42 protein-coding genes (1 of these 42 only partly in view) are annotated in these 53,720 nt (G+C 71.0%); 29 read left to right on the forward strand and 13 right to left on the reverse strand.

The features are described 5' to 3' along the window. The 3 genes in view from ACZ6WH_RS37090 to ACZ6WH_RS37100 are tightly spaced (at most 32 nt apart) and all read right to left on the reverse strand, a layout consistent with a single transcriptional unit that may run on beyond the window. Nucleotides 1–918, reverse strand: the 5' portion of a protein-coding gene (locus ACZ6WH_RS37090) for an acyl-CoA dehydrogenase family protein (RefSeq protein ID WP_469734326.1). 255 nt of this gene lie to the left of the window's left edge; the window shows 918 of its 1,173 coding nt (coding positions 1–918); the start codon lies at nucleotides 916–918; its stop codon lies beyond the left edge, outside the window. 32 nt (nucleotides 919–950) lie between these two features. After that, nucleotides 951–3,038 carry an acetate--CoA ligase family protein gene (locus tag ACZ6WH_RS37095; protein WP_469734328.1) on the reverse strand — a complete coding sequence of 696 codons (2,088 nt, stop codon included), beginning with the start codon at nucleotides 3,036–3,038 and terminating at the stop codon, nucleotides 951–953. Further along, nucleotides 3,035–3,883, reverse strand: coding sequence for an SDR family oxidoreductase (locus ACZ6WH_RS37100; RefSeq protein ID WP_469734330.1), 849 nt, complete (start codon nucleotides 3,881–3,883; stop codon nucleotides 3,035–3,037). Before ACZ6WH_RS37100 ends, ACZ6WH_RS37095 begins: the two co-directional genes overlap by 4 nt. A gap of 217 nt (nucleotides 3,884–4,100) precedes the next feature. On the opposite strand from ACZ6WH_RS37100, the gene ACZ6WH_RS37105 reads away from it, so the two are divergent. After that, on the forward strand, nucleotides 4,101–4,748 hold the full coding sequence (locus ACZ6WH_RS37105) for a TetR/AcrR family transcriptional regulator (RefSeq protein WP_469734332.1): 648 nt from the start codon (nucleotides 4,101–4,103) through the stop codon (nucleotides 4,746–4,748). A gap of 67 nt (nucleotides 4,749–4,815) precedes the next feature. Here the strand turns inward: ACZ6WH_RS37105 and ACZ6WH_RS37110 are convergent, their stop codons facing one another. Next, the gene (locus ACZ6WH_RS37110; RefSeq protein WP_361567544.1) at nucleotides 4,816–6,345 is read right to left on the reverse strand and encodes a helix-turn-helix domain-containing protein; all 1,530 of its coding nucleotides are present in this window, start codon (nucleotides 6,343–6,345) and stop codon (nucleotides 4,816–4,818) included. Nucleotides 6,346–6,479: 134 nt separating this feature from the next. On the opposite strand from ACZ6WH_RS37110, the gene ACZ6WH_RS37115 reads away from it, so the two are divergent. The 6 genes from ACZ6WH_RS37115 to ACZ6WH_RS37140 all read left to right on the forward strand — a co-directional run bounded on the left by ACZ6WH_RS37115 (nucleotide 6,480) and on the right by ACZ6WH_RS37140 (nucleotide 12,795). Next, nucleotides 6,480–7,667: a DUF1648 domain-containing protein gene (locus ACZ6WH_RS37115; protein WP_469734335.1), complete on the forward strand. Its 1,188-nt coding sequence runs from the start codon at nucleotides 6,480–6,482 to the stop codon at nucleotides 7,665–7,667. Then, complete coding sequence (locus ACZ6WH_RS37120; RefSeq protein ID WP_432859617.1) at nucleotides 7,667–8,038, forward strand: GntR family transcriptional regulator; 372 nt, start codon at nucleotides 7,667–7,669, stop codon at nucleotides 8,036–8,038. The genes ACZ6WH_RS37115 and ACZ6WH_RS37120 overlap by 1 nt, the downstream gene beginning before the upstream one ends. An 82-nt stretch (nucleotides 8,039–8,120) precedes the next feature. Beyond that, nucleotides 8,121–8,753, forward strand: coding sequence for a TetR/AcrR family transcriptional regulator (locus ACZ6WH_RS37125; RefSeq protein WP_469734337.1), 633 nt, complete (start codon nucleotides 8,121–8,123; stop codon nucleotides 8,751–8,753). Then, nucleotides 8,753–9,376 (forward strand): DUF4865 family protein, encoded by a 624-nt coding sequence (locus tag ACZ6WH_RS37130; RefSeq protein ID WP_469734339.1) that lies wholly within the window; start codon nucleotides 8,753–8,755, stop codon nucleotides 9,374–9,376. The genes ACZ6WH_RS37125 and ACZ6WH_RS37130 overlap by 1 nt, the downstream gene beginning before the upstream one ends. A 240-nt stretch (nucleotides 9,377–9,616) precedes the next feature. Then, nucleotides 9,617–12,328: an aconitate hydratase AcnA gene (acnA, locus tag ACZ6WH_RS37135; RefSeq protein ID WP_469734341.1), complete on the forward strand. Its 2,712-nt coding sequence runs from the start codon at nucleotides 9,617–9,619 to the stop codon at nucleotides 12,326–12,328. Between the two features lie 248 nt (nucleotides 12,329–12,576). Beyond that, on the forward strand, nucleotides 12,577–12,795 hold the full coding sequence (locus tag ACZ6WH_RS37140; protein ID WP_432859627.1) for a hypothetical protein: 219 nt from the start codon (nucleotides 12,577–12,579) through the stop codon (nucleotides 12,793–12,795). Between the two features lie 73 nt (nucleotides 12,796–12,868). On the opposite strand, the gene ACZ6WH_RS37145 is transcribed toward ACZ6WH_RS37140, so the two are convergent. Further along, nucleotides 12,869–16,654: a GH92 family glycosyl hydrolase gene (locus tag ACZ6WH_RS37145; protein ID WP_469734343.1), complete on the reverse strand. Its 3,786-nt coding sequence runs from the start codon at nucleotides 16,652–16,654 to the stop codon at nucleotides 12,869–12,871. A gap of 155 nt (nucleotides 16,655–16,809) precedes the next feature. Further along, the gene (locus ACZ6WH_RS37150; protein WP_469734345.1) at nucleotides 16,810–17,451 is read right to left on the reverse strand and encodes a hypothetical protein; all 642 of its coding nucleotides are present in this window, start codon (nucleotides 17,449–17,451) and stop codon (nucleotides 16,810–16,812) included. A 548-nt stretch (nucleotides 17,452–17,999) separates the two neighbouring features. On the opposite strand from ACZ6WH_RS37150, the gene ACZ6WH_RS37155 reads away from it, so the two are divergent. From ACZ6WH_RS37155 to ACZ6WH_RS37235, 17 genes are all read left to right on the forward strand, one after another. Beyond that, nucleotides 18,000–18,782 (forward strand): phytanoyl-CoA dioxygenase family protein, encoded by a 783-nt coding sequence (locus tag ACZ6WH_RS37155; RefSeq protein WP_432859631.1) that lies wholly within the window; start codon nucleotides 18,000–18,002, stop codon nucleotides 18,780–18,782. A 41-nt stretch (nucleotides 18,783–18,823) separates the two neighbouring features. Next, nucleotides 18,824–20,677, forward strand: a complete 1,854-nt coding sequence (locus ACZ6WH_RS37160) for an NAD-dependent epimerase/dehydratase family protein (protein ID WP_469734348.1) — start codon at nucleotides 18,824–18,826, stop codon at nucleotides 20,675–20,677. Nucleotides 20,678–20,774: 97 nt separating this feature from the next. Continuing rightward, nucleotides 20,775–22,613: an asparagine synthase (glutamine-hydrolyzing) gene (gene asnB / locus ACZ6WH_RS37165; protein WP_469734350.1), complete on the forward strand. Its 1,839-nt coding sequence runs from the start codon at nucleotides 20,775–20,777 to the stop codon at nucleotides 22,611–22,613. Nucleotides 22,614–22,655: 42 nt separating this feature from the next. Then, complete coding sequence (locus ACZ6WH_RS37170) at nucleotides 22,656–23,915, forward strand: MFS transporter (RefSeq protein WP_469734352.1); 1,260 nt, start codon at nucleotides 22,656–22,658, stop codon at nucleotides 23,913–23,915. A gap of 13 nt (nucleotides 23,916–23,928) precedes the next feature. Continuing rightward, nucleotides 23,929–25,242 carry a UDP-glucose dehydrogenase family protein gene (locus ACZ6WH_RS37175; RefSeq protein WP_469734354.1) on the forward strand — a complete coding sequence of 438 codons (1,314 nt, stop codon included), beginning with the start codon at nucleotides 23,929–23,931 and terminating at the stop codon, nucleotides 25,240–25,242. 346 nt (nucleotides 25,243–25,588) lie between these two features. Continuing rightward, on the forward strand, nucleotides 25,589–27,019 hold the full coding sequence (gene ngcE, locus ACZ6WH_RS37180) for an N-acetylglucosamine/diacetylchitobiose ABC transporter substrate-binding protein (protein ID WP_469734356.1): 1,431 nt from the start codon (nucleotides 25,589–25,591) through the stop codon (nucleotides 27,017–27,019). A 214-nt stretch (nucleotides 27,020–27,233) separates the two neighbouring features. Then, on the forward strand, nucleotides 27,234–28,175 hold the full coding sequence (locus ACZ6WH_RS37185) for a carbohydrate ABC transporter permease (protein ID WP_469734391.1): 942 nt from the start codon (nucleotides 27,234–27,236) through the stop codon (nucleotides 28,173–28,175). 19 nt (nucleotides 28,176–28,194) lie between these two features. After that, nucleotides 28,195–29,100: a carbohydrate ABC transporter permease gene (locus tag ACZ6WH_RS37190; RefSeq protein WP_469734358.1), complete on the forward strand. Its 906-nt coding sequence runs from the start codon at nucleotides 28,195–28,197 to the stop codon at nucleotides 29,098–29,100. Nucleotides 29,101–29,157: 57 nt separating this feature from the next. Continuing rightward, the gene (locus ACZ6WH_RS37195; protein ID WP_469734360.1) at nucleotides 29,158–30,420 is read left to right on the forward strand and encodes an extracellular solute-binding protein; all 1,263 of its coding nucleotides are present in this window, start codon (nucleotides 29,158–29,160) and stop codon (nucleotides 30,418–30,420) included. A 33-nt stretch (nucleotides 30,421–30,453) separates the two neighbouring features. Beyond that, on the forward strand, nucleotides 30,454–31,398 hold the full coding sequence (locus ACZ6WH_RS37200) for a carbohydrate ABC transporter permease (protein WP_469734362.1): 945 nt from the start codon (nucleotides 30,454–30,456) through the stop codon (nucleotides 31,396–31,398). Beyond that, nucleotides 31,398–32,261 (forward strand): carbohydrate ABC transporter permease, encoded by an 864-nt coding sequence (locus ACZ6WH_RS37205; RefSeq protein ID WP_361567506.1) that lies wholly within the window; start codon nucleotides 31,398–31,400, stop codon nucleotides 32,259–32,261. Before ACZ6WH_RS37200 ends, ACZ6WH_RS37205 begins: the two co-directional genes overlap by 1 nt. Before the next feature lie 252 nt (nucleotides 32,262–32,513). Then, nucleotides 32,514–33,713 (forward strand): ROK family transcriptional regulator, encoded by a 1,200-nt coding sequence (locus ACZ6WH_RS37210; RefSeq protein ID WP_432859651.1) that lies wholly within the window; start codon nucleotides 32,514–32,516, stop codon nucleotides 33,711–33,713. A gap of 188 nt (nucleotides 33,714–33,901) precedes the next feature. Continuing rightward, entirely contained in the window at nucleotides 33,902–34,993 is a 1,092-nt protein-coding gene (locus ACZ6WH_RS37215) for a sugar ABC transporter substrate-binding protein (protein ID WP_469734365.1), read from the forward strand. An 82-nt stretch (nucleotides 34,994–35,075) separates the two neighbouring features. Continuing rightward, a complete protein-coding gene (locus ACZ6WH_RS37220) occupies nucleotides 35,076–35,879 on the forward strand; it encodes an ATP-binding cassette domain-containing protein (RefSeq protein WP_399715176.1) in 804 nt (267 codons plus the stop codon). Continuing rightward, entirely contained in the window at nucleotides 35,876–37,165 is a 1,290-nt protein-coding gene (locus ACZ6WH_RS37225) for a sugar ABC transporter permease (RefSeq protein ID WP_469734368.1), read from the forward strand. Before ACZ6WH_RS37220 ends, ACZ6WH_RS37225 begins: the two co-directional genes overlap by 4 nt. 266 nt (nucleotides 37,166–37,431) lie before the next feature. Further along, nucleotides 37,432–39,381, forward strand: coding sequence for a 1-deoxy-D-xylulose-5-phosphate synthase (dxs, locus tag ACZ6WH_RS37230; RefSeq protein WP_469734370.1), 1,950 nt, complete (start codon nucleotides 37,432–37,434; stop codon nucleotides 39,379–39,381). 173 nt (nucleotides 39,382–39,554) lie between these two features. Next, complete coding sequence (locus ACZ6WH_RS37235; RefSeq protein ID WP_469734372.1) at nucleotides 39,555–41,060, forward strand: amino acid permease; 1,506 nt, start codon at nucleotides 39,555–39,557, stop codon at nucleotides 41,058–41,060. Nucleotides 41,061–41,067: 7 nt separating this feature from the next. On the opposite strand, the gene ACZ6WH_RS37240 is transcribed toward ACZ6WH_RS37235, so the two are convergent. Beyond that, the gene (locus ACZ6WH_RS37240; protein ID WP_432859663.1) at nucleotides 41,068–41,481 is read right to left on the reverse strand and encodes an NTP pyrophosphohydrolase; all 414 of its coding nucleotides are present in this window, start codon (nucleotides 41,479–41,481) and stop codon (nucleotides 41,068–41,070) included. Between the two features lie 100 nt (nucleotides 41,482–41,581). Between ACZ6WH_RS37240 and ACZ6WH_RS37245 the strand changes: the two genes are divergently transcribed. Together ACZ6WH_RS37245 and ACZ6WH_RS37250 are read left to right on the forward strand one after the other, a co-directional pair. Then, nucleotides 41,582–42,331, forward strand: coding sequence for a Clp protease N-terminal domain-containing protein (locus ACZ6WH_RS37245; RefSeq protein ID WP_469734375.1), 750 nt, complete (start codon nucleotides 41,582–41,584; stop codon nucleotides 42,329–42,331). 58 nt (nucleotides 42,332–42,389) lie between these two features. Then, on the forward strand, nucleotides 42,390–42,899 hold the full coding sequence (locus ACZ6WH_RS37250; RefSeq protein ID WP_469734377.1) for an NUDIX domain-containing protein: 510 nt from the start codon (nucleotides 42,390–42,392) through the stop codon (nucleotides 42,897–42,899). Nucleotides 42,900–43,039: 140 nt separating this feature from the next. On the opposite strand, the gene ACZ6WH_RS37255 is transcribed toward ACZ6WH_RS37250, so the two are convergent. Together ACZ6WH_RS37255 and ACZ6WH_RS37260 are read right to left on the reverse strand one after the other, a co-directional pair. Beyond that, a complete protein-coding gene (locus ACZ6WH_RS37255) occupies nucleotides 43,040–45,166 on the reverse strand; it encodes a 3-hydroxyacyl-CoA dehydrogenase NAD-binding domain-containing protein (protein WP_469734379.1) in 2,127 nt (708 codons plus the stop codon). Continuing rightward, on the reverse strand, nucleotides 45,163–46,383 hold the full coding sequence (locus ACZ6WH_RS37260; protein WP_469734381.1) for a thiolase family protein: 1,221 nt from the start codon (nucleotides 46,381–46,383) through the stop codon (nucleotides 45,163–45,165). The genes ACZ6WH_RS37255 and ACZ6WH_RS37260 overlap by 4 nt, the downstream gene beginning before the upstream one ends. Nucleotides 46,384–46,622: 239 nt before the next feature. On the opposite strand from ACZ6WH_RS37260, the gene ACZ6WH_RS37265 reads away from it, so the two are divergent. Beyond that, a complete protein-coding gene (locus ACZ6WH_RS37265; RefSeq protein ID WP_469734383.1) occupies nucleotides 46,623–47,321 on the forward strand; it encodes a PepSY domain-containing protein in 699 nt (232 codons plus the stop codon). 83 nt (nucleotides 47,322–47,404) lie between these two features. Here the strand turns inward: ACZ6WH_RS37265 and ACZ6WH_RS37270 are convergent, their stop codons facing one another. From ACZ6WH_RS37270 to ACZ6WH_RS37280, 3 genes are all read right to left on the reverse strand, one after another. Beyond that, nucleotides 47,405–48,682 carry a ribonuclease D gene (locus tag ACZ6WH_RS37270; protein ID WP_432859673.1) on the reverse strand — a complete coding sequence of 426 codons (1,278 nt, stop codon included), beginning with the start codon at nucleotides 48,680–48,682 and terminating at the stop codon, nucleotides 47,405–47,407. Nucleotides 48,683–48,813: 131 nt separating this feature from the next. Then, nucleotides 48,814–49,476, reverse strand: a complete 663-nt coding sequence (locus ACZ6WH_RS37275; RefSeq protein ID WP_030261220.1) for a response regulator transcription factor — start codon at nucleotides 49,474–49,476, stop codon at nucleotides 48,814–48,816. Between the two features lie 240 nt (nucleotides 49,477–49,716). Further along, complete coding sequence (locus ACZ6WH_RS37280) at nucleotides 49,717–50,364, reverse strand: DUF3000 domain-containing protein (RefSeq protein ID WP_469734385.1); 648 nt, start codon at nucleotides 50,362–50,364, stop codon at nucleotides 49,717–49,719. A 159-nt stretch (nucleotides 50,365–50,523) separates the two neighbouring features. On the opposite strand from ACZ6WH_RS37280, the gene hemE reads away from it, so the two are divergent. Next, nucleotides 50,524–51,588, forward strand: coding sequence for a uroporphyrinogen decarboxylase (gene hemE, locus ACZ6WH_RS37285; RefSeq protein ID WP_469734393.1), 1,065 nt, complete (start codon nucleotides 50,524–50,526; stop codon nucleotides 51,586–51,588). Between the two features lie 67 nt (nucleotides 51,589–51,655). On the opposite strand, the gene ACZ6WH_RS37290 is transcribed toward hemE, so the two are convergent. Beyond that, the gene (locus ACZ6WH_RS37290; protein WP_469734387.1) at nucleotides 51,656–53,038 is read right to left on the reverse strand and encodes an FAD-dependent oxidoreductase; all 1,383 of its coding nucleotides are present in this window, start codon (nucleotides 53,036–53,038) and stop codon (nucleotides 51,656–51,658) included. Between the two features lie 202 nt (nucleotides 53,039–53,240). Between ACZ6WH_RS37290 and ACZ6WH_RS37295 the strand changes: the two genes are divergently transcribed. After that, nucleotides 53,241–53,573 (forward strand): hypothetical protein, encoded by a 333-nt coding sequence (locus tag ACZ6WH_RS37295; RefSeq protein WP_432859680.1) that lies wholly within the window; start codon nucleotides 53,241–53,243, stop codon nucleotides 53,571–53,573. Nucleotides 53,574–53,720 lie beyond the last annotated feature (147 nt).

Genomic DNA, 53,720 nt, shown 5'->3' on the forward strand with positions numbered 1-53,720 from the left:
GTCGCCGCCCTCGGTGAACTCCCAGGCCACCTGGTGGGTGAAGGCCCGGTTGGTGGTGATGTCCACGACCGAGTCGGCCAGCATGCCCTGGATGAGCTGACGGTTGATCAGCGGCTCGCCGCCCTGTACCCGGTCCCTGGCCCAGTCGGTGGCGAGCCGCAGCGCCCGCTCGGCGGCGCCGGTCGTGCGCGCCCCGATCATCAGCCGCTCCTCGGTGAACCAGTCGCGGGTCAGCTCGTACCCCTGCCCGACCTCGCCGAGCACGGCACCGGAGCCGACGCGTACGTCCTCGAAGCGGAACTCCGGGTGCTCGTAGACGAAGGTGTGCGTGTAGCGGGGGGTGCGCGTGACCGAGACGCCCGGGGTGTCCTTGTCGACCAGGAAGAGCGTCGGGGCGCCGGACGGCTGGACGTTGGCCAGCACGATCAGGAAGTCGGCCGCGTCGCCGACGGTGACGAACCACTTCTCGCCGTTGATGACGTACCCGTCGCCGTCCGGTACGGCGGTGGTGCGGATCCCCGACGGGTCGGAGCCGGCGTCCGCCTCGGTGATCGCGACCGCGTCCCGGCAGCGGCCCTGGATGCCGGGCAGCAGATAGCGCGAGCGCTGCTCGGGGGTGGCGGCGCGCAGGCAGTTGGCGGGGCGCCAGACCGTGTCCCACAGCGCGCCGGTCAGCTTGCCCAGCTCCTCCTGGACGACGACCTGCTCCAGCACGGTCAGCCCGGCGCCGCCCCACTCGACCGGCATGTTGATCGCCTGCAGGCCACTGGCCAGCACCTCGTCCCGGATGGCGGCGAGCGCCTCGGGCGTGAGGCCGTTGTGGGCCTCGCACTCCTCCTCGTACGGCATGATCTTCGCGGTGAGCCCGGCGGCACGTTCCTTCAGCTCGGCCAGGCGCGGGGTGTATGCGAACTGCACGGTGTCTCCCAGAAAGTGGATGGGTGGGGTCGTCAGTCGGCGAGGACGATCCGGGCGTCCAGGCCCAGGCAGCCGTCCGGCGTCGCCAGCAGCGGATTGACCTCCAGCTCGGCGATCTCCGGGTGCGCGGCGGCGAGGCCGGCGACAGCGGCGACGGCACCGGCGAGCGCGTCGAGGTCGACGGCGGGCCGGCCGCGTACGCCGTGCAGCAGCCGGGCCGCGCCCAGCCGTTGCAGCAACTCCCCGGCCTGCGCCGGGACGAGCGGAGCGAGCGCGAAGGTGACGTCCCGCAGCACCTCCGTGGTGATGCCGCCGAGGCCGACCATGACGACCGGGCCGAACCGCGGGTCACGCCGCACCCCGACGATGATCTCCACGCCGCCGCTCAGGTCCGCCATGGCCTCGACGCAGAAGCCGGGCGGGGCCAGCCGGTCCGTCATGTCCTGTGCCGCGGCCCGTACGGCGTCGGCGTCCGCGAGCCCGAGGGCCACGCCGCCCGCGTCGGACTTGTGCAGCAGTCCGAGCGCCTTGACGACGAACGGGCCGCCGCCGATCGCCCCGGCCGCCTCCGCCGCCTCGTCCGGGGACGCCGCCTGCCGCGCGTCGGGGAACGCCACGCCCGCCGCCCGGACCAGCTCGCGCGCGGTCCAGTAGCCGTCGTCGGTGACCGCCCCGCCGCCGGAGCCGTCCGGCCGGTCCGGCCGCTCCGCCGGTTCGGCGCGGCGGGCGAGCATGCCCAGGCACCGCGCGGCGTCCTCCACCGCCGCGAACACCGGTACGCCCTGCAGGCGCAGCTCCTCGCTGGTGGTGGTGCCGGGGCACATCGTGTGCACCACGACCGGCTTGCCGTACTCGCGGACCAGCGCGCCCAGCTCCGTGGCGGTGGCCAGTTCCGCCGCCGCCAGTCGTTCGCCGTAGCTGCCGTACCCGCCGAAGTAGCCGGTCAGCAGCACCGCGTCGACGTCCGGCGCTGCGAGCAGCAGCCGCAGCGTGCGGGTGAAGGAGGCGATGTCCCGCTCGCCGGCGCCCGCGATGTCGACGGGGTTGCCGACGCCGGCGGAGGGCGGCAGTCCGGCCCGCAGCGCACCGGCCAGCCCGGGGCCGAACTCCGGCACGGACAGGCCCTGGGCCTCGGCCAGGTCGCAGGCGACGGCCGCGTGCCCGCCGCCGTCGGCCAGTACGGCCACCCGGTCGGCGCGGGCCCGGCCGAACCGGTGCAGCGCGGCCAGCAAATCGGCCATCTGCCGGGGGCTGGTCACCCGGTCGATGCCGGCCGCCCGGCAGGCCGCGTCGATAACGCTGCTGTCGCTGGTCAGCGCCCCGGTGTGGGACTTGGCGCCGCGTACGGAGGCGGCGCTGCCGCCCACGGTGAGCAGCACGACCGGCTTGCCCGCCGCCACGGCGTCCGCGGCCGCCGCGACGAAGGCCCGTCCGTCCCCGAAGTCCTCGCAGTACAGGGCGATCAGCTCGGTGCCGGGGTCCTCGGCGCAGCTGCGGATGAGGTCGGCGGCGCCCAGGTCGGCCTGGTTGCCGAGCGAGGCGAAGCGGGAGAAGCCCAGGCCGCGGTCGGTGAGGAAGCGGCTCAGTTCGAGCGCCATGTTGCCGCTCTGGGAGATCAGCGCCACCGATCCGGCGGGCAGCGGGTTGGAGGCGAGGGACAGTCCGGTGGTGCTGTCCAGCACGCCGAGGCAGTTGGGGCCGAGGAGCACGGCACCGGCGGCGCGTACCCGGGCGACGAGTGCCGCCTCCCGCGCCCGGCCCTCGGCGCCCAGCTCGCCGAAGCCCGCGGTGATCCCGACGATCGCCCCGGCCCCGGCGGCGAGCGCGTCCTCCACGGCCACCTCGAAACCGGCGGCCGGCACCGCGATCACGACGAGGTCGACCGGCCCGGGGAGTTCGGCGAGCGTCCGGTACGTGGGCTCGCCGAGCACCGGTTCGCCCCGCCGGCTGACCAGGTACACCGCGCGCCGGCCCTGCATCCGCAGCGCCTGCACGGAGAGCCAGTTGCCGTACTTGGACTGGTCGTTGCTGGCCCCGACCACGGCGACGGCGCGGGGTGCGAACAGGGCGGACAGGTCGCGTGCCCGGACCTGTCCCTCATCGGGGGCGAGCACCGTCATGGGTTGGCCTCCTCGGAGCGCAGCGGGGACAGGGCCGGGGCGGGGTGCCCGGCGCCCCAGGCGTCGGCGCCGCCGTCGACGACGACCGTGGTGCCGGTGACGTACGCGCCACCGGGCGAGGCGAGGAAGGAGAGCAGGCCGGAGACGTCCTCGGCCCGCCCGAGCCGCCCCAGCGGCACGGCCTGCGCCCACCGTTCGCGATCGGCTTCGCCGTAGGTCTCTTCGAGGCCGCCGGTGGCGATGGTGCCGGGCGCGACGCACACCGTGCGGATGCCGTACCGGCTCCACTCCAGGCTGAGCCCGGCCGCCAGGTTCTCCACGGCGGCGCGGGCCGCGGTGGCGTGCACCATGCCGGGGATGCCGCGACGCGGCGAGAACGCGAGGAAGAACACCGCCCCCGACCGTTGCGGGATCATCGCCCGCCGCGCGACCTCGCGGGTGATGTTCCAGGCGGCGTCCACGGCGAGCCGGTGCACCGCCCGCCAGCCGTTGGCGCTGATCTCCTCGGCGGGCGCGGTGAACTGCCCGCCCGCGTTGTTGACCAGCACGTCGATCCGCCCGTACGCCTCCAGCGCCCGGTCCACGACCGCGGTGACCTGCTCCTCGTCGCGGATGTCGGCAGCGGTCTCCAGGCAGCTGCCGCCCGCCGTCTCGATCTCCTTGCGTACCTCGGCCAACGGCCCGGGGCGGCGCCCGCAGACCACCACGCTCGCCCCGCCCGCCGCGAGGTCGAGCGCGGTGGCCCGGCCGATGCCGGTACCGCCGCCGGTGATCAGTGCGACCTTGCCTTCGTGGATGCCGGGCCGCAGCACGGTCCGCCCGGCATACGGGGGTGATGTGCTCACCACAGAGCCCTCCTCATTGCGGACAACTCGTCTGACTGATGCGTCAGTCAGCCTCATCACAAGGGGGACCGTCAAGGGGTACGCAGCGGTAATCCCAAGGGGGTTGACGAGGGTGCCGGAGAGTGGTCTTGTCTTTGACTGACGCGTCAGTTGGCCGACCGGGACGCACCCGCCGGCACCCGGCGCGGGGCCCATGTCGTCGGACGCAGGAGGCAGGATGACCGACCGGTCACGTACGGACGAGGACCGCCGGCAGGCGATACTCGAAGCCACGTGGCAGCTCATCGCCGAGCGCGGCATCCACTCCGTACGGATCGCCGACATCGCCCGCGTCTGCGGCACCAGCACGGGCACCGTGCACTACTACTTCCCCGGCAAGAGCGATGTGCTGGCCGAGGCGCTCAAGTTCTGCGTGGAGCAGGCGTTCGTCCGCCAGAGCGAGGTGCTGCGGGCCGTCGACGACGCCCACGAACGGCTGCTGAAACTCATCGACATGCAGCTGCCGCGGCTCGGCCGGGTGCGCGACGAGTGGTCGATCTGGCTGCAGTACTGGGCCGAGGCGGTGGTACGCCCCGAATTCCGCGCCGCGCACAACGAGTTCTACGCCCGCTGGCAGGACGCCGTGATCCGCATCGTGCTGCGCGGCCAGCGGCAGGGCGTCTTCCGCGCCGACGTCGACCTGGAGGGCGTGGCCCTCCGCCTCACCGCCCTCACCGACGGCGCCGCCATCCAGGTCCTCACGGGAGCGCCGCGCATGACGGTCTCGGTGATGCGGGAGCTACTGATCGACTTCGTCCGCCGGGAGTTGGTCACCCCACCCCGGGGCGCCCGGCCGGAGCACACCGCCGTGGCCGGCGCGGGGTAGACGCCCCCGGACAAGAGGTGGCCCCTCGTTCTCCGTGGAGAACGGGGGGCCGGTGCCGTTCCGTCGGTCAGATGTCGCGGAAGATCTCGATCTGGGCGCCCAGGGAGTTGAGGCGTTCGGCGAGGTCTTCGTAGCCGCGGTTGATGACGTAGACGTTGCGGAGGACGGAGGTGCCCTCGGCGGCCATCATGGCCAGGAGGACGACGACGGCGGGGCGGAGGGCCGGCGGGCACATCATCTCCGCCGAGCGCCAGCGGGTCGGGCCGTCGACCAGGACGCGGTGCGGGTCGAGCAGCTTGACCTGCGCGCCGAGGCGGTTGAGGTCCGTCAGGTAGATCGCGCGGTTGTCGTAGACCCAGTCGTGGATCAGGGTCTGGCCCTGGGCGCTGGCCGCGATCGCCGCGAAGAACGGCACGTTGTCGATGTTCAGGCCCGGGAACGGCATCGGGTGGATCTTGTCGATCGGGGCGCTGAGCTTGGACGGACGGACCGTCAGGTCGATCAGGCGGGTGCGGCCGTTGTCGGCGGTGTACTCCGCGCTGCGCTCGTGGTCCAGGCCCATCTCCTCCAGGACCGCGAGCTCGATCTCCAGGAACTCGACGGGGACGCGGCGGATCGTCAGCTCGGACTCGGTGACGACCGCGGCGGCCAGCAGGCTCATCGCCTCGACCGGGTCCTCCGACGGCGCGTAGTCCACGTCGCGTTCGATGTGCGCGACGCCGTGCACGGTGAGGGTGGTGGTGCCGATGCCCTCGACCCGTACGCCCAGCTGCTCCAGGAAGAAGCAGAGGTCCTGGACCATGTAGTTGGAGGAGGCGTTGCGGATGACCGTGACGCCGTCGTGCCGGGCGGCGGCGAGCAGCGCGTTCTCGGTCACGGTGTCGCCGCGCTCGGTCAGCACGATCGCGCGCTTCGGGGCCACGGACCGGTCGACGTGCGCGTGGTACGTGCCCTCGGTGGCGGTGACCTCCAGGCCGAAGTGGCGCAGGGCTGTCATGTGCGGGGTGACCGTACGGGTGCCGAGGTCGCAGCCGCCCGCGTACGGGATCTTGAAGTGCTCCATGCGGTGCAGCAGCGGGCCCAGGAACATGATGACGCTGCGGGTGCGCCGCGCCGCCTCGGTGTCCATGGCGTCCAGGTCCAGCTCGGCCGGCGGCACGATCTCCAGGTCGTTCCCGTCGTTGATCCAGCGGGTGCGGACGCCGATGGAGCCGAGGACTTCGAGGATGCGGTAGACCTCCTCGATGCGGGCGACGCGACGCAGCGTGGTGCGGCCGGCGTTCAGCAGCGTCGCGCAGAGCAAGGCCACGCAGGCGTTCTTGCTCGTCTTGACGTCGATGCTGCCGGACAGCCGCCTGCCGCCGACGACGCGGAGATGCATGGGTCCTGCGTACCCGAGGGAGACGATTTCACTGTCGAGCGCTTCGCCGATTCGGGCGATCATCTCAAGGCTGATGTTCTGGTTGCCGCGCTCGATGCGGTTCACCGCGCTCTGGCTGGTGCCGAGCGCCTCCGCCAGCTGCGTCTGTGTCCAGCCCCGGTGTTGGCGGGCATCACGGATGAGCTTGCCGATGCGTACGAGGTAGTCGTCTGCCATGAGGAAAACGGTATCTCAGATATGAGATGGATGTTCAATCGCCTATTGTTCTACTACTATGCGAACAATAGGCCGTACGGCGGTAGTGACAGAAGCGTCGCGACGGCTGCGGACGGACCGGAGGGGAGCCGGAAATGACCGGACACTGGGGCATTACCGCAGGACAGCGAGGTGACGGGGCGGGCGCGCGCGGGCGGCCGCACCTCCGCCGGGTGATCGTCGCGGCGGCACCCTTTCCGGTGGCCGCCGTAATCGTCGCAACGGCGTACGCGCGCCTCGCCGAACGGCTGCCCGAGACGCTGGCCACGCACTTCCGTGCCGACGGTCGCGCCGACGGCTTCTCCTCGGCCGGCGGCTTCCTCTCCGTCGCGCTCGGCACGCTCCTGGTATGCGGTGCTCTTTTCGGGATTCTTGTCCTCGCGCCGGCCGCCGGTCGGCGTACGGGTGCCGTGCGGAGCGGGGCGGACGGGGGTCGTGCGGACGGCGTACGGAGCGCGGACCCGCGCCGTGCGACCGCCCGGGTGACGCCGCGCTCCGGGCTCGGCGGGGCCCGCGCCTTCATCACGCTCGGTTACGGCGTCGCCGGCCTGCTCGGGTACGCCTTCGCGGCCACGCTGTACGCCAACGCCGCGGCCCCCGGCGGCAGCGCCGCGGCGGGCCTCCCGCTGTGGCAGCTCGCCGCGGCCCTGGGCGCGGGTGTGGTGGCCGCCGTTCTCGGCCGGCTGCTGGCCGGCAAGGACACGCCGCTGCCCGACGACGGCGCCGGCGGCGACGCGCCCCGGCTCGCCCTCGCCGCCTCCGAGGTCGCCGGCTGGTCCCGGACGGTCACCTCGCCGCTCCTGTACGGCCTGGGTGCCGCGCTCCTCCTCGCGGGCCTGATCACGGGCCCGGCCGCCGGCTGGTCCGCGGCCCCGGGCCTGTTCGTCGGCGGGCTGCTGGTCCTCGCGCTCGCGGGGCTGCGGGTGACCGCCGACCGGCACGGCCTCACCGTCACCCCGCCGCTCCTCCCGTACCCCCGGATGCGCATCCCGCTGGCCCGCATCCGGGAGGCCGACAGCCGGGAGATCGCCGCGCTGCGCGAGTTCGGCGGCTGGGGCTACCGGATGCGGCCCGGCGGCAGCGGATTCGTCCTCCGCTCCGGCGAGGCGCTGTCGCTGCGGCTGGCGAGCGGAAAGGAGTTCGTGGTGACGGTCGGCGGAGCGGCGACCGCCGCGGCCCTGCTCAACACCCTCGTCGACCGCTCGGGCGCCGGCGGGAGCGGCCGCGCCCACGGCCCGGAGGGGCCCGCGAGGGGCGCGGGCGACCCGGAGGGCGCCGCCTGATGCTCGTCCGAATCGACCCGGCCTCCGCCGTACCCCTGGGCGACCAGATCGCCGCATCCGTCCGGGGCGCGATAGCCGACGGCTCGGTGCACGCGGGGGAGCGGCTGCCCGCCGCCCGCACCCTCGCCGGCTCCCTCGGCGTCAACGTCCACACCGTCCTCCGCGGCTACCAGCGCCTGAAGGAGGAGGGCCTGATCGAACTGCGGCGCGGCCGCGGCGCGGTGGTGACCGGCGTCGCCTCCCCGGCCCGCGTCCGCCTCACCGACGCCGCCGCCGGCCTGATCACCCAGGCCCGCGCCCTCGGCCTCTCGGACGACGAGATCGTCACCCTGGTCCGCACGAACCTGAGCAGGCCCCTGGGCACCGACTGAGCCCCGCCGGGCCGACGCGACCACGTACCTCGTCACCTCCGCGTCCACTTCCTCTGTACCTACTGGTATGTATGCTGACCGCATGACCCCAGTGACCAGGCCGGAGGGCGCGCCGGACGGCCGCGCGAGCGGTACCGCGAGCAGCGCCGCCGAACGCCTCATCGAGAGCACCCGCGAACTGCTGTGGGAGCGCGGCTATGTCGGCACCAGCCCGAAGGCGATCCTCCAGCGCGCCAACGCGGGCCAGGGCAGCATGTACCACCACTTCAGCGGCAAGCCGGACCTCGCGCTGGCCGCCATCCGCCGGACCGCCGAGGAGATGCGGGCCGAGGTGGCGCGGCTGCTCGACGGGCCCGGTACGGCGCTGGACCGGGTCGGCGCGTACCTGCGCCGCGAGCGCGACGCCCTCAGGGGCTGTCCGGTCGGGCGGCTCACCCAGGACCCGGACGTGATGGCCGACCCGGCGCTGCGCGCGCCGGTCGACGAGACCTTCGACTGGCTGCGCGGCCGCCTCACGGAGGTGCTGGCCGAGGGCCGCGCACGCGGTGAGGTGGACGCGGGGCTGGACCCGGAGGCGACGGCCGCGAGCGTGGTCGCGGTGGTGCAGGGCGGCTACGTCCTCGCCCGCGCCGCCGGTTCGCCGGCCGCCTTCGACCGGGCCGTCACCGGCGTGCTCGGCCTGATCGAAGGCCACGCGGCGGGCGGGAACCGCTGATGTACGCCGCGCAGTACGAGATCACCCTGCCCGCCGACTACGACATGGGCGTCATCCGCGAGCGGGTGGCGGCCACCGGGCATCTGCTCGACGACCGCGCCGGGCTGGCCCTGAAGGCGTATCTGGTCCGCGAGCGCGGCGTGCACGGCTCGCCGGTCAATCAGTACGCGCCGTTCTACCTCTGGCAGGACACGGGCGCGATGGGCGACTTCCTCCTGCGCGGGGGCGGCTTCCAGAACATCTTGCGCGACTTCGGCCGCCCCGCCGTACGGCACTGGACGGGCGCCGCCGTCGTGGCCGGCCCGGCGCGCGGCACACCCCCGCGTACCGCCTCCCGCCGTCTCGTCCCGATCCCGGCCGACCTCGGCCCGGACCTCGACGGCCTGGCCCTCGGCCGCCTCCTGGAGGCGGAGACCGAGGCGCTCCGAGAGCTGGCCCGGCACCCCGCCGTCCACACCGCGGCCCTCGCCGTCGACCCCCACCACTGGACCCTGCTCCGCTTCGTCCTCCGAACGGACGCCGCGCCCGAGGCCGGTGACGGCAGTGGCGACGGCACCGAGCGCTACGAGGTCCTTCACCTCTCGGCCCCGCGGCTGTCCGCCCTCCCGGCAGCGCCGGCGTGACAGTGGCATATGTGATTATCCCCGCCCAGCATGGGGCTAAGTGGACATCGGGCGGGCAGAGCATGACCGCACGGCAGCGATGTACTAGAGTTATCTCGACATCGAGATATCTGCCGAGAGGCGTACCGCTGCCGCGCTAGTAAGGCTCACCTAACTAAGCCTTACCTTAGCTGATGGGCTGGGGCCGGTGACGGCAGGATCGTGGTGGTACGCGCGAATTCATGCATGAAGGAGACTGTCGTGTCGGCGAACAGCTTCGACGCCCGCAGCACCCTGCAGGTGGGCGACGAGTCGTACGAGATCTTCCGGCTGGACAAGGTGGAGGGCGCCGCCCGCCTGCCGTACAGCCTGAAGGTGCTGCTGGAGAACCTGCTCCGCACCGAGGACGGCGCGAACATCACCGCCGACCACATCCGGGCCCTGGGCAGCTGGGACTCGCAGGCGCAGCCCAGCCAGGAGATCCAGTTCACCCCGGCCCGCGTGATCATGCAGGACTTCACCGGCGTGCCCTGTGTCGTGGACCTCGCCACCATGCGTGAGGCCGTGAAGGAGCTCGGCGGCGACGCCGACAAGATCAACCCGCTGGCGCCGGCCGAGCTGGTCATCGACCACTCCGTCATCGCCGACAAGTTCGGCACCAACGACGCGTTCGCGCAGAACGTCGAGCTGGAGTACGGCCGCAACAAGGAGCGCTACCAGTTCCTGCGCTGGGGCCAGACCGCGTTCGACGAGTTCAAGGTCGTCCCGCCCGGCACCGGCATCGTCCACCAGGTGAACATCGAGCACCTGGCCCGTACGGTCATGATCCGCAACGGTCAGGCCTACCCCGACACCCTCGTCGGCACCGACTCGCACACCACGATGGTCAACGGCCTGGGCGTCCTGGGCTGGGGCGTCGGCGGCATCGAGGCCGAGGCCGCGATGCTCGGCCAGCCGGTCTCCATGCTGATCCCGCGCGTGGTCGGCTTCAAGCTGACCGGTGAGCTGCAGCCCGGCACCACCGCCACCGACCTGGTCCTCACGATCACCGAGATGCTGCGCAAGCACGGCGTCGTCGGCAAGTTCGTCGAGTTCTACGGTGAGGGCGTCGCCGCCACCTCCCTCGCGAACCGCGCCACCATCGGCAACATGTCGCCGGAGTTCGGCTCCACCGCCGCGATCTTCCCGATCGACGACGAGACCCTGAACTACCTCAAGCTCACCGGCCGCTCCGAGCAGCAGGTCGCGCTGGTCGAGGCGTACGCCAAGGAGCAGGGCCTCTGGCTCGACCCGGCCGCCGAGCCCGACTTCTCCGAGAAGCTGGAGCTGGACCTCTCGACGGTCGTCCCGTCGATCGCCGGCCCGAAGCGCCCGCAGGACCGCATCGTCCTGGCCAACGCCGCCGAGCAGTTCGCCATCGACGTGCGCAACTACGTCGCGGACGACGAGGAGGCGGGCAAGGAGTCCTTCCCGGCCTCCGACGCGCCGGCCGCCCACAACGGCGTGCCCAGCAAGCCGACCCAGGTCGTCGCCGCCGACGGCTCGACCTACGAGATCGACCACGGCGCCGTGACCGTCGCCGCGATCACCTCCTGCACCAACACCTCGAATCCCTACGTCATGGTCGCCGCGGCGCTCGTGGCCAAGAAGGCGGTCGAGAAGGGCCTGACCCGCAAGCCCTGGGTCAAGACCACCCTGGCCCCCGGCTCGAAGGTCGTCACCGACTACTTCGACAAGTCCGGCCTGACCCCGTACCTGGACAAGCTGGGCTTCAACCTGGTCGGCTACGGCTGCACCACCTGCATCGGCAACTCCGGCCCGCTGGACGAGGAGATCTCCAAGGCGGTCAACGAGGCAGACCTCGCCGTCACCTCGGTGCTCTCCGGCAACCGCAACTTCGAGGGCCGGATCAACCCCGACGTCAAGATGAACTACCTGGCGTCCCCGCCGCTGGTCGTCGCGTACGCCATCGCCGGCTCCATGAAGGTGAACATCACCGAGGAGGCCCTGGGCGCCGACCAGGACGGCAACCCGGTCTTCCTCAAGGACATCTGGCCGAGCGAGGCCGAGGTGAACGACGTCGTGGCGAACGCCATCGGCGAGGACATGTTCAACAAGTCCTACTCCGACGTCTTCGCCGGGGACGCCCAGTGGCAGGCCCTGTCGATCCCGACCGGCAACACCTTCGAGTGGGACGCCGAGTCCACCTACGTCCGCAAGCCCCCGTACTTCGAGGGCATGACGATGGAGACCACCCCGGTCGAGGACATCGCCGGTGCCCGCGTGCTGGCCAAGCTGGGCGACTCGGTCACCACCGACCACATCTCCCCGGCCGGTGCGATCAAGGCCGACACCCCGGCCGGCAAGTACCTCACCGAGCACGGCGTCGAGCGTCGCGACTTCAACTCCTACGGCTCCCGCCGTGGTAACCACGAGGTCATGATCCGCGGCACCTTCGCCAACATCCGCCTGCGCAACCAGATCGCGCCGGGCACCGAGGGCGGCTTCACGCGTGACTTCACGCAGGAGGACGGCCCGGTCTCCTTCATCTACGACGCGTCGCAGAACTACCAGGCCGCCGGCATCCCGCTGGTCATCCTGGCCGGCAAGGAGTACGGCTCCGGCTCCTCCCGCGACTGGGCCGCCAAGGGCACCGCGCTGCTCGGCGTCAAGGCCGTCATCGCCGAGTCCTACGAGCGCATCCACCGCTCGAACCTGATCGGCATGGGCGTCCTGCCCCTGCAGTTCCCCGAGGGCGCCTCCGCGCAGTCCCTGGGCCTGACCGGCGAGGAGACCTTCTCGATCACCGGCATCACCGCCCTGAACGACGGCGGCATCCCGGAGACCGTGAAGGTGCAGGCCGGCGACGTCGAGTTCGACGCCAAGGTCCGCATCGACACCCCCGGCGAGGCCGACTACTACCGCAACGGCGGCATCATGCAGTACGTGCTGCGCTCGCTCATCCGCAAGTAAGCACAGCGCCGCACGCGCTCACCGGCTGCCCGCAGCAGCCCGAAGGGCCGCACCCCACTCCCGGGGCGCGGCCCTTCGCGCGTGCGCTGCCCGCCCGGGGTGCGGCCGGCCCGGAAGGCGCAACGGGGTGGGGCCGGACGGGGGGTCCGTTCGGCCGGGGGAGTGGTGTACGGGGCGGGGAGGATGGGGTGCTGTCGTTCCGCGGTAGATCTTCGCTCGTCGTTATTCCCTGCTTGTAGGAGAAACACATGCGCAAGACCATCGGCCGCTCCGTGGCGGCGGCGGTGCTCGCGGCAGTCACCATCGTCCCGGTCGCAGGCGCTGCCCAGGCCGCCCCGAAGGCCCCGGCCGCCGCGGCCTCGAAGCACAAGTGCGACTGCAAGAAGGGCCACCACGACGACGACTGGGGCCGCTGGGGTCACTGGGGCGGTGGCCTGCTCACCGACCTGCTGAGGATTCTCCTCTGACGCGATGTCGGATGCGCCCGGGGCCGTACCTCCTGGAGGAAGGGGTACGGCCCCGGTGCTGTGGTGGAGCGGGTCAGGAGATCAGCTCCACCTCCGCGAGGGTGGCCGGGCCGGACGGGGCCAGGCGGTAGTGCCGGTACGTGCCCGGGTGGTCCACCGAGAAGACGCGGGTCTGCTTGTCCCACGTGAACGACTCGGCGGAGCGGCGGTCGACGGTGGTCCACCGGCTGCCGTCACGGGAGCCCTGGAGCGTCCAGCCGCTCGGTGCCCCGGCCTTCGCCGACGAGGTCAGCGTGTACGAGGTGACGCGCGCCGGCTTCGTGAGGTCGGCGGCGGCCGTTTCGAAGGACGCCTCGGTGTCCGAGGTGTTGTCGAAGAGCGCCGAGCCGCCCGGTGAGGTCACGTCACCGGCCGGGGCCGGCACCTTGTCGTCCTTGGTGAGCGAGGTGGGGCCGGCGTTCTTGCCGGTGCCCCAGCGGGACGGCTCCGGGCCCATGGTGAAGTCGAGCGTGCCGCCGCGGGCCAGGACCGAGTGGGGGAGCGCCGTGGAGTTCCACGTCTTCCCGTTGACCTTCACGCCCTGCACGTAGATGTTGCGCGCGCTGTTCTTCGGGGCCTTGACGACCAGGTCGCGGCCGTTCTCCAGGTGGACGGTGGCCTTGGTGAAGAGCGGGGAGCCGATGGCGTACTCGGGCGATCCCATCACCAGCGGGTAGAAGCCGAGGGCGCTGAAGACGTACCAGGCCGACATCTCGCCGTTGTCCTCGTCGCCCGGGTACCCCTGGCCGATCTCGCTGCCCAGGTAGAGCCGGGAGAGGACCTCGCGGACCTTCTCCTGGGTCTTCCACGGCTGCCCCGCCGCGTCGTAGGCGTACGCGATGTGGTGCGACGGCTGGTTGCTGTGGCCGTACATGCCCATCCGGGTGTCGCGGGCCTCGGTCATCTCGTGGATCACGCCGCCGTAGCTGCCGGCGAACTCCTTGCTGCCGGTCTCCGGGGTGGCGAAGTACGTGTCGAGCTTCTTCGCCAGGCCCGCGCGGCCGCCGTAGAGGTTGGCGAGCCCCTTCAGGTCCTGCGGTGCCGTGAAGGCGAAGGACCAGCCGTTGGTCTCGGTGTAGTCGTTGCCCCAGACGCGCGGGTCGTACTTGTCGGGCGACAGCCGCCAGTCGCCCTTCTCGTCCTTGCCCTGGAAGAAGCCGACCTTGTCGTCGAAGAGCTTCACGTAGTCCCGGGCGCGGTTGAGGAAGTACGCCGACTCCTCCTTGTAGCGCTTCTCGTGGGTCTTCTTGTAGAGCGCCTGGCCCATGCGGGCGATGCCGGAGTCGTTGAGGTAGCCCTCCAGCGCCCAGGACAGGCCCTCCTTGGTCTTCGTCGAGGTGTACCCGAGGAAGGGGGAGGTCTCCATGCCCTTGCGGCCGACACCCGGGCTGGGCGGGGCGACCGTGGCGTTCTTCAGCGCCGCCTCGTACGCCGCCTTCGCGTCGAAGCGCACGCCCTTGCCGTAGGCGTCGGCGAAGGCCACGTCGGAGCTGGTGCCGGTCATCAGGTCGGCGTAGCCGGGGGAGGACCAGCGGGAGATCCAGCCGCCGTCCTTGTACTGCTGCACGAACCCGTCGGCCAGTTCGCCGGCCCGCTTCGGGGTGAGGAAGGAGTACGCGGGCCAGGTGGTCCGGTAGGTGTCCCAGAAGCCGTTGTTGACGTGGACCTGGCCGTCGACGATCTTCGACCCGGTGTGGGTCGGGGTGTCGGGGCCGGTCTGCGGGGAGAACGGGCTGGCGTAGCGGACCTTGCCGTCCACCTTCTCGGAACCGGAGTTGGGGTAGAGGTAGAGCCGGTAGAGGTTGGAGTAGAGCGTGGTGAGCTGGTCCTGGCTCGCGCCCTCGACCTCGATGCGGCCGAGGATGTCGTCCCACTGCGCGCGGGCCCGGTTCCGGACGGACGCGAACGAGGCGTCCTGCGCGATCTCCTGGCCGAGGTTCGCCTTCGCCTGGTCGACGCTGATGAGGGAGGTGGCGATGCGCATGGTGACGGTGCGGTCGGCGCCGGGCTTGAACCGCAGGTAACCGGTGACGTCGGGGCCGCCGCCCCCGGAGAGCTTGCCGCCGCCGGCGACCGGGGCGTCGAAGACCGCGTACACGAACATCCGGGTGGCGCCGGTGGAGAGCCCGCTCTTGACGTCGGAGAAGCCGCTGACCACGCCCTTGTCGGTGTCGAGCGTGAGCCCGCCCTTGTTGTTGACGTTGTCGAAGATCAGGCTCGCGTGGTCACCCGGGAAGGTGAACTTCATCATCGCGGCGTGGTCGGCGGGAGCGATCTCGGTCTTCAGCCCGTTGTCGAAGGTGACGCCGTAGTAGTGGGGCTTCGTCGTCTCGCGGGAGTGGTGGAAGGGGAGCGCGCGGGCGGTGCGGGAGGCGTCGGGGGTGCCGGCCGCGGTGGACGGCATCACCTGGAAGGTCTGCCGGTCGCCCATCCAGGGGCTGGGTTCGTGGCTGGCGCCGAAGGCCTGGAGGGTGGGGAGGTTGTCGGAGTTGTTCTTGCGCGCGTATTCGTAGAGCCAGTCCTGGGAGCCGGCGTTGGTCACCGGCGTCCAGAAGTTGAAGCCGTTGGGCACGGCGGTCGCGGGGAAGGTGTTGCCGCGCGAGAAGCTGCCGCTGGAGTTCGTGCCGCGGACGGTCGAGGCGTAGTCGGCGACGTGGGCGAGCGGCTTCTCGGGCTGCTTCTCCCGCACGCTGACGTCGTCCAGCCAGCCGCGGAAGGCCGCCGGACCCTTCGGGGAGTCGTACGCGATCAGGATCCGGTCGATCGTCCTGCCGTTCGCGACCTGCCCGATCCGCGAGGCGACGTGGTTCCACTGGTTGACGTACAGGCCCTTGGCGGCGCCCTGGCCCTGCGGGGTGAGGGCGAAGCCGTGCTGGTCGACGGCGTGCAGGTCGCTGAGGTAGCTGCCGTCGGTGAAGGCCAGGTCCACGGCCACGTGCGTGGCGGCGTAGTCCCGGTCGCCGTCGGCCATGGACGGGAAGACGCGGTAGGAGAGTTCGGTGTCGCGCCGGACGTCGACGTTCACGTCGAAGACCTTGTTGTACGAGTAGCCGTGGCCGTCGGCCGTGTGCGTCCCGGCGTAGCGCAGGGCGCGGGTGCCGGTGAAGCCTGCCCGGGCCTTGGCGGTCGGCGAGCCGCTCGGGCCCCGGTCGACGAGGGAGAGCATGTCACCGGGGGCCGGGGTGTCTCCGCCGCCCACCGACAGCTGGACCTCGGCGAGTTGCAGCGCGTCGTCGGCGCCGTTGTTCGCGGTGACCTCCAGGCGGTAGTGCGCGTAGTCGCCCGCGTCGCCGATGTCGTACGTCCTCGTCTGGTGGCGCTCCGGGAACGACTGGTCCTCCCGGCTGTCGAGGACCTTCCAGTCCTTGCCGTCCGTCGACCCCTTGAGGGTCCAGTCCGCGGGGTCGCGCTCGGCGTGGTCATTGGCCGAAGTCAGTGCGTAGGTGACGGCCTTGACGCTCTTGTCGAGGTCGAACTCCACCCAGCCGGTGGGCTCGAAGGTGAGCCATTTGCTGCCCGGGTCGCCGTCGGCGAGGTTCTCCTTCACCTCCCCGCCGTCGGTGTTCTCCGCGCTTGCCCGGACGTCGGTGACATGGTCCGTCACATTGCCCGGGATGCCGGAGCTGTACCCGCCGTTGACGCCGGCGGCCTTCTTCTTGCCGTCCGGGCCGGTCTCCACGGTGTTCAGCCAGTCCGGCGCCGCGTCGCGCTCCTCGAAGGAGGAGCTGAACGCCCGGTCGGTACGGGCTGCCGCGTCCGGCTTCGCGACGGCCGCGCCCTGGCCCGCCACGACGAGGGCGAAGGAGAGCGCTCCGGTCATCGCCACGGCCGCCGGCCGGCGTCTGTGTCGAGGTCTGTGCCCCATCCGCGTGGTGCCTCCCTACGAGTTGGACAACGTTGTCAGCGTGCTCGCAAAGGACCAGTAGGGCGGCAAGCGGCAAGGGGTGTCAAGGGCAACCGCCGGGAAACAGCCGCTCAGGCGGGCGCGGACACCGGGGAGAAGAAGCTCACCATGTCGACGTACTCCTGGTGCGGCGCGTCGTCAGCGGCGAGCCAGTCGCCCGGCCCCACCCGCTCCTCCCACTCGCGGTGCGCCTCGGTGACGGCCTCGACGAAGTCCCTGGCCAGCTGCCCGGCTTCGAACAGGTCCTGGTCCGGGGACTGCGAGCTGGCCCCGACGATCTGCCCGCGCACCTCGGCGGAGTGCCCGTAGCGGAAGCCGGCGCTGCCGCACAGATGGGTGTCGACGAGGACCGCCTCGCCGTAGTTGCGTCCGAGCCGCCGGTGGCCGGCGGCCTTGGCGGCCGCGTTGGGCAGGAAGCGGTGGGCGTCCTCGCCGATGGTGATCACGCCGAGCACCGCGGCCTCGTTGGGTGTCCAGGGGCCGGCCGTGGGGTCCAGGAGGACGAAGCCCATGGCCGCGCGGGGGTAGGTGCCGAGGGGTGCGGTGGACGGATCGGCGGTGTGGTGGCGGTGGATGCTCGCCGCGCGCTTCCGTCCGAGTTCCAGCAGGAGGGCGTCGAGCCGATCGCCGTCGAAGAGGTAGTCGTAGGGGTTCCGGCGATGCCGGGCGCGCACCGTCAGCCCGTGCTCCGAGACCGTCTCCTGAACGCTCATTGTCGTCTCCTTCGAGGATGGACCGGCCGTGATCGCAACGACAGGGCGTGCGGGCCGTCGCAGATCATAGATCCGGATTCGCCCGCTGCCCCGGGAAAGCCCGGAATTCCCGTCGAAGCGCGGGCCGTTGCCCATTACGCAAGGACGCTGAATAATTGTCGCGGAGGCCTGTCCCTTGGAATTCTCGCTGGTCGGTGCGGTGTTCCGGCGGAAAACGGAAGCGCTCCAGGAAATGCTTGACCGGCGGGACGGTCGCCCCTTAGATTGCTCGGCGCTGCGAAGAACGAAGGTCGAACGGGGGGCGATCGGATCGTGGGTGTTCAGGGATCATCATGATTTTCCCGCTGCCGAGTACGTGGAGTAACTGACTCCGTATTCGTGCCCCGACCGAATCGGGCATCAATCGTTCCGCCCGTTCCCCGGTTCGCGTTCAAGCATCACCGAGATCATCACAGATTCGGCGTGGTCGCCTTTCTCTGCCGACGTTTCCGCCCTGCACAGGGCTGAATGCGGCATGCCGTGCGACCGCTCATGGGGAAGGGTTCGGCATGACAGTGAGCGCTCATCTCGAAGTGGCGCAGGTGTTCCGGCAGGACGGTTTCGCCGCGACCGGGCCGCTGCTCTCCGCGGACGAGGTCGAGATGTACCGGGACATCTACGACCGCTTCCTGAGCGGGGAGATAGAGAGCGGCGACAAGCGCTCCGACCTCGGCTCCCACGTTCCGCGCCGGGACGGCGTGCGGGAGAACATCACCCAGATCATGTGGCCCTCCGCGCTGTACAAGCCGCTGCTGGACCTCCCGCTGCACACCCGGGCGCTGGCGGTGGCCCGCGAACTCATCGGCGACGACGCCGAGCTGGACTTCGACATGCTGATCCACAAGGACCCGCACACCGGGGTACCGACGCCCTGGCACCAGGACGCCGCCTACTGGATCGATCTCCCCGACACCCGGGCCGTCACCGTGTGGGTGGCGCTCGACGAGGCCGTCCTCGACAGCGGCTGCATGTGGTACGTCAAGGGCTCGCACCGGCAGCCGCTGCGCCCGCACCGCCCGACCAGCGACGGCAAGAACATCGAGACCGACTGCGCCGAGGACGAGCCCGGGGCCACCGCGGTCCCCGTGTCGGCGGGCGAAGGGGTCGCGCACGACGGCCACACCCTGCACTACTCCCGCGGCAACACCACGGACCGGGTGCGCCGCGCCTACATCCTCAACTACCGCCCCGCCGGGATGATCCGGCTCGAACGCGAGCGGGGCGCGGACCACGGCCTGCAGGAGAACGTGCGCAAGGTGCGCAACACCGACGCCGCCACCACCGCCGGCTGACCGTCCGCCGACCGCCCCGACCACGCCTGTGAGGTAATGCCATGGATTCCCCCCGCCGACCGGTGACGCTGAGCGGTGCCGTGATGGCGCACCCCAAGCGCCTGAAGGAGGCCCGGCTCCTCGCCGAAGCCGACCCGGAAGGCCGGATACGGGTCACCACCGACCCCGAGCCGGAAGGGCGGCCGACGGCCCTGCGCACCGCGCTCGTCTCCTGGGGCTGCGTCGCGCCGGACGCCACCCACCACCTCGTGCTCCAGGACGACGTCCTGCTGGCCGACGGGTTCTACGAGCAGGTCGAGCGCGTCGCGTCGCGGGTCCCGGACGAGGCGGTCTCCTTCTACGCCGGATGGGAGGCGCGCAACGGCGCCGTGGCCCGTCTCGCGGCGCTGACCGGCTCCCCGTGGGCGTACACCCTCCAGGAGCACGTGCCCTGCCAGGCACTGATGCTGCCCGCCGACGTCGCCCGCGGATACGTGCGCTTCCAGGAGGAGCACGGCGAGGGCTGGCCCTACGACGTCGTGATGCAGCAGTACCTCAACTCCCTCGGCATACCCGTGAGGTTCACCACGCCCAGCACGGTGCAGCACGACGAGGTGCCCAGCATCGCCGGCAACAGCTACCACGGCTTCCGCCAGGCGACGCTCTTCGCCGACCGGGCCGAGGAGCCGGCGACGTACGACTGCCCGCGCTTCCCGGTCGTCCCCTTCTACCAGTACGGCGACGCCCGGTGCGCGGTGCGGCGCGGCACGGAGTGGGAGTACCTGGAGACGGAGCGGTATCTGCGGCGCGAGGGGCTGCTCGACCAGTGCCGCACGGCCTACGCGGCGGCCGGCCCGGGCGCGCTGCCCGAGCGGGTGACCCGGGCCGTGTGGGCGACGGGCTTCGCCCTCGGCGTCGTCACCGCCGGGGCGCCGGAGCCCGACCCGGCGGTGGCGGCCGCGGTGCTGGAGACGCTGGTTCCGGGCGGCCTGTGCGAGGAGTACACCGCCGCCGAGCTGCTCGCCATGGCCCCCGAGGCACGGGACCTGGCCCTGGCCGCGCTGGCGGAGGGGCGCCGTGCGGAGGCGCGCCCGGTGGACCCCGGGCCCGGCGCCGTCCGCCTCGCCGTCACCGGTGGCGACGCCCGTTTCGGGGGCCAACTGGCGCGGCTGCTGGGCGACCTGGGCCACCGCGCGGAATACGTGCCGGGCGTGCCGGACGCCCATGACCTGGACGGCGTCCCGTGCGTGGTGCACCTGGGCTCCCCGGCCGACGCCGACCGGACCGACGCCGTGCTGGCGGCGGCGGGCAAGGCGGGGGTGGCGCGGTTCGTCCTCGCCGGCTCGGCGGCCGTCTACCGCGGCAGCCCCGAAGGGCCCGTGCCGGAGACGGCGCTCGCCGGGCCGCCGGCCGACCCCGTCGCCCTGGGCTGGTGGCAGGAGGAGGAGCGCTGCCGCCAGTGGGGCGAGCGGGCCGGCATCCCGGTCCAGGTGCTGCGCCTCGCCGCGCCGGTCGGACCGCACGCGCCCGCCGGCAGCGCCCCCGTCGAGTGGGTCCACCTGGCGTGGACCCGCCACTCGCTCACCCTGAACGAGCGGCGGGCGCACCAGGTGCTGGACTACCGGGACATGGCCGACGCGATCGGCGCCGTCCTCGCCGCCCCGGCCGCACAGCCGGTCCTCAACGTGGCCTCGGCGACGTACACGGAGGAGGAGCTGGCCGACCTGGTCTCCGACGTCTCGCGCCGTACGCCCCGGGAGGAGAGCCGGGAGCCCGGAGCGGAGCGGTGGACCATGTCGACGGACCTGATCACGGCCGAACTCGCGTGGCGGCCCGCCGCGTCGGTCTTCGAGGGCATGCGCGCCATGGCCCAGTGGTACGCCTGCGACATCCACGGCGACTACGACGTCCCGTAGCCGCCCGCCCGCTGCCGGCCGCGTACGCGAGAACTCCGCGTACGCGGCCGCGCGCCGCACACCCACCCCACGCTCACGACTTCTCAAGGAGTACCGCATGTCCGGTATCGCCGGCCTGGTCGACTTCTCCCGCAACGTGGCCCCCGACCGGGACACCGTGCAGGCCATGACGGCCACGCTGGCCCGCCGCGGCCCGGCCGGCGAGGGCCTGTGGCTGTCGGGGCACGCAGCGCTCGGCCACCGGCGGCGGTCCGCTGCCGTACCCGAGGGCGGCGCGCTGCCGCTCGTCGTGCCGGACGGCTCCGGGCCGCGCGCGGCACTCACCCTCAACGGCGAGGTCTTCAACGCGCGCGAGCTGCGGAGCAGGCTCCGCTCGCTCGGCCACGACCTCAGGACCGGGAGCGACGCCGAGGTCGTCGCGCACGCCTACCTCGAATGGGGCGCCGACTGCGTCACGCGCATCGAGGGCACCTACGCCTTCGCGCTCTGGGACGTACGCCGCGAGGAACTGCTCCTGGTCCGGGACCGGATGGGCGTGAAGCCGCTGTTCTACGCGGTCACCCCCGCCGGCGTGCTCTTCGGCTCCGAGCCGAAGGCGATCCTCGCCCACCCGGAGTTCACCCCCGTCGTCGACGCCGAGGGGCTTCGCGACATCCTCTCCGTCGCCCGGGTGCCGGGCCACGCGATCTTCCGCGGCATGCACGAGGTGCGCCCCGGCCACACGGTGCGGGTGACCCGGGCCGGCACGGCCGAACGGCGGTACTGGGCACTGCGGATCGCCGACCACCACGACAGCCTCGACGGGACCGTCGACGCCGTCCGCGACCTCCTCGAAACCGTCGTCACCGAGCAGATGGCGGGCGACGCGCCGCCCTGCGCCCTGCTCTCCGGCGGGCTGGACTCCAGCTCTCTCACCGCCCTGGAGGCCAAGGTGGCCCGGGAGAGGGGCCTCGGCCCGGTCCGCTCCCTCGCGGTCAACGACCACGACCCCGGCCGGCCCGCCGGTGAACGGGGCAACGACGACCACCTCTACGCCCGGCAGCTGGCCGAGCACGTCGGCACCGACCACGGCGAGATCTCCCTGAAGGACCTGGACCTGCTCGACCCGGAGCTGCGCGCCTCCGTCCTCGCCGCCTACGACGTGCCCCTGAACAAGGGCGACCAGTACGCCTCGCTGCACCTGCTGTTCCGCGCCGCGCGGGAGCACGCCGCCGTCGCCTTCTCGGGGGAGTGCGGCGACGACGTCTTCGGCGGGTACAACTGGAACCGCCTGCCCGAATGGATCGCCACCCCCACCTTCCCCTGGGTCGCGGAGGGCAGGCCGCGCTTCCGGGGCAACGCCGCCGTCTTCGACGCCGGCCTGCTCACCAAGCTCGACCTGGCCGGGTACGAGCACGACTGTCACCGGGACGCCGTCGCGGAGATCGCCGCCGACCGGCTCGACGACGCGGACGAGGCCCGCTACCGGGAGGTCACGTACCTGGCGCACACCCGCCACTCCCGGGTCCTCTTCGACCGGCTGGACCGCCTCGGCATGGCGTCCGGGCTGGACATCAGGGTCCCGTTCGCCGACCACCGCCTGGTCGAGTACACCTTCAACATCCCCCGGTCCATGAAGGGCTTCGACGGGCGGGAGAAGAGCCTGCTGCGCGCGGCGATGAAGGACCTGCTCCCCGAGCCGGTCGCCATGCGGGTCAAGACCCCGTACCCCAACCTCCGGGACACCGCCTACGACCGGGTGCTCCGGGACCGGCTGGTGGCCGTCGTCCGGTCCCCCGAGAGCCCGGTCGGCCCGCTGCTCTCCGCCGGTCTCGCGGCGGCGGTGGCACGGGACGGGGCCGCGGCCCTGACGGACGGGGTGAGCCGGGCGGTGCTGGAGACGGCGCTGCAGCTGGACAGCTGGCTGCGGACCTACGGGGTGCGGGTGGACCTCTGAGCGGTCCGAAGCCCCCGTAACGGAACGATCGAAGGAAGCCGCATGGTTCTGTCCGGCGCAGCGCCGTCCCGTCTGTGGACCCGGAACTTCAGTCTCTACTTCATCGCCCGCATCGCCTCGATGCTGGGCGACGCGATGCTCCCGGTCGCGCTGTCGGTCGCGATGCTCGCGCTCGGGTACGGGGTGAGCGCGGTCGGGTTCGCGCTCGGCGCCTGGATGGGGGCCTTCGCGCTCTTCGTCGTGTTCGGCGGGGTCTTCGCCGACCGGTTCCACCCCCGGCCGCAGATGATCGCGGCCGACGCGGCCCGGTTCCTGCTCATGGGCGCGCTCGCCGGCTACTTCCTGCTCGGGCACCCGCCGCTGTGGTTCGTGGTGGGCGTGGCCGCGCTGGGCGGGACCGCGACCGCGATGTTCCAGCCGGGCGTCACCAGCCTGGTGCCCCAGGTCGCGGCCGACCCGCAGCAGGCCAACGGCGTGCTGCGGGTGGCCCAGGGGATGTCCACGATGGCGGGGCCCGCGCTGTCCGGGGCGCTCGTCGCGACCACCTCGGCGGCCGTGGCGTTCGCGGTCACCGCGGGGACCTTCGCGGTCAGCGGCCTGTGCCTGGTGGCGCTGCGGCTGCAGCGCTTCGTGGTGGACCGGTCGGCCTCCACGCTGGAGAACCTGCTGACCGGCTGGCACGAGTTCCGGTCCCGGTCCTGGCTGGTGGCGGTCATCCTCATCTGGTGGATGCTGGGCATGTTCGTCTGGGGCCCCATCACCCCGCTGGGCGCGGCTTCCATCACGGACGCGCACGGCAGTGCCGCGTTCGGCTACGCGGAGGGGGCGTTCGGCGCCGGCTGCGTCCTCGGCGGCGTCATCGCAATCCGGGTCCGCCCGTCCCGGCCGCTCTTCGGCGGCGGGATCGCGATGTTCCTGTTCCCGCTGATGCCGCTCGCGGCGTCCCTGGTGCCGGCCCAGCCGCTGCTCATGCTCGGGTACGGGATCAGCGGGATCGGCTGGGCGTTCTGGGGCGTCCAGTGGGCCACCACGATGCAGACCCAGATCCCCGAGGACCGGCTCAACCGGGTGTCCGCCTACGAGATCGCGGGCTCGATCCTGGCCGTCCCGCTCGGGCAGATGATCGCGGGCCCCGCGAGCACCGTCGTCGGCGTCCACCGGATGCTGATGGTCGCCACGGTGATCGGCTTCTGCTGCGCCGCGGCCCTGATCGTCGTCACCCCCGTCCGCCGTCTTGCGCGCGCCCCGGAGCGAACGGCGCCGGCGGCCGGCTCTCCCTCCCTCGACCCGACCGTCACATGATTGGGGCTCGTCCATGCGGTACCGCACCACGGTGATCGGCAGTGGCTATCTCGGCATCACCCACGCCGCGTGCATGGCCGAACTGGGCCATGACGTCCTGGCCCTGGACGTCGACGCGGACAAGGTGAGACGGCTCAACGACGGCGAGCTGCCCATCCACGAGGAAGGCCTCGGCGAGCTGCTGCGCCGGGGGCTGTCCGCCGGGAAGCTGCGGTTCACCACCTCCTACCGGGAGGCCGCCGACTTCGGTGACGTGCACTTCCTGTGCCTCGGCACGCCGCAGCGCGCGGACGGGTACGCGGCCGACGTGTCCCAGCTCGACGCGGCCGTCGACGCGCTGGCACCGCATCTGACGCGGACGTGCCTGGTCGTCGGCAAGTCGACCGTGCCCGTCGGCACGGCCGAGCGGCTCGCCGGCCGGCTGCAGGGGCTCGCGCCCGCCGGTGACCGGGCCGACCTGGGGTGGAACCCCGAGTTCCTGCGCGAGGGCTTCGCGGTGGCGGACACCCTCACCCCGGACCGCGTCGTCCTCGGCGTCCGCACCCCGTATGCCGAGCGGGTGCTGCGCGCGTTCTACGCGCCGCTCGGCGAGGTCCCCGTCGTGGTCACCGACTTCGCCACCGCCGAGCTGGTCAAGGTGGCCGCGAACGCCTTCCTGGCCACGAAGATCTCGTACATCAACGCCATGGCCGAGGTGTGCGAGGCGGCCGGTGCGGACGTGGTGCGGCTCGCCGAGGCGCTGGCCCACGACGACCGCATCGGCGGACGCTTCCTCAGCGCGGGGCTCGGCTTCGGCGGCGGCTGCCTGCCCAAGGACATCCGTGCCTTCATGGCCCGCGCCGGCGAACTGGGCGCCGGAGAGGCGCTGTCGTTCCTCCGCGAGATCGACGCGATCAACCTCCGCCGCCGGGACCGGGTGGTGGAGCTCGCCCGCGACCTGGTCGGCGGCTCGTTCGACGGCCGTGCCGTGGCCGTCCTCGGGGCGGCCTTCAAGCCGGACTCCGACGACATCCGCGACTCGCCCGCCCTGCACGTGGCCAGGGAGATCCAGCAGCACGGCGGCCTGGTGTCGGTGTACGACCCGGTCGCCCTGGACAACGCGCGCAAGGCGTACCCGGAGCTGGGCTTCGCCACCTCGGCGACGGAGGCGGCCCGCGGGGCGCGGGTGGTGCTGCTGCTCACCGAGTGGCAGGAGTTCGTACGGCTGGATCCGGTGGAGCTGGGCGCGGTGGTGGCGGGGCGCGGGATCGTCGACGGGCGCAATGTGCTCGACCCGGCCGCGTGGCGGCGGGCCGGGTGGCAGTACCGGGCGCCGGGCCGCCCCTGACGGGCGGGCCGCCCCTGCGGACGGGGGCGCCGGGGACGCGCGTGGTCCGGAGGTCTCAACTCGGAAAAGACCGGCGCCCAAACCTGCTTTCGATCTTGCCCGATTCGTGTGGAGAGGACTATACCTGTCGGCGTCAGCATCGCCGTTCGGCCGGATGCCGACCCGTGGCGGGAGGGGCCGGGCGAACGCCCGGGCTGCGAAAAGGACTTGAGTGTCCTCCCATGCCGTCACGCTCATTACAGGCTGAGCGCCACAGCAGCACCGTACGACCCCAGCTTCACACCACCGCGGTGCCGGGGAGGGTCCGGTTCACCGCCTGAGTCCCGGAGAGAGCGAGGACTTGAGCATGGGATCCACCAGCCTCAACCGTCGTGACGTGATGAAGAGGGCGGCGGCGGCAGGCATCCTCACGGTGCCCGCGGTCGGCGCTCTCAGCTCGTGCGCCAGCGCCGGCGGTGATGAGAACCGGGCCGAAAAGGGTAAGAAGAGCAAGGACAATCCGCTCGGCGTGAAGGCGGACGCGGGCCTCGCGGTCTACATCTTCAACGGCGGCTACGGCGACAAGTACGCGCAGTACGTGACCGACATGTACGCGGAGAAGTACCCCAAGGCCAAGCCGGTGCAGAAGGCCACGGAGCGCATCGCGACGCAGGTGCAGCCGAAGATCATCAGAGGCAATCCGACGGCAGACGTGATCAACAACTCCGGCGCCGACGACATGAACATCGGCAAGCTCGTGAAGAACGAGCAGGTGGCCGACCTCACCGAGCTGCTCGACGCCCCGTCCTGGGACGACCCGAAGGTCAAGGTGCGGGACACCCTCGTCCCCGGCATGGAGAAGATGGGCAGCTTCGGCACCGACGGCTGCTACCAGCTCAACATCGCCATGACGGCGTACGGCAACTGGTACTCCAAGCGGCTGCTGAACGACGAGCTGGAGATGGAGTACCCGAAGACCTGGGACGAGATGCTGGCCGTCTGCCGCAAGGCCAAGGCGAAGGGCATCCACGGCTGGAGCTACCCGGGCGGCCACGCCCGCTACATGCTCTTCAGCATGTACGCGATGTTCGCGCAGGTCGGCGGGCGCGAGGTCATCGAGGCGATGGACTACCTGGAGCCGAACGCCTGGAAGCACGACGCGGTGAAGTCCGTCCTGGAGGCGTTCGAGGAGCTGGTCGCCAAGAAGTACGTGCTCAGCGGCTTCGACGGCCAGGACGCGCACACCGAGATGCAGACCGCCTGGACCAAGGGCAGGTGCGTCTTCATCCCCGACGGCTCCTGGGTGGAGAGCGAGGCCAAGGACACCGTGCCGAAGGGCTTCGGCATGACCGTCGGCGCCACTCCCTCGCTCGACAAGAGCGACAAGCTGCCGTTCGGCACGCTCTACGCCCCGCCGGGCGAGCCCTTCCTCGTACCGGCCAAGGCCAGGAACGTCCAGGGCGGCATGGAGTGGCTCCGGATGATGTACAGCAAGAAGGCCGCGCAGAACTTCTTCAAGGAGGTCTCGTCGATCCCCGCGCTCAAGGGCGCGATCGACGGCATGGACCTGCCGCCCGGCGTCGACAGCGCCCAGAAGGCCATCACGGCGGCCGGCGACAACATCGTCATCCCGTACTTCAAGGAGTGGTACGAGGAGCTGTTCGAGAACGACTTCGACGGCGCCATGGCCAGGTTCATGGTGGGGGACATGTCGGTGAAGGGCGTGATGGACACCATGCAGAAGGCGTCCGACCGAGTGGCCAAGGACCCCGACATCAGCAAGGTCGAGAAGGCCTGAAGACGCCGCGACGGGGGCGTGGCACGGGCACGGCGAAGTACGGCACGACGAAGCACGGCACGGACCAGTACGGAGCACGGGTACCACAGATCTGAAGCGGGGCGGCGTGATCGCACAAGCACGGGTGGACAAGTCTCCGCCCTCCACGACGAGTGACCACCGGACGCACGACGTCGCCGCACCGGGGCGGCTCGCCTTTCTCGCGGCGGTCTTCCTGCCGCCCCGGTTCACGCCCGAGAGCGTGCGGAACGACCGGAGATACCGCACGCTCGACAAGTACCGCTTCATCACCGGCTTCCTGGTCCTGCCACTCGTCTTCTACGCGGTATTCGTCGTCTCGCCCTTCATCCAGGCGATCTACTACTCGTTCACCGACTGGTCCGGCGGCCCGGTGGCGAACTTCATCGGACTCGGCAACTTCGAGAAGATGTGGCACGACGAGCGGTTCTGGGACTCGCTGACGACCAGCCTCTCGCTGCTCGTCATCGCCCCGCTCATCACCCTCGTGCTGGGCATGTTCTTCGCCTACATGCTCACGGCGGGCGGCCGGCACCGCAGGGGACAGGCCGTCGCGGGCGTCGCGGGATCCGCGTTCTACAAGGTCGTCTACTTCTTCCCCCAGGTCCTCTCCGTCGCCATCATCGCCGTCGTCTGGGGACGGGTATTCAGCACCAACAGCGGCCTGCTCAACGGCGCGCTGAAGGGCGCGGGCGTGGCCGGCCCCGCCTGGCTGGGCGGGAATCACACCCTCGCCCTGATCGCGGTGCTCACCGTGCTGTCCTGGAGCTTCGTCGGCTTCTACGTCGTGCTGTTCTCCGCGGCGATGGGCGCGATCCCCAAGGACATCTACGAAGCCGCGCTGCTGGACGGCGCGGGCCGGTCCCGGACCTTCTTCCACGTCACGCTCCCGCTGATCTACGACACGGTGCGGACCAGCTGGATCTACATGGGCATCCAGGCCCTCGACTCGTTCGCCATCGTCCTCGTCATGGTGCCGGGGAACGCCCTGAAGGTGACCCCGGTCTTCCTCTACGAGCGTTTCCGTGACGGCCAGTTCGGCTATGCCACCTCCATCGGTGTCGTGCTCCTCGTCCTCAGCGTGGTGTTCTCCCTGATCATCATGAGGCTCGGGAACCGCGACCGGATCGAATACTGACCGCGGGAGCCATACCGCCATGACGACCACATCCGGAACCGCGGAGCAGTCGCGGGAGACCCCCACCCGGCGCACCCCCGGCCGCGGCCGTTCCTCCGAGAGCGCCACCCTCAACGTCTTCTCGCACGCCTTCCTCATCCTCTGGGTGGTGATGGCGGCGGGCCCGCTGATCTGGGTCGCGGTGACGTCGTTCCGCACGTCGGGCGACATCCTCAGCGACCCGATGGGCATTCCCCTGTCGCTGCACTGGGAGAACTTCTCGCACGCCTGGGCAGAGGCGAACATCGGCCGGTACGCCCTGAACTCCCTGCTGATCCTCGCGGGTTCGCTCACCGGCACCATGCTGCTCGGCTCGATGGCCGCCTATGTGATCGCCCGGTTCGCCTTCCCCGGCAATCGCGTCATCTTCCTGCTGTTCGCGGGCGGCATGATGTTCCCGGTCATCCTCGCCCTCGTCCCGCTGTACGCCGTGATGGAGAACTTCGGCCTCCTCGACACCCGGCCGGGCCTGATCATCGCGTACATCGCCTATTCGCTGCCCTTCACCGTCTTCTTCCTGACCTCCTTCTTCCGCACCCTCCCGACCGGGGTGCAGGAGGCGGCGATGGTGGACGGCGCCTCGCACACCCGCACGTTCTTCCAGATCATGCTGCCGATGGCGAAGCCGGGCCTGGTGAGCATCGGCATCTTCAACTTCCTCGGCCAGTGGAATCAGTACCTGCTGCCGCTGCTGCTCAACAACGAGAGCGAGGGCAGTTACGTGCTGCCGCAGGGACTCGCGTCGCTCGCGATCTCCCAGGGCAGTCACGGCGACTGGGGAGCGCTCTACGCCGGCCTGACGATCGCGATGCTCCCGGTGCTCGTCGTGTACGTGGTCTTCCAGCGGCAGGTACAGGCGGGACTGACCGCGGGCGCCCTGAAGTGAGCTCGTACCACGTTTTTTCCGGTCCTTTACCGGTATGAATTTCGAAGGGTTGAACACATGAGGAATCGGATGATCGCCATGGGTGCGGCGATGTGTGCCATGTCCTTGGCGCTCGCCGCCTGCGGCGGTGGGGGAGACAGTGGCGACAGCAAGACCATCAAGCTGGTCGCCGCCGATTACGGGGACAAGGCCTCCAATGCGTCCAAGGTCTACTGGGCGGATGTGAAGAAGGAATTCGAGAAGGCCAACAAGGGCTACAAGGTCGATGTCCAGGTGGTCAACTGGAACGAGATCGACAAGACCGTGAAGAACATGATCCAGGCGGGCAACGAGCCCGACCTGCTGCAGACCGGCGGCTATGCCGACAAGGTCGCGGACGATCTGCTCTACAAGGCGGACGAGGTGCTGTCGCCGAAGACCCGCGCCAATCTCATCCCGACCTTCGCCAAGGCCGGTGAGGTCAAGGGCACGCAGTACGGCATTCCGTGGGTATCCTCCAGCCGCGTGCTGTTCTACAACAAGGAGGTCCTGAAGAAGGCGGGGGTGAAGACGCCCCCGAAGACCTGGGACGAACTCGCCGATGCCGCGAAGAAGATAAAGTCCGCCCGGGCCGCGGAGACCCCCTACGCGCTGCCCCTCGGGCCCGAAGAGGCCCAGGGCGAGACGATGATGTGGGAACTGGGCAACGGCGGCGGATACACCGACGCGAGCGGCAAGTACACCATCGACAGCCCGAAGAACGTCGAGACGTTCGGCTGGCTGAAGTCCCACCTGGTCGACCCCGGCCTGACCTATGCCAACCCGGCGTCCACCGACCGCAAGACGGCCTTCGCCGATTTCGCGGCCGGCAAGGTCGGCATGCTCAACGGCCACCCGAGCCTCATCCAGATGGCGAAGGAGGGCAAGGTCGACTACGGCGTCGCGCCCATTCCGGGCAAGGACGGTCCGCTGGACAGCACCCTCGGCGTGGCCGACTGGATGATGGCATTCAAGGACGGCGGCGCCGACAAGGCAGGCGTGAAGAAGTTCCTGGACTTCACGTACTCCCAGAAGATGCTGCAGTTCGACGAGATGTACAACCTCATGCCGGTCACCCAGGACGTGCTCAAGGAGATGCAGAGCAACGGTAAGCACAAGGACCTGGAGCCGTTCTTCGAGGTGCTGCCGAAGGCCAAGTTCTACCCGCTGGGCGACACCTCCTGGGACGTCATCTCGGCCGAGATCAAGAAGACCGGCGGCAAGGCGGTCACCGACAGTCCGAAGCAGGTCCTCGGGGACCTCCAGAAGAAGGCCGAATCGGCGGCGGCCGACGCCAAGTAGCCGGCAGCGCCCACCTTTTCGCAAGGAGCTTCCGTGTCACTGAAGGCCCCACCGTCCCCGGCCGCCGGCCGGGGACGGGACGGGCGCGTGTCCGGGCCGGCGCGGCGCCGCGCCGGCCTCGCCAGGCTCGGCCCGCTGCCCTGGATAGCGCCCGTCATCCTGCTGATTCTCGCCGTGGTCGTCTGGCCGGTCGTCGAGCTGATCCGCACCTCGTTCCTGAACATCTCCATCGCCGGAAAGGTGCGGGGCGGCGCGGGGACGGACAAGTTCGCGAAGCTCTTCGCGGAGAGCGACTTCGGCGCGGTGCTGCTGTGGACGGCGGTGTGGACCGTCGTCGTCGTGGCGGTCACCATGCTGCTCTCGCTGGCCCTCGCCCAGCTGTTCAACCAGAACTTCCCCGGCCGCCGCATCACCCGCTGGGCGCTCATCGCCCCCTGGGCGGCCTCCGTGCTGATGACCGCGGTCGGCTTCAAATGGATGCTCAATCAGACGGCCGGCGTGCTCAACACGCTGATGCTGGACCTCGGCCTCATCGACAGCTCCCGGGACTGGCTCGGCTCCCCGGGCACCGCCTGGCCGTGGATGATGGCCGTCGCGGTGTTCGTCTCCCTGCCGTTCACCACGTACACCCTCCTCGCCGGGCTGCAGACCATCCCGCGGGACGTCTACGAGGCGTCGCGGATCGACGGGGCGGGGACCTGGCAGACGTACCGGCGGATCACGCTGCCGCTGCTGCGGCCGGCGTTCCTCGTCGGCGTGGTCATCAACCTCATCAACGTCTTCAACTCCTTCCCCATCATCTGGGCCATGACGCAGGGCGGCCCGGGTTATGACACCTCCACGACCATGGTGTTCATGTACAAGCTGAAGGAGACCGACATCGGCGAGTCCGCGGCCATGTCGGTGGTCAACTTCGCGATGGTCGTGGTGCTCGTGCTGATCTTCCTGAAGGTCAGCCGGTGGAACGAGGAGGACTGATGGCCACCGCGACGGCGGCCCGCCCCACGGCCCGCGCGCCCCGGCGTACGTTCCGGCCGCGCACCCTCGTCATCGCGGTCTGCGCCTGGGCGCTGGCCGCGGTCTTCCTCGCCCCGTACCTGGAGATGATCGTCACCGCGCTGCGCCCCAAGAGCGAGCTGCGGGACCGTACGTACCTCCCGCAGCACTTCGAGTGGGCGAACTTCGTCGAGGTCTGGAAGGAGTCGACGCTCGGGCAGAACCTCCAGGTCAGCCTGGTCGTCGCGGGCGGCGCCACGCTGCTCGTGCTGCTGGTCTCGCTGCCGGCCGCGTACTACACGGCGCGGATGCGCTACCGGGGCCGCAAGCTGTTCCTGCTGCTGGTCCTGGTCACCCAGATGTTCCAGCCCACGGCTCTGCTCGTCGGCCTGTACCGGGAGTTCCACCAGCTGGACATGCTGAACTCCGTCTGGACGCTGATCCTCGCCAACGCCGCGTTCAACCTGGCGTTCGCGGTGTGGATCCTGACGGCCTACATCGGCTCGATCCCGCCGGAGCTGGAGGAGGCCGCCATGGTGGACGGCACCAGCCGCTTCGGCGCCATGGTGAAGGTGACGCTGCCGCTGGCCCTGCCCGGCGTCGTCACCACCGTCATCTTCACGTTCATCTCGGCGTGGAACGAGTTCGTGATGGGCCTCACCCTCACCACCGAGCCGGACAAGCAGCCGCTGACGGTCGGCATCAACAACTTCATCGGCGCCTACACGGTCGAGTGGAACTACCTCTTCGCCGCGTCCGTGGTGGCGATCGTTCCGGTCGTCGTGCTGTTCGCCTTCATCGAGCGGCATGTGGTCTCGGGCCTGACGGCGGGTTCGGTGAAGTGAAGCGGCCGGCCGCCGGGCCGGATTCCCAGGGGCCTTCCGCCGCCGGACGGCGGAAGGCCCCGAGCCGTGTCCACGTGAAGCATCGGCCGTCGTGCGTGGATATCCGCCCTCCTGCGGTCGAGGACTTGACGGGAGCGGACCCGGGCGGCTCGACTTAGATTCACATGTTGGAGACAAGCCGGGCCTCATGGAAGCGGCCCGGCCGGCGGGCGGTCGTCGTGCCGCCCGCGGCAGGCGGGAGTGGATGAGTCGATGGAGACTCCGGGGTCGCAGTCCTCGCTGCACCGGGCCAATCTTGAGCGGGTCGTACGTGCCGTTCGGATGGCGGGATCGCTCACCCAGGCGGAGATCGCCCGGACCACAGGACTGTCGGCGGCCACCGTCTCCAACATCGTGCGGGAGCTGAAGGACGGCGGGACCGTCGAGGTCACCCCCACCTCGGCGGGCGGCCGCCGGGCCCGCAGCGTCTCGCTGTCCGGCGACGCCGGCGTGGTGGTCGGCGTCGACTTCGGCCACAGCCACCTGCGGGTCGCGGTGGGCAACCTCGCGCACCAGGTGCTCGCCGAGGAGTCCGAGCCGATCGACGTGGACGCCTCGGCCGCCGAGGGCTTCGACCGGGCCGAGCAGCTGGTCAGCCGGCTGGTGGAGACCACCGGCATCGACCGGTCCAAGGTCGTCGGGGTGGGCCTCGGCGTGCCGGGCCCGATCGACGTGGTGTCCGGCACCCTCGGCTCGACCGCGATCCTGCCGGGCTGGACGGGCACGAACCCGGGCGAGGAGCTGTCCGCCCGGCTGGGTGTGCCGGTGCATGTCGACAACGACGCCAACCTCGGCGCGCTCGGCGAGCTGGTGTGGGGCGCGGGCCGGGGCGCCGCCGACCTCGCGTACATCAAGGTGGCCAGCGGCGTCGGCGCCGGGCTGGTGATCAGCGGACAGATCTACCGGGGCCCCGGCGGCACCGCGGGCGAGATCGGGCACATCACGCTGGACGAGTCGGGCCCGGTGTGCCGCTGCGGCAACCGCGGCTGCCTGGAGACCTTCACCGCGGCCCGGTACGTGCTCCCACTGCTCCAGCCGGGGCACGGCCCGGATCTGACCATGCCGGGCGTCGTCCAGCTGGCCCGGGACGGCGACCCGGGCTGCCGCCGGGTGATCGCCGACGTCGGCCGGCACATCGGCAGCGGCGTGGCGAACCTGTGCAACCTGCTGAACCCCAGCCGGGTGGTGCTCGGCGGGGACCTCGCGGAGGCCGGTGAGCTGGTGCTGGCGCCGATCCGGGAGTCGGTCTCGCGGTACGCCATCCCCAGCGCGGCGCGGCAGCTGAGCGTCGTACCGGGCACGCTGGGCGGCCGGGCGGAGGTGCTGGGCGCGCTGGCGCTGGTGCTCAGCGAGATGGGGGACTCCACGCTGCTGGACGGCTCCCTGAGCCCGGACACTGCCGCCATTGCCTGAAGCACGCCATTGCCTGAAACCAAAAGGGCGCCCCAGCACTGCTGGGGCGCACTCTGAGTTCACACAGCTAACGGATGGCACCGTTGTCATCTCGTTAAGGATTTACTCCTTGACGCCCTGCGAGCGGCCGAGTTGACTCCAAGCACCTCGGCCGCAAGGACGCGGCCATGTCAGGGAGGGCCATCCCCATGAACGCATTTGTGCGTCGCGTCGTCATAGCCACCACCGCGGTCTCCATGGCCGCGACCGTGGCCGCCTGCGGCAAGGCCGGCGGTGGTGACGACAGCGGTGGTGACAAGAAGACCATCGGCCTGTTGCTGCCGGAGAACAAGACCACGCGCTACGAAACCTTTGACCGCCCCCTGATGGAGGCGAAGATCAAGGAGCTGTGCTCGGACTGCGTGGTGAAGTACAACAACGCCGCGCAGGAGACCGAGACCCAGAAGAAGCAGTTCGACGCGCTGATCACGCAGGGCGTCAAGGTGATCATCCTGGACGCGGTCGACTACAAGGCCACCAAGTCCTGGGTGAACCAGGCCGCCAAGAAGGGCGTGAAGGTCGTCGCGTACGACCGACTCGCCGAGGGCGACATTTCGGCATACGTCTCTTACGACAACGAGAAGATCGGCCGTCTGCAGGGCGAGGGCCTGGTCAAGGCCCTGGGCAGCGACGCCAAGAATGCCAACGTTGTCATGATCAACGGCTCGCCGACCGACCCGAACGCCCCGTTCTTCAAGAAGGGCGCGCACTCGGTCCTGGACAAGCAGGTCAAGAAGATCGCCTACGAGCAGGACATCCCGGACTGGTCGTCCGACGAGGCGAACAAGAAGATGAACTCGGCGATCGACGCGCTCGGCAAGGACGGCATCCAGGGCGTCTACTCCGCCAACGACGGCATGGCCGGCGGCATCCTCACCGCCCTGAAGCAGCGCAACATCGACGTCCCGGTCGGCGGCCAGGACGCCGAGCTGGCCGGTCTGCAGCGGATCCTGAAGGGCGAGCAGTCCTTCACCATCTACAAGCAGATCAAGCCGCAGGCGGAGACCACCGCCGAGGTCGCGGTCAAGCTCCTCAAGGGCGAGAAGCTCGGCTCCGTCGCCCCGGACAAGGTCGACAGCCTCAGCGGCGAGGTCAAGGGCATCCCGGCGAAGCTGTACGACGCGCGGATCGTGACCAAGGACGACATCCAGGACACGATCATCAAGGACAAGGTCTACAAGGCCGACCAGCTCTGCACCGCGGATTACAAGAAGGCCTGCGAGGAAGCCGGCATCAAGTAACCCCTCGGCGGCCCGCGCCCCGAGCGGCGCGGGCCCCGGCAGCCTCGTACGCACCATTCCCGCCCGACAGGCGGCGAAGGAGATGATTCACGTGTCCGCTGCGCCCGTGCTGGCGTTGCGCTCGGTCTCCAAGCGGTTCGGCGCCGTCCAGGCGCTCACGGACGTCACGCTGGAGATCGAACCCGGTGAGGTGGTCGCCCTGGTCGGCGACAACGGCGCCGGCAAGTCGACCCTCGTCAAGACCATCGCGGGGGTCCACCCCATCGACGAGGGCGTCATCGAGTGGGAGGGGCGTCCGGTCCGCATCAACCGGCCGCACGACGCCCAGGAGCTCGGCGTCGCCACCGTCTACCAGGACCTCGCGCTCTGCGACAACCTCGATGTGGTCGCCAACCTCTTCCTCGGCAGCGAGCTGCGCCGCGCCTCCGTCCTGGACGAGATCGCCATGGAGAAGCGCGCCAAGGAACTGCTGGACACCCTGTCCATCCGCATCCCCAGCGTCCGCATCCCCGTCGCGGCGCTCTCCGGCGGTCAGCGCCAGGTCGTCGCCATCGCCCGCGCGCTGATCGGCGACCCCAAGGTCGTCATCCTCGACGAACCCACCGCGGCGCTCGGCGTCGAGCAGACCGCGCAGGTCCTCGACCTCGTCGAGCGGCTCCGCGAGCGCGGCCACGGCGTGATCCTGATCAGCCACAACATGGCCGACGTGCAGGCCGTGGCGGACCGGGTCGCGGTGCTGCGGCTCGGCCGCAACAACGGAGTCTTCTCCGTGGCGGACACCTCCCACGAAGAGATCATCGCCGCGATCACCGGCGCCTCGGACAACGCCGTCACCCGCCGCAAGGCCCGTACGGACCAGGTCAAGAAGGAGCAGGGCGCGTCATGAGCAGCGACCTCACCAAGAGCGAGGCGGCCGCCCCGGCGGAGCAGGGCGCCGTCCCGGCCGCGGCCGTCGACCCCCGGCTGCTCGTCCGCGAGCAGGGCTTCAAGGGGTACTGGACCGACTTCACCCGGCGGATGCGCGGCGGCGAGCTGGGCTCGCTGCCGGTCGTCCTCGGTCTGATCGTCATCGCGGTCATCTTCCAGCTCCAGACCAGCAGCTTCCTGTCGGCCGGCAGCCTCGCCAACATCGGCGTCTACACCTCCGGCCTCGGCATCATGGCCGTCGGCATCGTCTTCGTCCTGCTGCTGGGCGAGATCGACCTCTCGGTCGGCTCGGTGGCCGGCGTGGGCGCCGCGGCCTGGGCCGTGCTCAGCGTCACCAACGGCCTGAACGACTGGCTGTCCGTACTGATCGCCATCGGCTGCGGTCTGCTCATCGGCGCGCTGCACGGCTTCTTCTTCGCCAAGATCGGCGTGCCCGCCTTCGTGGTCACCCTGGCCGGCTTCCTCGGCTGGAGCGGCCTGCAGATCTGGATGATGGGCAAGGAAGGCTCCATCAACACGCCGGACGACAGCGTGGTCGCCTACCTCACCGGCTACTACTTCGAGGACAAGGCCGCGGCGTACGGCCTGGCGCTGATCGCCGTCCTGGCGTACGCGGGCTCGCTGCTGCTGGACACCAAGCGGCGCAAGGCCGCCGGGCTGCCCGCGCGGCCGCTGAGCGAGGTGGGGCTGCGGACCGCCGTGGTCGCGGTCATCGCCTTCGTCGTCGCGTACGTGCTGAACGAGCCGGCGGGCGCACGCGGTCTGCCGCTGGCCCTCGTGCTCTTCCTGGCCGTCCTGGTGATCGCGGACTTCGTGGTCCGCCGGACGAGCTACGGCCGGCAGATCTTCGCGGTCGGCGGCAACGCGGAGGCGGCCCGCCGGGCCGGCATCAACGTCGACAAGGTCCGGATCACGGTCTTCGCGATCTCCGGGATGCTCGCCGCGTTCGGCGGTCTCTTCATCGCCAGCCTCTCCGGCGGCGCCACGAAGAACCTCGGCGCGGGCAACACGCTGATGAACGTGATCGCCGCGGCGGTCATCGGCGGCACCAGCCTCTTCGGCGGCCGCGGCAAGATCTGGTCGGCGCTGCTGGGCATGCTCGTCATCCAGTCCATCCAGCAGGGCCTGAACCTGCTGGGCATGGCCAGCGAGATCCAGTTCATGATCACCGGCGCGGTGCTGCTCGCCGCCGTCGTCATCGACTCGGTCTCCCGCCGGACCCAGAAGACGGCCGGCCGCACGTGACGGTTCTGCCACGGTTCTGCCGCCCGGCAGTTCCGCCGCGGAACTGACACGCGCGGCGCAGCACGGCGCCCTTCCTGGTCATTTCCGTCCGACCCGTACGGCCCTGCCTGGCATGACACCGCCGGCGGGGCCGTTCGGGTGACATAGATCGCACTGCCCGGGCACCGGTGCTCTGAGCGGAACATTAGACTCGACTGATCGGCAAGCTCGATCAAGCTCGAACCGGCGACCAGGTTCGAACAACGCTCGAACGCAAGGAGGCACGGGTGGCTCTGCTTACCCGTATCAGGGAACCGCGTGACCTGGACCGGCTCGGCCCGGAGCAGCTGGACCAGCTGGCGGCGGAGATCCGTACGTTCCTGGTCGACGCGGTCGCCAAGACCGGCGGACACCTCGGCCCGAACCTCGGCGTGGTCGAGCTGACCATCGCCCTGCACCGCGTCTTCGAGTCGCCCAAGGACAAGGTCCTCTTCGACACCGGCCACCAGTCGTACGTCCACAAGCTCCTCACGGGGCGCCAGGACTTCGCCAAGCTGCGGGCCAAGGGCGGCCTCTCCGGTTACCCCTCGCGCGCCGAGTCCGACCACGACGTCATCGAGAACAGCCACGCCTCGACGGTGCTGGGCTGGGCCGACGGGCTGGCCAAGGCGAGCCAGGTCCGCGGTACGGACGACCATGTCGTCGCGGTGATCGGCGACGGCGCGCTGACCGGCGGCATGGCCTGGGAGGCGCTGAACAACATCGCGGTCGCCAAGGACCGCCCGCTGGTCATCGTCGTCAACGACAACGAGCGTTCGTACGCGCCGACCATCGGCGGCCTCGCCAACCACCTCGCCACCCTGCGCACGACCGACGGCTACGAGCGGTTCCTCGCCCGCGGCAAGGACCTCCTGGAGCGCACGCCGGTCGTCGGCAAGCCGCTGTACGAGACGCTGCACGGCGCGAAGAAGGGCCTGAAGGACTTCATCGCCCCGCAGGGCATGTTCGAGGACCTGGGCCTGAAGTACGTCGGCCCGATCGACGGCCACGACATCGAGGCGCTGGAGTCCGCGCTGCAGCGCGCCAAGCGCTTCGGCGGCCCGGTCATCGTGCACTGCCTCACCGAGAAGGGCCGCGGTTACGAGCCCGCCGAGCAGGACGAGGCCGACCGCTTCCACGGCATCGGCGTGATCCACCCCGACACCGGCCTTCCGGTCTCCGCCTCCGGCGCCGACTGGACCTCCGTCTTCGGCGAGGAGATGGTCAAGCTCGGCAAGGAGCGCGAGGACATCGTCGCGATCACCGCCGCGATGCTCCAGCCGGTCGGCCTGAAGAAGTTCGCGCAGGCCTACCCCGACCGCATCTACGACGTGGGCATCGCCGAGCAGCACGGCGCGGTCTCCGCCGCCGGCCTGGCCACGGGCGGCCTGCACCCGGTCTTCGCGCTGTACGCGACCTTCCTGAACCGCGCCTTCGATCAGATCCTGATGGACGTGGCGCTGCACAAGTGCGGCGTCACCTTCGTCCTGGACCGCTCCGGCGTCACCGGCACCGACGGTGCCTCGCACAACGGCATGTGGGACATGTCCATCCTCCAGGTCGTCCCGGGCCTGCGGATCGCCGCGCCGCGCGACGCCGACCAGGTACGCGCCCAGCTGCGCGAGGCCGTCGACGTCGACGACGCGCCGACCGTGGTGCGCTACTCCAAGGGCGCGGTCGGCCCGGCCGTCGAGGCCGTGGAGCGGATCGGCGGCATGGACGTGCTGCGCAAGGCCCCCGAGGGCGTGGACCGGCCGGACGTGCTGCTGGTCTCCGTCGGCGCGCTCGCCCCGATGTGCCTGGAGATCGCCGATCTGCTCGACAAGCAGGGCATCTCCGCCACCGTCGTCGACCCGCGCTGGGTCAAGCCGGTCGACGCGGCCCTGCCGGGCCTGGCCGCCCGGCACCGCGTCGTGGTCACCGTCGAGGACAACATCCGCACCGGCGGCGTCGGCTCCGCGGTCGCGCAGGCGCTGCGGGACGCGAGCGTGGACGTGCCGCTGCGCGACTTCGGCATCCCCGAGCGCTTCCTCGACCACGCCTCCCGCAAGGAGATCATGGCCGAGATCGGACTCACGGCGCCGGACATCGCGCGCCAGGTCACCGGCCTGGTCGCGAAGATCGACGGGCGTTACGACGACGCCGCTGACACCGGGGACGGGCGGGCCGCCGAGCCGGCCCGGGCAGCCCGGGACTGACCCAGTACGCGGCCCAGGGGCCGGCGCTCACTCCACCGGGTGAGTGCCGGCCCCTCCGCATATCGAGTGATCTCGGGCCCGTCCGGGCAAGCCGTGAATGAGCCTTTTCCGCCAATTGATGAAACTCGGTCAGTTGGGGATTCATACACGGTCGCCCAGGCGGAGGTTCGCACATGAGCAGTTCGTTGCCCGAGCCGGAGGGCCGCCGGCGCGGCCTCTTCCGGACCAAGACGGTCGAGGAGTCGATCCGCGACACCGAGGAGCCCGAGCACGCGCTCAGGAAGTCGCTGTCCGCACTGGACCTCACGGTCTTCGGCGTCGGCGTGATCATCGGTACCGGCATCTTCGTCCTCACCGGCAAGATCGCCAAGGAGTCGGCGGGCCCGTCGGTCGCCCTCGCCTTCGTCGTCGCCGGTGCGGTCTGCGCGCTGGCCGCCCTCTGCTACGCCGAGTTCGCCTCCACCGTCCCGGTGGCCGGCTCCGCGTACACGTTCTCCTACGCCTCGCTGGGCGAGTTCCCCGCCTGGATCATCGGCTGGGACCTGGTGCTGGAGCTGGCGCTGGCCTGTGCCGTGGTGTCCGTCGGGTGGTCCGGCTACATCCGCTCGCTGCTGGACACCGCGGGGTTCCACCTGCCGCAGAGCCTCTCCGGAACGCATGAGGGACAGTTCGGGTTCGACCTGCTGGCCTGCCTCCTCGTCCTGGTCCTGACGGTCGTTCTCGTCGCGGGCATGAAGCTGTCCTCGCGGGTGACCGCGGTGGTCGTCGGCGTCAAGGTGACCGTCGTGCTGCTCGTCATCATCGTCGGCGCGTTCTTCATCAACGGCGCCAACTACGAGCCGTTCGTTCCGGAGTCGGTCCCCAGCGAGGGCGGCAGCGGCTGGCAGGCGCCGCTGGTCCAGCTGATGTTCGGCTTCACCCCGGCGAGCTTCGGCGTGATGGGCATCTTCGCGGCGGCCGCCGTGGTCTTCTTCGCCTTCATCGGCTTCGACATCGTCGCCACCGCGGCGGAGGAGGCCCGCAATCCGCAGCGCGACGTACCGCGCGGCATCCTCGGCTCGCTACTGATCTGCACGGTGCTCTACGTCGCGGTGTCCATCGTCGTCACCGGGATGCAGAAGTACAGCAAGCTCTCCACGGACGCGCCGCTCGCCGACGCTTTCAAGGACGTCGGGCATCCGTTCTGGGCGGGGCTGATCAGCTTCGGTGCGGCGGTCGGCCTCACCTCGGTCTGCATGATCCTGCTGCTCGGCCAGAGCCGGGTGTTCTTCGCAATGAGCCGTGACGGACTGCTGCCCCGGGTGTTCTCCACGGTCCACCCCCGCTTCGGCACGCCCTACCGGTCCACGATCGTGCTCGGCGTGGTGGTCGCGGTGGTGGCGGGGTTCACGTCCATCGACGTACTGGCGGAACTGGTCAACATCGGCACCCTGTTCGCGTTCGTCGTGGTCGCCATCGGCGTGATCATCCTGCGCCGCACCCGGCCCGACCTGCCGCGCTCCTTCCGTACCCCGCTGGTGCCGCTGGTGCCGGTCCTGTCGGTGCTGGCGTCCCTGTGGCTGATGATCAACCTGACCGCGGAGACCTGGCTGCGGTTCGCCGCCTGGATGGTCTTCGGCCTCGTCTTCTACTTCGTGTACGGGCGGTCGCACAGCCGGATGGGCCGTCGCGAGCGCTGACGCCCCCTCAGCGGCCGTGCGCCCGGCCGCCTCCGGTGCCGGCCGGGCGCACGGAACGCGGCCCCGCCACCCGGGCGCCCAGCGCCTCGACGCGGGCGCGCAGGCCCCGGTCGGCGGTCACGACCACGCAGGGCTGCCCGGCGGGCAGGGCGGCGACCAGCTCCACGATGCGGTCGTCGCCGCTGCCGTCGGCGGACTCCACCCGTACCCCGTCGACGCTCGCCACGCCGCGGGCCGCGCCCTCCACGACGAGCACCAGCTCCACGGGCGGGTCGGCGATCCCGGGCACGCCCGTCCCGCCGTACGCCACGAGTCCGTCGCGCAGCCGCTCGGCCGCGCCCCGCCGGTCGTGCCACCAGCCGTCGGGCACCGAGCCGACGACGTTGGCGCCGTCGACGATGAGGGTGGTTGTCGCTGTCATGGGTTCATCGTGGCACCGATGGGACGCCATGGGCTCACGGTGCCTCAGAATCGACAACCCGGGGTTGACGATGGCTTGCCCGTCAACCTATGGTTGACGCATGGCAGATTCCGTGGAACCCGTACGCAACACGCATCCGGTACGCCTCGACGACCTGATCGAGGCCATCAAGAAGGTCCACACCGACGCGCTGGACCAGCTGACCGACGCGGTCCTCGCCGCCGACCACCTCGGCGACGTGGCCGACCACCTGATCGGCCACTTCGTGGACCAGGCGCGCCGCTCGGGCGCCTCCTGGACGGACATCGGCAGGAGCATGGGCGTCACCAAGCAGGCCGCCCAGAAGCGCTTCGTCCCGAAGGGGCCAACGACCTCCGACCTCGACCCGAACGAGGGCTTCGGGCGCTACACACCGCGCGCCCGCAACGTCGTCGTCAGCGCCCAGAACGAGACCAGGGCGGGCGGCCACGCCGAGATCAGCGCCGAGCACCTGATCCTCGGCCTCCTCGCCGAGCCGGAAGGGCTCGCCGTGCGGGCGCTGGCCGCCCAGGGCGCGCCGGCCGAGGCCGTGCGCGAGGCGGTGGCCGCCGCGCTGCCGCCCGCCGCCGAGGGCGAGTTGCCCGCCCTCATCCCGTTCGACGCGGGCGCCAAGAAGGCGCTGGAGCTGACCTTCCGCGAGGCCCTGCGGCTGGGCCACAACTACATCGGCACCGAGCACGTGCTGCTCGCCCTGCTGGAACAGGAGGACGGGGACGGCGTCCTGACCGGTCTCGGGGTCACCAAGGAGGCCACCGAGGCATGGGTGACCGACACCCTGGACGCCATCGTGGCGGACCGCGCGACCGAGTGACGGAACGTCAGCGATGACGGCCGTGCCGGCGGGTCGCAGGCGGCGGTAGGCTGCGCGGATGCCACTGCTCGGACGGTCCGGGACCCGGCGCTCGGCCAGGGTCCTGCTCATCGACGGCGACGGCCGGACGCTCCTCTTCCGGTCCCAGCAGGTCCCGGGCAGGCCCGAGGAGGGGTACTGCTGGTTCACGCCCGGCGGGGGAGTGCGCCGCTGGGAGCGCACGGCGCGGGCCGCGGCACGCGAACTCGCCGAGGAGACCGGCCTGTCGGTGCCGCACACGGCGCTGACAGGGCCGGTGGCCCGCACCTCCGGCCATGCCGATCTGGGCTGGCACTCGGGGATGTTCGAGGACGTCTTCTACGTGTACCGGGTGGCCCGGCACGACGTGGACACCGGCGGCTTCGAGGCCCACGAGAGGGCGACGATCGTGGCCCACCGGTGGTGGACGGCGGAGGAGCTGGCGGCGGCGACGGAGGAGGTCCACCCGTACGGCCTCGCCGGCCTCCTCACGGACATCCTGGCGGACCGGCTGCCCGCCGGGCCGGTACGGCTGCCCTGGCACCACTGAAGGGCGCTCACGGCCGTCCCCGGGGCCCGGGAACGGCACAGCAAACCGTCGCTTCCGCACATACGGAACTGCCCCGGCACCACTGAGGGATGGTGCCGGGACAGTGACCCGTGGGGGCGGCAGGACCGCCCACTGGGGTGTTACGCGGGGACGCTCGCGACGCCCGGCGCGAGGAACTTCTTGCCGTTGACCCGCTCGGAGACGCCCTCACGGTCCAGGTACGGCGTGATGCCGCCCAGGTGGAAGGGCCAGCCGGCGCCGGTGATCAGGCACAGGTCGATGTCCTGCGCCTCGGCCACCACGCCCTCGTCCAGCATCAGGCCGATCTCCTGTGCGACGGCGTCCAGGACGCGGTCGCGGACCTGCTGCTCGGTGAGGACCGTGTCGCCCTGCTGGAGCAGCGCGGCGACCTCCGGGTCCAGCTCGGGCGCGCCCGAGTCGTACACGTAGAAGCCGCGCTTGCCGGCGTCCACGACGGCCTTCAGGTTCGGCGAGACCGTGAAGCGCTCCGGGAAGGCGCGGTTCAGGGTCTCCGAGACGTGCAGGCCGATGGCCGGGCCGACCAGCTCCAGCAGCACCAGCGGGGACATCGGCAGGCCCAGCGGCTCGACCGCCTTCTCCGCCACGGCCACCGGGGTGCCCTCGTCGATCACGTTCTGGATCTCGCCCATGAAGCGGGTCAGGATCCGGTTCACGACGAACGCCGGGGCGTCCTTGCACAGGACGGCCGTCTTCTTCAGCGACTTGGCGACCGAGAAGGCCGTGGCCAGCGATGCGTCGTCGGTCTGCTCGCCGCGCACGATCTCCAGCAGCGGCAGGATCGCGACCGGGTTGAAGAAGTGGAAGCCCACGACCCGCTCGGGGTGCTTCAGCTTCGACGCCATCTCCGAGACGGACAGCGAGGAGGTGTTGGTCGCCAGGATGGCGTGCGCCGGAGCGACCGCCTCGACCTCGGCGAACACCTGCTGCTTGACGCCGATCTCCTCGAACACGGCCTCGATGACGAAGTCCGCGTCCGCGAAGCCGTCCGCCTTGTCCAGGACGCCGGAGACCAGGCCCTTGAGGCGGTTGGCCTTGTCCTGGTTGACGCGGCCCTTCAGCAGCAGCTTGTCGATCTCGTCGTGGACGTACTTCACGCCCTTGTCGATGCGCGCCTGGTCGATGTCGGTCAGCACGACCGGCACCTCCAGACGGCGGGCGAAGAGCAGCGCCAGCTGGGAGGCCATCAGACCGGCGCCGACCACGCCGACCTTGGTGACCGGGCGGGCCAGGCTCTTGTCCGGGGCACCGGCCGGGCGCTTGGCGCGCTTCTGCACCAGGTTGAACGAGTAGATGCCGCTGCGCAGCTCGCCGCCCATGATCAGGTCCGCGAGGGCCTGGTCCTCCGCGTCGAAGCCCCGGCTCAGGTCGCCGCTCTTGGCGTTGGCGATGATGTCCAGCGCGCGGTAGGCGGCCGGGGCCGCGCCGTGCACCTTACTGTCGGCGATGGCCTTGCCGCGCGCCACGGCCTGGTCCCAGGCGTCGCCGCGGTCCAGCTCCGGGCGGACGACCTCGACGTCGCCCTTGAGGACGGAGGCGGTCCACAGCAGCGACTGCTCCAGGAAGTCCGCGCCCTCGAAGATCGCGTCGGCGATCCCCAGGTCGTAGACCTGCTGGCCCTTGAGCTGCTTGTTCTGGTTGAGCGAGTTCTCGATGATCACCGAGACCGCGCGCTCGGGGCCGATGAGGTTCGGCAGCAGCACGCAGCCGCCCCAGCCGGGCACCAGGCCGAGGAAGACCTCGGGCAGCGAGAAGGCGGGGAGCGCCTTGGAGACGGTGCGGTACGAGCAGTGCAGGCCGACCTCGACGCCGCCGCCCATCGCCGCGCCGTTGTAGTACGCGAAGGTGGGCACGGCGAGCTTCGCCAGCCGCTTGAAGACGTCGTGGCCGCCCTTGCCGATGGCGAGCGCGTCCTCGTGCTTCTTCAGCAGCTCGACGCCCTTGAGGTCGGCGCCGACCGCGAAGATGAACGGCTTGCCGGTGATGCCCACACCGACGACCGAGCCGTCGGCCGCCTCCTTCTCGACCTGGTCGATCGCCACGTTCAGGTTGGCGAGCGACTGCGGCCCGAAGGTGGTCGGCTTGGTGTGGTCCAGGCCGTTGTCCAGCGTGATGAGCGCGAAGCGCCCGGCGCCGTACGGGAGGTCGAGGTGGCGTACGTGCGCCTGGGTCACGACCTCGTCGGGGAAGAGCTCGGCCGCCCCCTTGAGAAGTTCTGCGGTGCTCACTTGCCTGCCCCCTCGAAGTGCGGGTTCTCCCAGATCACGGTGCCGCCCATGCCGAAGCCGACGCACATGGTGGTGATGCCGTAGCGGACGTGCGGCTGCTCCTCGAACTGCCGCGCCAGCTGCGTCATCAGACGCACGCCGGAGGAGGCGAGGGGGTGGCCGAACGCGATCGCGCCGCCGTACTGGTTGACGCGCGGGTCGTCGTCGGCGATGCCGTAGTGGTCCAGCAGCGACAGCACCTGGACGGCGAACGCCTCGTTGATCTCGAACAGGCCGATGTCGTCGATCGACAGACCGGCCTTGGCCAGCGCCTTCTCGGTCGCCGGGACCGGGCCGATGCCCATGACCTCCGGCTCCACACCGGCGAACGCGTAGTCCACCAGGCGCATCTTGACCGGCAGGTCCAGCTCGCGCGCCACGTCCTCGGCGGCGATCAGCGAGGCGGTGGCGCCGTCGTTCAGACCCGCCGCGTTACCGGCCGTCACCCGGCCGTGCGCGCGGAACGGGGTCTTGAGGCCGGCCAGGTTCTCCAGCGTGGTGCCCGGGCGCATCGGCTCGTCGGCGGTGGCCAGACCCCAACCGGTCTCGCCCGCCTCCTCGTTCGTCCGGCGGACGGAGATCGGCACCAGGTCGGCCTGGATCCTGCCGTCCGCGTACGCCTTGGCCGCCTTCTCCTGGCTGCGCACGGCGTACTCGTCGGCGCGCTGCTTGGTGATGTGCGGCAGGCGGTCGTGCAGGTTCTCCGCGGTCATGCCCATGAAGAGCGCGGACTGGTCGACCAGCTTCTCGCTGACGAACCGCGGGTTCGGGTCGACGCCCTCACCCATGGGGTGGCGGCCCATGTGCTCGACGCCGCCGGCCACGGCGATGTCGTACGCGCCGAAGGACACGCCGCCCGCGATGGACGTCACGGCGGTCATCGCACCGGCACACATCCGGTCGATCGAGAAGCCGGGCACGGACTGCGGCAGACCGGCCAGAATTCCGGCGGTCCGGCCCAGGGTCAGGCCCTGGTCACCGATCTGCGTCGTCGCGGCGAGCGCGACCTCGTCGATACGGGCCGGGTCCAGGTCCGGGTTGCGGCGCAGCAGCTCCCGGATGCACTTGACGACCAGGTCGTCGGCGCGGGTCTCGTGGTAGATGCCCTTCGGGCCCGCCTTGCCGAACGGGGTGCGGACGCCGTCGACGAAGACGACGTCCCTAGCGGTACGAGGCACGTTGGCTCTCCTCCAGGTGCGGGGTGGCACTGCTGCGGGGCGCGCTCATGGCGCGCTGCCCACCGTCATGCTACTTGCGGGTAACCAGCCTGCCCACCCCCCTCGGCCGGAGCGGCGAACATCACATTCGCCGGCTGTGGTCAAGGGTGACTTCCGGGGCTTCCCGCGATCCGGGTGGCTTCGGCCGGTCTTCGCTGCGTCGCGGACGTACAGGGACGTACCGGGCCTACTCTGCCCCCATGGATACGAAGCGAAGCGGAATGCTCGCGCAGCGGAACCGTACGGCGGGGCTCCGCGCGGCCGGCCTGGTGTGCGCCGTCGCCATGGCGGGCGCGCTGATCACCGGCTGCGGCGACGACAAGAGCAGTGGTGGGGACGGCTCCTCGTCCCCGTCGGCCTCCGGCGGCGGAAAGTCCGCGGCCGCCACCGCGTCCCCCGGCGGCAAGCTCACCGAGGACCAGGCCGAGCGCAAGGCGCTGATCCCCAAGGCCAAGATCACGTATGACAAGGCGCTGTCGGCCGCCACCGGCGCGGTCTCCGGCGCGAAGCCGGTCTCGGCCGAGCTGAAGAACGGCTCCGGCAACAAGCCGGTCTGGGAGACCACGGTCGCCAAGACCGACGGCACCAAGAGCATGGTCACGGTCGACGCGGTCTCCGGGAAGGCGGCCAAGCCCCGTACCGACAGCGACGAGGACGCCGACGACAAGAAGAAGCTCGCCGACTGGCTGAAGAAGGCCACGGTCACGCCCCAGCAGGCGGCCGAGGTGGCCACCGGCAAGAAGAAGGGCACGGTCAGCTCGATCGAGCTCGACGACAACGACCAGGGCAAGGCGATCTGGTCCGTCGACGTCGTCACCGAGAACGACTGGAACAAGACGACGTACGACATCGACGCGACCAACAAGAAGGTGCTCCGCACCCACGTCGACAAGGACTGAGTACGGCCCGCCGGGGCGGGAACGCCGGACGGGCCGGCAGAACCGGCCCGTCCGGCGATGGAGGACAAGACGTCCGGCAGGCGTCAGCCCGCAGACGTACTGGTACCGAGCGCCTTCACCAGCAACGGCGTCACCAGCTCGACCTGCCAAGGCCGGGCACCGTACCCGGCCAGCGCCTCGGAGACCGCCGACGAAGTCGACTCCGGCGGCTCCCAGCACACCCGCCGCACCGTGTCCGGCGTGATCAGGTTCTCCTGCGGCAGGTGCAGCTCCTCGGCGAGCGCGGTCACCGCCGTACGGGCCGCGGAGAGCCGGGCGGCGGCCGCCGGGTCCTTGTCCGCCCAGGCGCGCGGCGGCGGGGGACCGTTCAGCGCCTGGCCCGGCTGCGGCAGCTCGGACTCGGGCAGCGCCCGCGCCCGGTCGACCGCCGCCTGCCACTGCTCCAGCTGCCGGCGGCCCATGCGGTGCCCGAAGCCGGGCAGCGCGGCGAGCGCGTGTGCGTTCGGCGGGACGTTCAGCGCGGCCTCCACGATCGCCGCGTCGCCCAGCACCTTGCCCGGCGAGACGTCCCGCTTCTGCGCGACCCGGTCGCGGGCCGTCCAGAGCTCCCGTACCACTGCCATCTGCCGCCGTCGCCGCACCTTGTGCATCCCGGACGTACGGCGCCAGGGGTCCTTTCGGGGCGGCGCCGGCGGAGCGGCGGCGATGGCCGCGAACTCCTGCCGGGCCCAGTCCAGCTTCCCCTGCCGGTCCAGCTCCTCCTCCAGCGCGTCCCGCAGGTCGACCAGCAGCTCCACGTCCAGCGCGGCGTACCGCAGCCAGGGCTCGGGCAGCGGGCGGGTGGACCAGTCCACCGCCGAGTGGCCCTTCTCCAGCGCGTAGCCGAGGACGTTCTCGACCATCGCGCCGAGGCCGACCCGCGCGAAGCCGGCCAGCCGGCCGGCCAGCTCGGTGTCGAAGAGCGAGGCGGGGAGCATCCCTATGTCACGGAGGCAGGGCAGATCCTGGGTCGCCGCGTGCAGGACCCACTCGGCGCCGGCGATGGCCTCGCCGAGCGCGCTCAGGTCGGGACACGCGACCGGGTCGATCAGGACGCTGCCGGCGCCCTCGCGGCGCAGCTGGACCAGGTAGGCGCGCTGGCCGTAGCGGTACCCGGAGGCCCGCTCGGCGTCCACGGCGACCGGGCCACTGCCGGCCGCGAAAGCCGCGACGACCTGCGCGAGGTCCTCGTCGGTCGCGGTCACGGGCGGGATGCCCTCGCGGGGTTCGAGAAGCGGGACCGGTGCCGGCCGGGGGTCTTCCGTTGCGTCCCCGGGGGTTCGCAGTGTCGAGTCTTCTGCGGTCTTTTGGGCGTCGGTCACCAGTCAAGGGTATCGGTGTATGCACCACGTCCGCCGAGGGAACGTTCCCTCGACGGACGCTGCGCCTGTGTAAAGGCGCGGTAAGGGGGACGGGTGGGCGGCAGGGCGGCCTCAGTGGCCGGTCCCGGTGCTCAGTGGATGATCCCGGTACGCAGTGCGACCGCGACCATGCCGGCCCGGTCGCCCGTGCCGAGCTTGCGGGCGATGCGGGCGAGGTGGCTCTTGACCGTCAGGGCCGACAGGCCCATCGAGACGCCGATGGCCTTGTTGGACTGGCCCTCGGCGACGAGTCTCAGCACCTCGACCTCGCGCCCCGAGAGCTCGCGGTAGCCGCCGGGGTGGCCGGGGGCGCCGGGCGGGCGGCGGTGCATGCGGGCCGCGCCCGCGCCGATGGGCGCGGCGCCGGGCCGGCCCGGGATGCCGAGGTTGGTACGGGTGCCGGTGACGACGTAGCCCTTGACGCCGCCGGCGAGGGCGTTGCGTACCGCGCCGATGTCGTCGGCGGCGGACAGTGCCAGGCCGTTCGGCCAGCCCGCCGCCCGGGTCTCGGACAGCAGGGTGAGGCCGGAGCCGTCGGGAAGATGTACGTCGGCCACGCAGATGTCGCGCGGGTTGCCGACGCGGGGGCGGGCCTCCGCGATGGACGATGCCTCGATCACGTCGCGTACTCCGAGGGCCCACAGGTGGCGGGTCACGGTGGAGCGGACGCGCGGGTCGGCCACGACGACCATGGCCGTCGGCTTGTTCGGGCGGTAGGCGACCAGGCTGGAAGGTTGCTCGAGGAGAACAGACACCGGGCCTCCTGGGGAGTGGCGGGGGACGGAAGCCGGCTTCAGGGGAGAGTGAGCCGGGGTGCTTCCGTGTTTGAAGGGTCACCCACCTCTTCGGCAGTAATCCGGCCGGACTTTAGAGTTTGATCACGATTTAATTGGGACCAATTCGGGCAAATCGGATGAGTGATCGAGGGTCCGGGCAGCACGCGTACAGCCCGGAACCGACCCGCGGCGGTCCGGGCTGTGACGTGAACGGAAAGCTCAGCGGGGCTGCGGCCCCCGTCGCTGGGGGAGCGGTACCACGCCGCCCCGTCCCGCCGGTTCGACCGGCGCCGGCGGCAGCCCGGCCACCTGGCACAGCAGGTCGCACCAGGCCGTCAGATGCACCGCCGCGTCCCGCACCCCGTGCGGCCCCTCGGCCGGTGTCCACGAGGCACGCAGCTCGATCTGGCTGTCCGGCGCCCGGTCCCCGAGCCCGCCGAAGTAGTACGAGCCCGCGCGCGTGACCGTGCCGCTCGGCGCCCCGTACGGCACGCCGCGCGCCTCCAGCGCCCCCGTCAGCCAGGACCAGCACACCTCCGGCAGCAGCGGATCGGTGGCCATCTCCGGCTCCAGCTCGGCGCGGGCCAGCGTCACCACCCGGAAGGTGCCCTGCCAGGCGTCGTGTCCGTCGGGGTCGTGGAGCAGGACGAGCCGCCCGTCGGCCAGGTCCGTTTCGCCGTCCGCCTCCCGGTCGAGGACCGTCGCCTCCAGCGCGTGCGCGAACGGCGCGAGCCGTTTCGGCGCGGGCATCGGCGCGATGTCGATCTCGGGTCGCAGCCGGGCGGCATGGAGTGCCTCGACCGCCTGACGGAAGGCGATCGGGGTCTCGTCCGCGCTGTCCGCGAGGTGTTCGTGAGCCGCTGCCATGCTGGGAAGGTTAGGCGCAATGCGGCGTTCATATGCGGAGGACACCCGGTGGGCGGGTCGCCCGTTCGGAGGTGTCTCCCCGCGCGTGCGAAGATTTGGGGCGTGAGTGCCAACGACTTCCCCCGAGCTCTCCACTCCGTACGAGCCGGGGAGACCCCGATGACGGGCCAGCAGACCGCGTCCTTCGCCCCGGAGAGCACGCGGGAGTCCGCGTTCCTCAAGGCCTGCCGGCGCGAACCGGTCCCGCACACGCCGGTGTGGTTCATGCGGCAGGCCGGGCGCTCACTGCCCGAGTACCGCAAGCTGCGCGAGGGCATCGCGATGCTCGACTCCTGCATGCGGCCGGACCTGGTCACCGAGATCACGCTGCAGCCGGTCCGCCGCCACAACGTGGACGCCGCGATCTACTTCAGCGACATCGTCGTCCCGCTCAAGGCCATCGGCATCGACCTGGACATCAAGCCCGGCGTCGGCCCGGTCGTCGAGCAGCCGATCCGCAGCCGCGCCGACCTGGAGCGGCTGCGCGACCTCACGCCCGAGGACGTCTCGTACGTCACCGAGGCGGTCCGCATGCTCGTCGGCGAGCTGGGCACCACCCCGCTCATCGGCTTCGCCGGCGCGCCCTTCACGCTCGCCAGCTACCTCGTCGAAGGCGGCCCGTCCCGCAACCACGAGCACACCAAGGCGCTGATGTACGGCGACCCGCAGCTCTGGGCCGACCTGCTGGACCGCCTCGCCGACATCACCGCCGCCTTCCTGAAGGTGCAGATCGAGGCCGGTGCCAGCGCCGTGCAGCTCTTCGACTCCTGGGTCGGCGCGCTCGCCCCGGCCGACTACCGCCGCTCGGTCATGCCGGCCTCCGCGAAGGTCTTCGAGGCCGTCTCCGGGTACGGCGTACCGCGCATCCACTTCGGCGTCGGCACGGGCGAGCTGCTCGGCCTCATGGGCGAGGCCGGCGCCGACGTCGTGGGCGCCGACTGGCGGGTGCCGATGGACGAGGCCGCGCGCCGGGTCGGCCCCGGCAAGGCCCTGCAGGGCAACATCGACCCGGCCGTCCTCTTCGCCCCGCGCGAGGCGGTGGAGACCAAGGCCCGCGAGGTGCTGGACGCCGCCGCCGGCCTGGAGGGCCACGTCTTCAACCTCGGCCACGGCGTCCTCCCGAACACCGACCCGGAGGCGCTGACCCGCCTGGTCGAGTACGTCCACGAGCAGACGGCACGCTGAGCCGGCCCGGGGCGCCCGCACACGGCGGGCGCCCCGCGCGGCATCGCTCACCGCGACGCGATCCCGTTCACCGCGGTGCCGCGTCCGCCCGTACCGCCTGTACGGCCTTCCGCGCGGCCACCAGCACCGGGTCCCACACTGGTGAGAACGGCGGCGCGTACCCCAGGTCCAGCGCCGTCATCTGCTCGACGGTCATCTTCGCCGTCAGCGCCACCGCCGCGATGTCCACCCGCTTCGCCGCGCCCTCCCGGCCGACGATCTGCACGCCCAGCAGCCGTCCGGTCAGCCGCTCGGCGAGCATCTTCACGGTCATCGGCGCGGAGTTGGGGAAGTACCCCACCCGGTTCGTCGACTCGATCGTGACGGCCACGTACTGGAGCCCGACCGCCCGCGCGTCCCTCTCGCGCAGCCCCGTCCGCGCGATCTCCAGGTCGCAGACCTTGCTGACGGCCGTGCCGACCACGCCGGGGAAGGTGGCGTAGCCGCCGCCCACGCCCGAGCCGATGACCTGCCCGTGCTTGTTCGCGTGGGTGCCGAGCGCGATGTGCCGGGTGCGCCCGGAGACCAGGTCCAGCACCTCCACGCAGTCGCCGCCCGCCCAGATGTCCTCGTACCCGCGGACCCGCATCGCGAGGTCGGTGAGGATGCCGCCGGAGGGGCCCAGCGGCAGCCCGGCCGCCTCGGCGAGCCCGGTCGCCGGCCGTACGCCGAGCCCCAGCACCACCACATCGGCCGGGAACTCCTGCTCCGGCGTCACCACCGCGCAGGCCCGGCCGTCGTCACCGGTACGGATCTCCGTCACCTCGGCGCCGTTGACCATCTCGATGCCGAGCCCCTTCATGGCGTCGTGCACCAGGCAGCCCATGTCCGGGTCGAGCGTGGACATCGGCTCCGCGCCGCGGTTGACGACGGTCACCTCGTACCCGCGCTGGATCAGCGCCTCGGCCATCTCCACGCCGATGTACCCGGCGCCCACCACGACCGCGCGCCGCCCCTCGGTACGGGAGAGCGTCTCCAGCAGCGCCTGGCCGTCGTCGAGCGTCTGCACGCCGTGCACGCCCGGCGCGTCGATGCCCGGCAGCGGCGGCCGCAGCGGAGTCGCGCCGGTCGCGATCACCAGCTTGTCGTACCCGGTCCACTCCTCCGCGCCGCTTTCGAGGTCGCGCGACCGCACCCGCCGCTTGTCGACGTCGAGCTCGGTGACCTCCGTCCGCATCCGCAGATCGATGTCGCGGGCCCGGTGCTGCTCCGCCGTCCGCGCGACGAGCGCGTCCCGGTCGTCCACGACCCCGCCGACCCAGTACGGGATTCCGCAGGCGGAGTACGACGTGAAGTTCCCGCGCTCGAACGCGACGATCTCCAACTCGTCGGGCTTGCGCAGCCTGCGGGCCTGCGACGCGGCGGACATCCCGGTCGCGTCCCCGCCGATGACCACCAGCCGTTCCGCCATGACCGGCCCCTTTCCCGTTCCACGGACTGTTCGGGCGGACCCGCCCGGTACCGCAAAGGCTACGACCTGCCGCTTCTGTCGCCCGGCGCCCGCGCCGCGTCACGCGTGTGTCACAGCGGTGTGCCCACTGTTGGCACCGATGCCCCTGAGTTGCCACGATGTATCCGCAAACAACCGTTCAGTTCGTGGCAGGGGGAACCTGATGAAGTTCGACATGGGTTCGCAGGTGCTGTCGAATCTCCAGTCGAAGTCGCGGGGGTCGAGCGAGGACCTCGGAGGGCTGATCCGCCAGCTGGTGGACGCCGCGGCGCCGTTGGAGGGCAAGTTCAACGGCTCGGGCAAGGCGGCCTTCGACCAGTTCAAGGCCCGTTCCGACGAGATCGCGTCCTCGCTGCAGAGCTCGCTGTCGGGCATTCTCGGCGGTCAGGCCGGCATGGATTCGGCGTTCAGCTCGGGTGACCAGGAGCACGGCGACAACGCCCGCCAGCAGATGTCGTCGGCCAATTTCGACGCGGCCCGGTTCGGCGGCCGCTGAATCAATTCATCCAGCGGCCCGTTCGGTGCGGGCCGGTGCCTGACGGTGTGACGGGAGTGAGTGTTGATGGGTGCTGCGGGTCAGGATCGTCGTTCGTACGACACGGGTGCGTCGGCGGATGCGCAGGGCAATATCCAGACGGTGATT

It is taken from the genome of Streptomyces sp. NPDC050806 (assembly GCF_055586425.1).

What these genes read in the sequence shown, in the direction of transcription:
- ACZ6WH_RS37095 (WP_469734328.1), bottom strand. Translation starts at nt 3,038, where the DNA reads ATGACGGTGCTCGCCCCCGATGAGGGACAGGTCCGGGCACGCGACCTG.
- ACZ6WH_RS37105 (WP_469734332.1), top strand. Translation starts at nt 4,101, where the DNA reads ATGACCGACCGGTCACGTACGGACGAGGACCGCCGGCAGGCGATACTC.
- ACZ6WH_RS37110 (WP_361567544.1), bottom strand. Translation starts at nt 6,345, where the DNA reads ATGGCAGACGACTACCTCGTACGCATCGGCAAGCTCATCCGTGATGCC.
- ACZ6WH_RS37115 (WP_469734335.1), top strand. Translation starts at nt 6,480, where the DNA reads ATGACCGGACACTGGGGCATTACCGCAGGACAGCGAGGTGACGGGGCG.
- ACZ6WH_RS37120 (WP_432859617.1), top strand. Translation starts at nt 7,667, where the DNA reads ATGCTCGTCCGAATCGACCCGGCCTCCGCCGTACCCCTGGGCGACCAG.
- ACZ6WH_RS37125 (WP_469734337.1), top strand. Translation starts at nt 8,121, where the DNA reads ATGACCCCAGTGACCAGGCCGGAGGGCGCGCCGGACGGCCGCGCGAGC.
- ACZ6WH_RS37130 (WP_469734339.1), top strand. Translation starts at nt 8,753, where the DNA reads ATGTACGCCGCGCAGTACGAGATCACCCTGCCCGCCGACTACGACATG.
- ACZ6WH_RS37140 (WP_432859627.1), top strand. Translation starts at nt 12,577, where the DNA reads ATGCGCAAGACCATCGGCCGCTCCGTGGCGGCGGCGGTGCTCGCGGCA.
- ACZ6WH_RS37145 (WP_469734343.1), bottom strand. Translation starts at nt 16,654, where the DNA reads ATGACCGGAGCGCTCTCCTTCGCCCTCGTCGTGGCGGGCCAGGGCGCG.
- ACZ6WH_RS37150 (WP_469734345.1), bottom strand. Translation starts at nt 17,451, where the DNA reads ATGAGCGTTCAGGAGACGGTCTCGGAGCACGGGCTGACGGTGCGCGCC.
- ACZ6WH_RS37155 (WP_432859631.1), top strand. Translation starts at nt 18,000, where the DNA reads ATGACAGTGAGCGCTCATCTCGAAGTGGCGCAGGTGTTCCGGCAGGAC.
- ACZ6WH_RS37160 (WP_469734348.1), top strand. Translation starts at nt 18,824, where the DNA reads ATGGATTCCCCCCGCCGACCGGTGACGCTGAGCGGTGCCGTGATGGCG.
- asnB (WP_469734350.1), top strand. Translation starts at nt 20,775, where the DNA reads ATGTCCGGTATCGCCGGCCTGGTCGACTTCTCCCGCAACGTGGCCCCC.
- ACZ6WH_RS37170 (WP_469734352.1), top strand. Translation starts at nt 22,656, where the DNA reads ATGGTTCTGTCCGGCGCAGCGCCGTCCCGTCTGTGGACCCGGAACTTC.
- ACZ6WH_RS37175 (WP_469734354.1), top strand. Translation starts at nt 23,929, where the DNA reads ATGCGGTACCGCACCACGGTGATCGGCAGTGGCTATCTCGGCATCACC.
- ngcE (WP_469734356.1), top strand. Translation starts at nt 25,589, where the DNA reads ATGGGATCCACCAGCCTCAACCGTCGTGACGTGATGAAGAGGGCGGCG.
- ACZ6WH_RS37190 (WP_469734358.1), top strand. Translation starts at nt 28,195, where the DNA reads ATGACGACCACATCCGGAACCGCGGAGCAGTCGCGGGAGACCCCCACC.
- ACZ6WH_RS37195 (WP_469734360.1), top strand. Translation starts at nt 29,158, where the DNA reads ATGAGGAATCGGATGATCGCCATGGGTGCGGCGATGTGTGCCATGTCC.
- ACZ6WH_RS37205 (WP_361567506.1), top strand. Translation starts at nt 31,398, where the DNA reads ATGGCCACCGCGACGGCGGCCCGCCCCACGGCCCGCGCGCCCCGGCGT.
- ACZ6WH_RS37210 (WP_432859651.1), top strand. Translation starts at nt 32,514, where the DNA reads ATGGAGACTCCGGGGTCGCAGTCCTCGCTGCACCGGGCCAATCTTGAG.
- ACZ6WH_RS37215 (WP_469734365.1), top strand. Translation starts at nt 33,902, where the DNA reads ATGAACGCATTTGTGCGTCGCGTCGTCATAGCCACCACCGCGGTCTCC.
- ACZ6WH_RS37220 (WP_399715176.1), top strand. Translation starts at nt 35,076, where the DNA reads ATGATTCACGTGTCCGCTGCGCCCGTGCTGGCGTTGCGCTCGGTCTCC.
- ACZ6WH_RS37225 (WP_469734368.1), top strand. Translation starts at nt 35,876, where the DNA reads ATGAGCAGCGACCTCACCAAGAGCGAGGCGGCCGCCCCGGCGGAGCAG.
- ACZ6WH_RS37235 (WP_469734372.1), top strand. Translation starts at nt 39,555, where the DNA reads ATGAGCAGTTCGTTGCCCGAGCCGGAGGGCCGCCGGCGCGGCCTCTTC.
- ACZ6WH_RS37240 (WP_432859663.1), bottom strand. Translation starts at nt 41,481, where the DNA reads ATGACAGCGACAACCACCCTCATCGTCGACGGCGCCAACGTCGTCGGC.
- ACZ6WH_RS37245 (WP_469734375.1), top strand. Translation starts at nt 41,582, where the DNA reads ATGGCAGATTCCGTGGAACCCGTACGCAACACGCATCCGGTACGCCTC.
- ACZ6WH_RS37250 (WP_469734377.1), top strand. Translation starts at nt 42,390, where the DNA reads ATGCCACTGCTCGGACGGTCCGGGACCCGGCGCTCGGCCAGGGTCCTG.
- ACZ6WH_RS37265 (WP_469734383.1), top strand. Translation starts at nt 46,623, where the DNA reads ATGGATACGAAGCGAAGCGGAATGCTCGCGCAGCGGAACCGTACGGCG.
- ACZ6WH_RS37280 (WP_469734385.1), bottom strand. Translation starts at nt 50,364, where the DNA reads ATGGCAGCGGCTCACGAACACCTCGCGGACAGCGCGGACGAGACCCCG.
- hemE (WP_469734393.1), top strand. Translation starts at nt 50,524, where the DNA reads ATGACGGGCCAGCAGACCGCGTCCTTCGCCCCGGAGAGCACGCGGGAG.
- ACZ6WH_RS37290 (WP_469734387.1), bottom strand. Translation starts at nt 53,038, where the DNA reads ATGGCGGAACGGCTGGTGGTCATCGGCGGGGACGCGACCGGGATGTCC.
- ACZ6WH_RS37295 (WP_432859680.1), top strand. Translation starts at nt 53,241, where the DNA reads ATGAAGTTCGACATGGGTTCGCAGGTGCTGTCGAATCTCCAGTCGAAG.